We start from the raw sequence: 57671 nt of genomic DNA on the forward strand, positions 1-57671 counted from the left end.
TGGAACAAACCTTTCATGATTGACTGGCTACATTGCGTAGGCAAAGCTCGATAATCATTTTGAATCATAGCCTTAAATAGTGTATCTAGAAAGTTGTAATCTACATAAGGCTTTTCAAAATTAGGTTCTGAAAACAAATTACATGTAATCTCTTTCTGTTCTTCTTTAGGCTTTAATTTCTCTTTTTCCAATTTCTTCTGATAGGCAAGAAGTTGTATGTCATTCATCTTACCAATATTTTTATGAATATTATCCAAAACTTCTTTTTGCAAAGGCTGCAACTCTTTTTCTTGTGTTAATCCAGTGTACACCTGGCGTATATAAAAGTTTGTGGTGTTGTACATGTTCTTAGCGTTATGACAACACTCTTGAAAATAAGAATACATACGATGCCCTTTTTTAATCCAGATTTGAAGAGTTTTATAGTTTGATGGATTTTCCTTTGTCATTTTATTCACCTCCTTGTTAAGGATATTATAGCAAAAATAGAACGTACGTTCACTCCCTTTTCTTGAAAATAAAATATTTCTTTCGATTCACCTCACCACCTTCACTTACGGAGTCCTCTCGAAAGGCATGATAGATTAATAATCTAATATATAAAGGCTGTAGAATGAATTATTCTACAGCCTTTTTTTATTGCGTTCATATGGGACAAATTTCATAACATAAGCTAATAATGTATGCCTAAAACGTAAGGAGGATTAAAATGAATAACCTTCCAATTGATGCAAAACTTAAAGCAAATAAGGATACTTTTTTCCTCCCCGACTCAAACGGGGGTGTCTATTTTCGAAATAATGCCAGTTCATTTCGTATGGACGGTGATGGAATTTACAACTGGATTGAAAAATTAATGCCAATGTTTAACGGGAATTATTCTTTAGCAGAAATAACCGATGGTCTCCCTCTCCCCTATCAAAATCGTGTATTTGAAATTGGAGAGATTTTATATGAAAATGGTTTCGTTCGGGATGTAAGTCAAGATGCACCTCATGAATTAAATAGCGCATTACTTGATAGATACGCTTCACAAATTGAATTTTTAGAAGCTGATTCTCATTCAGGCGCTCTAAAATTCGAAACGTATCGCGCGGCAAAAGTCCTTATAATTGGTTCTGGAGATATGCTTACTTCCTTAGTTTCTTCTTTATTAGAATCAGGATTACCTACCTTTCATTACCTTGTTACAGATTATGAGGAAACAAATTACGATCGCATTCATGAGCTAGTAGAACTTGCACATGAAGTTGATGATCATGTCCTTGTTCAGGAAATAGATACGACAATTGATCGTCCCCTGCATGAAGTGTTCGAGCCTTTCGACTGGATTTTGTATGTTTCTCAAAATGGAGATATTGAAGGCCTAAGAGCAGTTCACACGATTTGTAGAGAAGTAGGAAAGAACTTCATACCTGCCGTCTGTTTATCAGCACTTGGTATAGCCGGCCCTATCGTAACAGCTAGTCGTGAAGAATGCTGGGAATCCGCATGGCATCGGCTACATGAAACGGCTTTACAAAATGAACATTCATCAGCATCATTTTCACCACTTCCATCTGCAATGTTAGCAAATATAATCGTATTTGAATTACTTAAGCATGTCGCTGATGATTCTTACCGAGAAAAAGAACCACAATTCTTTTTATTAAATTACGAAACACTCGAAGGAGCATGGCATCCTTTTATAAAACATCCTCTCGCAACTGATGAAAGTTTTACAATTGATACGATAGAAAATCTTTCTGAACAACTTGAACAGCGGTCCAACCAGCATACCTCAACTGATTTATTCCGCTTTTTCGACTCATTAACTTCTAAAGAAGCTGGTTTATTCCATGTATGGGATGAACAAGATTCATATCAATTACCGTTATCACAATGCCATATTCAAGTAGCTACCCCACTATCAGATGGTCCTGCTTCCCTCCTGCCTCTTATGACTTGTGGTGGTTTGACTCATAATGAAGCGCGCCGAGAAGCTGGTTTAGCAGGAATTGAAACATATGTAGCAGAAATTATGCACCGACTTATTCCGGAACATAACGATATCGGTATCGGTGCTGGAGAAACGATGACAGAAGGTGTATACCGGGCACTGCAACAACATTTAAATAACAAATTGTATGAGCGGCAGTCACATATGCTAGAAGAAATTACGACGATTGATTTAACTGCAATTCATGATAAACATTGTAGATTTTATTACGATGCTCTCTCTACAATTCATGAAACACCTAAAATAGCAGTAAGCGAAGAGATTCTCAGCTTCCCTGTCGTTTGGGTCGGTATAAATGATCGCTGGTACGGTGCATCTAATATTAATATGACGTTAGCCTTACGAAACGCACTACAACTATCACTTCTTCATATTCAAAATGAAGAGACTCCTTACAGAGCTAATATCTTGCCTGAATCCTCTATTATTTTATATGACACGGATTCTTTTAGAGTGGAAATACAAGCGGAAGAAGAAGTTCCAGGTGTGCAATCTGTGCAGCTTGCCTTGCAACATTTAGAAGAACATAATTTTTATCCATTCGTGTTTGATTTAGCCATTGAATCATTTTTGAAAGAAAACTTAGATGGTGTGTACGGCGTATTAATTGCAAAGGAGGACAGTCTATGACTCAAAATATATTGCTTATAGGAGATGGCTTACTTGCAAACTATGTACATGATCAACTATGCAAACAATATTCTATCATTCGCCAACATAACCTTACAGAAGAACTCCCTGAAAATATTCATCTCGCTCTCGTATTACATGATGGCTCTCCTTCTACTATTCATCATGATGCCGAGCTAATGTTTCGGTCGAATCATATTCCATGGCTACGTGCATTCACTTCATTTGGTGAAGGTATTATCGGTCCTTACATTCATCCTCTTGCAACTGGCTGTTCCAACTGCTCTGATGGACGCCGATTTATCGCTGGATTTGATCAACAAGAAATGTGGGCACTACAGCGGAAATATGCGTTAAAGGCAGATAATGTAACAAGGCGTGATGTACGTGCCACCCAAAATGGTATGTTACAAATGTGCCATCTTATTCGTGCAGAAACAGAGAAAATATTAACTCATAACCATTCTTCTTTAGAAAATGAACTCATTTTACTAAACTTACAAACACTGCAATGTACGCGGCATTCTTTTCTTCCCGATCCGCTCTGCCCTGTATGTAGCAATTTGCCTGATGATACGGCAGATGCAGCTGCGATTTCGTTACAACCGAGCTTAAAAACAAGCGAAGCAGCATATCGCTGTCGTTCCATTCATGAACTAAACACATTTTTAACGAGAGATTATTTAGATTATCGCGTCGGTATGTTGAACGGAAAAATGCAACATTCTTTATTACCATTTGCTGACGTTATTATAAACATGCCATTAATGTTTGGAAACGAAGGTGTCGCAGGCCGAACTCATTCATTTGCAATGAGTGAAGCGACTGCTATTTTAGAAGGTTTAGAACGATATTGTGGTATGTCACCTCGAGGAAAAAAGACAAATGTACACGGCAGTTTTCGTGAGTTAGAGGATCATGCACTTAATCCCCTTTCGCTCGGTGTACATACAAATGAACATTATAATCGTAATAGTTTTCCGTTTAAACCGTTTGATCCTGACTATGAACAAAACTGGGTATGGGGCTACTCTTTATTACAAAATCGGCCACTTTTAGTTCCTGAATCAATTGCTTATTATAGCCTCGGTCATCGAGATGCTTTCGTCTATGAAACATCAAATGGATGTGCAATTGGTGGTAGCTTAGAAGAAGCAATTTTTCACGGTATTTTAGAAATTGTAGAGCGTGACGCCTTTTTGCTCACTTGGTATGCCGAATTACCTCTCCCCCGCCTTGATCTTAGTTCAGCAAATGATACGGAATTACAATTAATGATTCAGCGGCTGTACACGATTACTGGGTATGAGTTACATGCTTTTAACGCAACGATGGAACACGGTATTCCAAGCTTATGGGTAATTGCGAAAAATACGCGTGAAAATGGAATGAACGTTGTTTGTGCGGGAGGCTCTCATTTAGACCCTGTCCGCGCTTTAAAGAGTGCCATCCATGAAATAGCAGGCATGTTACTAATAGCAGACGATGAACTCGAACAAAAAAGAGAGCATTACGAAAACTGCTTACACGATCCTTATCTCGTTAATAAAATGGAAGACCATAGTATGCTGTACGGATTGAAAGAAGCAGAAGAACGTCTTCATTTTCTTTTACGTGACGATGCACCGATGCAATCGTTCCAAGAAATGAACGGGTTACAATCATTTGACCTTGATTTAACATCCGATCTTCATCAACTTTTAAACCGTCTGCAGCAATCTGGACTTGAAGTAATCGTTGTAGATCAAACCGTCTCCCTTATCGATAAGAACGGATTACATTGTGTAAAAGTCATTATTCCAGGCATGCTACCGATGACGTTTGGCCACCATCTCACTCGGGTTACAGGTCTGGATAGAGTGTATACTGTACCGATGACACTTGGATATAGAACTGAGCCTTTAACGAATGAACAATTAAATCCACATCCACATCCGTTTCCATAGTAAAGGAGGGGATTCTATGCAGCTGGATACTTTTTTACATCATCTCCATTTTTCTATAGACGAAATTATGCCGAACCATGAAGTGGACTGGGAAGATGCACCGCTTCCTTATAAATTATATCGAAATGTCCCTATCATTCCACTCTCTTTAGAAATCCCATTATCTTTACCTAACTCTTCTACTACACCTACTTTGAAGGAGATTGGTCATTACCTTTGGTCCTCATTTGGTTTAACACAGTTATGTCAGCTAAATAGCGAGAAAATTTTATTCCGAAGATCTATCCCTTCAGGCGGCGCTTTATATCCAAATGAATTGTATTTATATTTAAAAATTGACGATTACCCCGACGGTATTTACCATTACGACGCTGCACATCATCGGCTTATCTTACTTCGCGAAGGGAATTTCGATTCTTACATTACAGAAGCACTTGGCAATCGTTGTAACATACAGTCTTGTTTTGGCGCTGCATTCGTATCCACTATGTTTTGGAAAAACTACTTTAAATACAATAACTTTTCATATCGACTTCAAGGATTAGATAGTGGTGTTCTCATCGGACAATTACTTGCATGTGCCAAACAATTCGGTTACACAAATGGCGTATACTTTCAGTTTCTAGACCGTGCAATCAATCATTTACTCGGACTGTCAGAAAGCGAAGAAAGTGTGTATGCTGTTGTTCCTTTAAGTACAGAACCGCAAACTAATTGGTTTCACAATGATTACTGTGAAAATAAAACAGTTACTTCTCATGAGTTGTTACAGCAAATTCCGCCGTTAACACACGAACATTTCGTTCGCTCAAAACATGTAAATGAATATCCGATGATAACAAAAATAAATGAAGCTTCTATGATTGAATCGACAGCACACTTCCAAACACTACATCATGAAGAGCACTATCAACATCATGTGCACGCTGTCCAGTTGCCGCAAGTAGAACGGTTATCGTATGATTTCTTACAACTTTGTAAAAAACGGTATTCCCCTGATGCTGACTTTACTTTCACGAAATGGGATGCAGCCGAGCTCGCTACTTTACTACAAGAAGCGAGTCTCTCCTTCCCTTATTACAACGACCTTGATGGTCAATATGTAAATGAAAATGCACGGGTCTCATTATATGGATGTTTTTATAACGTAAAAGATATAGAAAACGGCGCTTATTCTTATAACAGCAAAAATCATTCCATACAGCCACTTCGATATGGAGACCTTCGTTATCCCCTTCAATCTAGTATGACGATGGATAACGTAAATCTTTTTCAAGTACCGCTTTGCCTACATGTAATCGGAAAGAAAGATTACTATACACGTGCATTAGGCTATAGAGGGTACCGTATTCACCAAATGGAAGCTGGTATACTCGTTCATAAACTCGTTTTTGCTGCGACCGCGATGGGGATGGGCGGGCATCCATTATTAAGTTTTGATACAAATTCATGTGATCAGTTATACGGGATTGATACTGGAAATGAAACGTCTCTCATTCAAATTCCTGTTGGGGCGTATCGAGCGCGGAATTGGTTAAAAGGGGATTTACGTATTTAGAAGCACGCCAGCTATCGGCGTGCTTTTTTTAAAGGACTTAATTTATAAAAAGCGAAATGAGTATATATTCTTACATAAAAGGAGAGTTTAACTTGAGCGTGCTACATCGATTAATTCAGCAAGCAAAAAATCCTCGCGGGACAATTGGTTCTTCCATGCTTTGTATTATGAACACTGCACATACAAGACTAACCAATTGGGCATTACAGAAAGTACATATAAAGAAAAATGCAATCATATTAGATATTGGTTGTGGCGGCGGTAAAACGATACACACTCTTTCAAAACGAACTCCACTTGGGAAAATATATGGGATTGATTACTCCGATCAAGCTGTAAAAAATTCTATACAGACGAATATAAAGGATGTTCAAAAACAAAAAGTCATTGTTCAACAAGCAAGCGTTTCTTCTATTCCCTATCATACGAACTTCTTCGATCTCATTACCGCTTTTCAAACACACTACTTTTGGCCTGATGTGGAACAAGACATAAAAGAAGTATTTCGCGTCTTACAACCGAACGGATCTTTTTTATTAGTGGCTGAAACTTTCAAAATTCAATATCATATGGAGAAATGTAAAACGACTGAAGAATTAATAAACCTATTTTATAAAACAGGATTTAAAAGTGTGAAATGTTACGAAGAAAGAGGATGCCTTTGTGTAATAGGAATTAAGTAAAAAGCAGACCCTTTGAGGTCTGCTTTTTTACTAGATTAATTTAAAAATACTCTTAATTTGTCTTGCAAATAACCAGTTTTTCGTACCGTAGTTATCATTTAAACTATCTAAATTAATAGATTGTCCGTTAGCAAACTTTAATTCTAACGTTGTATTTTTGTCATTTGTTTTTAAGTTGCTATGTGTAATGGCATCATACTTTAATTTTTCGATTTCAACATATTCATCTTTTTCTTGTCCAATCACGACATGATCTTGGAAGAAGAACAATACTTCTACTTTCTTACCGAAACAAAATACATTTTTCGTATAAATTAATGTCGCATTATCAAGTCCGACGCATACTTCTTTCATCTCTTCCACAACTTTTCCAAAGTCTTCTTCTTGTCTTGCGTTTGATTCAGCAATCCATTCTTCGATTGTTTTCATGTTAATTGCCATACTGTGCCCCCTGGTTCGTTCATTGCTTTATTTAAAAATAAATACTATATGACAATATAAGCCATATGTACTATGTTTTCAAGGGTGAACGGTATATTCAAAATAAAGTTAAATTTCAAAGTAATATACTAGGAGCATCGATTTCATTATATTTTAAACGTTTGAACGAGGCATTCTTCATCATCGATTAACTGTGTTTTCTCATCAAATTCGATATTTAACTCCCTATATACTTTCTTCCAAAAAGAAACTGCTGGTACATTTTTCACAAGTTCGATAACGAAATATTGTCCTCGTTTCTCTTTTAGTACATTCTCAACAACTTGTTTACCGATTCCTTTCCTCTTGTACTGATTCAATATGAAAATGTCATTTATGCCAAAGTCATTTTCTTTTTTCAAATATGGACGTTCCAATAGTAATAAAAAACCTACAATATCATTATCACTTTTAATAAAATACGGAGTGATTCCGTCATTTTCCCAAAACATGTACAAATCTTCGTATTCAAAAAATCCATTTGCCCCAATCTTTATATTAGGAGTGAATGTAGAGAGGTCATGAAGATATAGTGCATATAAATTACGTAATATTTCTTTTTCTGATTCTTGAACTGTTTGAAGTGTTACAAACATTTTTAATGATCCCCTTCCCTATATATAACTATTTCCAATTCGCTTCTTTCGCCAAAAATAATGATTCCCCTTTAACGAAAAAAATAGCACTTAAAAAGTGCTATTCTGCTCGCCTTGCCGCTTGCTGAATTGGATCCCAAACGCTGTTATATGGTGGTGCATAACTTAAGTCGACATCTTCTAAATCGTGAATGCTCATTTTATTAAAAATTGCCATTGCAATCACATCAATTCGTTTATCTACACCTTCTTCTCCAATTACTTGTCCACCTAATAATTGTTTCGTATCAGAGCGATATAGTAATTTCAAGTAAAGTGGTTTCGCATTTGGATAATAGCCCGCCATATTGGTCGAATCTACTTTGACTGTTTTATACGGGATATGTAACCCTTTCGCTTCTTTTTCATTTAAGCCTGTTCTTGCGAGCGTCAAATCCATAAATTTAATAATACCTGTACCTAACGTACCTTTAAATGCTCTTCGTTTATCAAGCATATTCAGTCCAGCGAGTCGGCCTTGTTTATTAGCAGTCGTTCCGAGCGGGATATGATCATGAATTTCCTTTATAACGTGGTAATGTGTTGCGCAATCACCAGCTGCATATACGTCCTGCACATTCGTTTGCATATATGCATTTACTTCGATTGCCCCTTTATAATTTGTACGTATATTTGTTCCTTCAAGAAAATCAGTATTTGGCTTCACTCCAACCGATACTAAAACAAGATCTGCTTTATACGTCCCTTTATCGGTTTCAATTTGTTCCACTCTTTCATTTCCTTTAAATGCTTTCACATTTTCATTCGTTAAAATTTCAATATTGTGTTTATCTGCTTCTTTATGTATATATTCAGCCATATCTGCATCATAAATCGTACCGATATGATCATTTCGCTCAATCATTCTTACTTTCTTACCAAGTTCGACGAATGTTTCTGCCATCTCCAGTCCAATCGCACCGCCGCCAATAATCGTTACATCTTCAACTTTACTCGTTTCTAGCGTTTTTAATATACGCTCAGCATCAGGAATTGTTTTTAAAAGATGAACGCCTTGCAAATCTCGACCTTCCCATTCTGGCATAACAGGACGCACTCCAGTCGCAATTAATAATCGATCGTACGGAAATTCAAAAACATCTTTCGTCTTCGTATGCCCTGCGTACACCATTTTCTTTTCCGTATCTACTTTCGTTACTTCATGACGCACTTTCGCATCAATTCCGTATTTATCACGAAACGTCTTTACATTACGCGCGATTAATTTTTCCGTTGAAGTGATAGCACCACTAATGACATACGGTAATCCACACTGCGCGTACGAATAAATTTCACCTTTTTCTAACGTTACAACATTTGCATTTTCATCGTTTCTAACAATTTGCATAGCTGCACTCATACCAGCTGCATCTCCGCCAATAATGACATAGTTCACTTTACCACTCCTTCTTTTTTGCATACTCTTTACGCTTTCCATATTTTACAGAAATAACACCTACTTCCATTGTAAAGAAAGAGAATTTCAACTTCAAATTTGGTGCACAAACCTATGCCTTAATAGGTAAGTGTCGTGTCTTATAAACAACATGTTTAATATGCTATAACAGTAACTATTGAAAGTAGGTGAAACATACATGTGCGCCGGCCTTCTCGCTCAAACTCCAGAGGAACCGAAAGAACCAAAACCCGCCTTGTCGCTTGATCAAGAATTTTCTATTAACGCAACCATTTATAGTGCTCGTGCTTGGTTATCTAATGATGAAACTTTCCCACAAACGATTTGGAAAGGCTCTCACTTCGCTTCAGCATCACACGCTGGCAAGTCCATCTTACCAATCGGTACTGTAAAAATTTTGAACTTATCTGATGATACAATAACAGTTACTGCATCATCAGAATCAGATGATACTCTCAAAATAGTCGTACCCCCTCATTCTGAAGGTGTGTTAACATCTAACGCATTATCTGATGTGCAAGCAAGTACATCAGGAGGAGCAAGTAAAGTCACATTCCTCTTTCATATCTTTTTCTCAAGGGATCCTGGTTCAGATAAAAAACCATAAAAAAGGTACAGTTATGCACTGTACCTTTTTTCACGTGTTCTATTCTCTTGATTTGATGAGTTCAACATTATAAGATTCAATATCCGTTAGCTTTCCTGTAAAATACGGATTCTCTCTATACCAAGACTGTTTTGAAAAATACGCTTGCATATCTTTCGTTTGAAACATATGTCCATGTCTTGCGTATATTTCGTTTCTCGCTATTTTCAATTGTTCTTTCGATAAATATGCTAAGTCCGTACTCGTTAATTTTCGAATATCACTATCAGGAAAGATGAAACCATTATATACATACCGAGTCGTAGGTGGCGGAGTAACATTGTAAACAACGTTTTTTTCTGTACCTTTCTTTTCGAATGGAAGATTATAAGACGGAAGTGCCGTTACCGTTTCTACCTTCGTCGTTTCCCTTCCGTTTTCTCCATTTCGTTCTAAATAAATCGTCGTACTTCCATCAGTTGCTACCGGTCCCCACGTAATTTCTTCACCAGCCAGCACTGTAACTGGTTTTTGATTCACATACAATGTTGCACCAGGCACATTCGTTTGAACCGTAATATATTGTCCTTGCAACGTTAAATCTATCGTTACGTTATTTTGACCTTGTTTCATAAGTACAACCTTTTCTTCACGTGATAGTTTCACATATTCATTTTTATATTCTGCTTGAAACACTTGAGTTCCTGGAAGAAACGGTCCATATTGCTTCTCAAACTTTTTATCATCTGTTTTATCTATTTCTTTTCCGTTCATTTTTAAAGATGTACCTTTTTCATTTGTAAGCAATGTCGTATAATACGTCTTCGCTTTCAATTTATACCGATCAAATAAAAAGAAATACTTTCCGTCTTTCGTTAACGAAAAGTCTGCTCTTTCGATTCCGTTCCCTTGTTTTTCACCTATCCTCAACTGTTCTTTCAATTCATTCACATAAGATGGATTTTCTTCTATATATGAAAATAAAGGCGTTAAACTCTCTCTCGTTACAGTAACTGATGGATCATCTGCTGTGATGATTTCAGCTAACTTCTCCCCGTCCTTCTCTTGTAAAATCGTAATCATCCGGTCTACTTGTGCCACCTGCTTATAATACGATGATCCGTACAAATACAGTCCAACAATCACTACAGCAAGTAATGTTAAAATTGTAATGCCAACTTTTGTACCACCGCTCATTTTCTTCTTTACTACAAGACTTTCCCTCTTCTGACCGCAGTTTTGACAAAATTGCACACTGTCTTCAAGCTGAGTCCCACACTTTGTACATACATTCATCCATTCAACCACCTTTTCTTTAGAGGCCAGTTAATCCCTGTGTAAAGGTTTGAATTATCGTGTTTATGTAAGACCAAAACACGATAAACGTTGCAATTCCAATGAAAATATTTGCGATAAAAAGAGTGTAAACAAGATCTAATCCACCGTTATCTAGTTTTACTGTAGCTACAATTATACTAATTCCCATATATGTTGTAGCCAGCCCTAATAAAATTGGTAAGAAAAAGATTAATAAAAAACTAAAAAGAAAAGAAAGCACTAATATAGCAATAACTGGCGTCGCTATCGTTCCCCATATTCCAAATACTTCAAGAAACGAAAAAGATGATTTCATCATCTTCCCACTTACAAAAATAATAAATCCGACAAATAAAGTTAAAATTAGTAAAAATAAAAAGACCGTTACAGAGTCCAAAAAGAATGTAGGAGTAGGTATATCTGGTGCAAATGTTTTCGTAACAGCTGCTGCAGCACTCATCATTCTATAAAAAATACATGCACCTAAAAAACAAATAAGAACAAGGCTTACAATTCCATTTCGTACTTCAACCTTGCCGCTTTTCATAATCGCTGTCGGTGCTTTGAAAGCATGTTTAAAAAACTGAAAATACCCACTCGCAAATCGCTTCGCTTGCTCTACCGTTTCATTCGGTCGAGTTTCCTTCGCCTGTTCCGGCTCTTCTTCTTGGCCACTACTTGCCACTACTTCTTCCGTTAACGAATGTCTACAATTTCCGCAAAACTTTGCCTCTGTTGCATTTTCTGTATGACACGCCGGACATTTCATTCTCGCATCCCCCCTTAAGCAGATACCATATAGGGTGTTACAAATTCAATATATGACTTTGTACATAAAACATGACTACAAGAAAAAGATTATGAAATCCTTCTTTCAAATGAAAATATATGTGCTAGCAATCTTGAAAAATAATGCTATTATGAAACAGAACAAATAACATTTTTAACAGATTGGATGACAGGCAATGGAATTAGTAAACTCAATTTTTCAAATACTCCTTACAAGCGTAATCCAATTATTTTCCTTAATTGGCGTTATCATTGTAATTGGATTTCTATTAGGTTATTTAGAATCTCTTACACGCATGTATTGGTCGAGAGCTTTCGGAAGAAAAGGATTCCTTTTAACGGCGTGGATCGGTGTTCCTATTCATGAACTTGGACATGCCATTATGTGTGTACTTTTTCGTCATAAAATTGTAGCAACGCAGTTTTTCCCAACAGATACAAGTCAAGGTGCTTTAGGCTACGTACAACATCAATACAATCAAAAAAGTGTATATCAACGAATTGGGAACTTCTTCATTGGAATCGGTCCTATTATTTCCGGTATTACTGCGTTAATCCTTTTAATGCGCTATTTCGTACCAAATTCATATTTCTTATTTAATACAACCCTCGAAAAAACAATCGCTTCTACTTCTATTAATATAGAAATGGTTCAAAACATGCTTTTATCGACGTTTGTATTATTGAAAAGCTTATTTACAATAAGCAATTTATTGAATCCTTCCTTTTGGCTATTTTTATTTATCGCCATTTGTATTTCTGCACATATCGCTTTAAGTAAACCAGATATTAAAGGATCAATAGACGGTGTTATCGTCATGTTTATCGTTTTATTTTTATTCAACATAATAGCAGGACTATTTCAGTACGACAGTAACCAGCTCATTGGCAAAGTGATGAAGTATAATATGTACCTCATTGCATTTTCTAGTGTGGCACTACTGTTTTCTTGTATTTCTACACTTGTTAGTTTTGGATTTTATAAAATAAGAGGAGGGCGTTCGTTTTGAACGCCCTCCTCTCATCATTTATTTCCCTTATAATCACAATGCTCAACCGGAACACGAGCATGTCCTTCTTCATCTGTACACCATGACTGCGACTGGAAGGCAAGAAAGATACCAACCCATTCTTCTTCCTTTTCAAAGTGAATGAGTATTCCCCCGTCTTGCCATATACCATTATCACCTTTCCATTTCTCTACATTCCCTTGATTCATATGAATATCGTGTATACCGTTTCCTGGCTCGAAATGAAAGTAAGAATCAGGTGTATTTTCTTCTGGTCCCCATCTTTCACCGAACGCATAAATAATTGCTTTTTCTTCTATCGCTCGTTTTATATAACGCTCTATTTTTTCATTTAAATCATTATCCACTCCTGCTTTTTCAGCTGGTAAAGGAATCATTTGCTTCGAATCAAATACATTACCTCTTACGTAGTCTAAAGCTACTTTCGGCTCATTGTTTTTAACTTCTGTAAAACCGAATGGTAATGTCGGTAAAATGCGAATCGCCTCTGACCGAATATCGGTACTCGCAAAATATAAAACTTCTGACGGATAACTTTGCGATTTCACGTTAATTGCAATACGATAATCAACTTCTGCTTCGCCTTGTAAATGAACTTGATAATGAGGTGTTTTCCCTTTTCCAATCTTTGATTGTATAACTGTACCTTTTAACACGCCGTAGTTTTTTAGGGGCATACATTTCATCTCCTATTCATTTAGTAGAAGCTTTTCATACTTAAGGCATTATCCATATAAAAAGAAAATCCTCCTTTCTCAGGAGGATTTCTTATTTTCTCAACATATACCAAAAAATAACCTCTACCACCACAAGTAACACCGCACCCAAAATCATTAACGTCGTCTTCTTTAATAGTTCATTTTCACGATAAGGGATGTTACATAAATACGCACCCAGTGTAATCCTTGACGGGCAAGCGATTGTCGCTACTGATGATGCGGTGTTTTGAAGTGTTGTGACGTATTGCCACGGGAGTGCTACGTTTTGCGCAGTTTGCATTTGTAGTTTTATGAACATCGCATTTGATCCTGCGTTACTACCTGTTAAAAAGCCACCGATTCCGCCGATAAACGGAGCAACGAAAACGAAAAACGTTCCAAATGTGTCACCAGCTGTTTTTGCCAGTAATGAATGCATGCCAGATGCACCCATTAGTTCTGAAATGGCGATAAACATCGTCGTCGTAATCGCAAAAGGAATCCATTGTTTTATCGTTTGCGAGAGTGATTGTTTCATAATATGAGATGGAATGCGGAAGAAAATAATAGTAAATAGGCAAGTCATACCGAGCCAAAATCCTGGTGAATATAGTAGCTCCAGTTTATAAGAGTATGATTTTAAATCAAGGACTGCATATGATCTGAATACATCATGTAATGCTGGTACGAGGCGAGAAAGTAAAATACAAACTGTTAGGAATATATAAGGGCTAATAATTTTTATAATAGATACTTCTCTCTCCGTTGCCGCAGCATGTTCTGTTATTAAATTTTGTTCATTTTTCCCTTTTAATTTAATGATAAGAAAGCCAAATGCAATTGTAACGATGGAACTTAATATACCTGCTAGTTCAACACTTACGTATGCGTTAGAAAAATAAATTCCGAGAGAAAATAATAGAAAGAAACCGAATCCTTCTTTCCACTTTTCAATAACAGCCTGCCAACCACCAACAACGTGTAAAGAAAGGATGACGAAATAAGCAAACATCGGAATGCTTAGTAGTGCCGTATTCGTGCCAAGTGTTGTAAGCGGCATATTTATAAGCTGCGAACCGATAATCGTACCAGTTGCCATTGCGCCCCATGAACTAGCTAGTAAACCAATAAATGAAAGTAGTACAGCTTGAAACGGTTTATAGCCTAATGATAGAAAGATAGGTGCTGCAACCATGAAGCCAATTCCGAATCCACTTACTGATTCAATTAGCGGACAAATACCAAAACACATAAGGAGCATTTGTAATAAACGATCGTGCGTCACTTCTTCTAAAAAACGCGCTACTTGATCGATGTACCCCATTTTGTTCATAAGGTGAAATAAAAAAATACCGAAAAACAACACGTACCCGACAATAAAACAAATTAACCAACCTTTAATCGTTGCGTGCACAGTTTCACTTATCCCTAGTTGAAACGTTGGCGAGAGTAAAACGATTCCAACAGACACAACGTAAGCAATTAAAGAGGACCTTAATGACGTTTGTTTAAATAAAAATAAACAAATGAAAATCATCATAATTGGGATAAGTGCCAACAATATGGCCATGTTATCATCTCTTTTCATTAAAAATACAATTTTTAACTATTATATAACAGATGTCATAAATTTCAATTGTTTTTGCAACAGATTCAAAAAAGGAGCCAAGTGGCTCCTTTCACTCCCATTTTCTATTATCCTGAAAAACTGTCTGCTGTCCGACTATTTTGTCTAACACAACAAACACAATATAAGCACATATTACTTGCAATACAACATTTCCAAATTTCATTAATTCAAATGAATAGATCCAGCGAAATAATTCGTTTAATAATACAATCGAAACGATACTAAATAGTTCTATACTAATCGAAAATATACATATTTCTAAAATAGATTGCTCTTGAATGCGATTTAAGTTGGAAAAGATGAATACATATCCTAAAAATAGAGCCATCACCTCTATTTTCGTCATGCTAATAAGCCAAGCGTATAATGGTACAGTTAGAAGAAGATATAGTAGTTTACGTCTTAGCATGCTTTCTCACCCTCTAAGTTATATGTATTTTCTGTATATTTTAACATTTATTACGCAAAACAAAAAGAAGAGACTTATGCCTCTTCTTTTTGTTTTGTTGCCTGTATTAATTCACATATTTCTTCTCGCTTTTCATTTTCTAACAGCTCGATGACTTTACTTCCAACGACTACTCCATCACATATTGTAATCATTTCTTCTACATGTTCCTTTGTTGAAATACCGAACCCTGCCACTACCGGTAAATGTGTATGTGATTTTACTTTTTCTAAGTAACTATGAATCTCACCTTTAAAGTTTTGACGTACTCCTGTTACGCCCGCTACTGTAACAGCGTAAACGAACCCTTCTGATTCACTCGTAATTTTTTCAATTCGCTCAATTGGGCTCGTTACTGTAACGAGTGGAATTAGCGCAATGTTTGCCTCTCGAAGTAACGGGGCAATAATATTTTGCTCTTCATACGGTAAGTCTGGAACGATGATGCCATCTACACCTGCTTCTATACAGTTTTCGATGAATCGTTCTTTTCCGAATGCGAGTACCGGATTTAAATATGTCATGAGTACAAACGGAATTTGTACTTCTTTCCTTACCTCTATTAATGCTTGAAAAATACCTTTTACTGTTACACCGCTATCTAGCGCTCGTTTCCCTGCTCTTTGAATCGTTGGACCGTCTGCGACTGGATCTGAAAACGGAATGCCGATTTCAACGATGCTCGCTCCTGCTTCGTCTAGAAAACGAATTCTTTCTTTTAATTTTTCAAGGCCACCATCTCCGCCCATTACGTACGGAATAAATGCTTTCTTACCATTTTCAAACGCTGCTTTAATTTTTTCTACTCCCATTTTTTACACCTCTTCCATATAACGTTTTATACTCTCTACATCTTTATCCCCGCGGCCAGATAAACAAATGACAAGTCCTTCGTCTTTATTCATTTGCGGCGCTAATTTTAATGCGTATGCGACAGCATGTGAGCTTTCTAACGCCGGAATAATCCCTTCTTTTTTCGTTAATAATTGAAATGCTTCTAACGCTTCTGCGTCTGTTATCGAATGATAAGAAACGCGGCCAATATCTTTTAGCAAGCTATGTTCTGGCCCAACACCTGGATAATCGAGTCCCGCTGAAATAGAATGCGCTTCTTGAATTTGTCCCTCTTCATTTTGCAGAAGGTACATCATCGATCCGTGTAAAACACCAACGCTTCCTTTCGTTAAAGTCGCTGCGTGCTTTTCTGTGTGAACGCCTTTTCCAGCTGCTTCTACGCCGTAAAGAGCGACTTCTTCATCGTGTACGAACGGATAAAACATGCCCATCGCATTACTACCACCACCAATACATGCAACGACTGCCTCTGGTAATTTCCCTTCTAACGCTTCATATTGTTTTTTCGTTTCTTTCCCAATTACACTTTGGAAATCACGAACAATTTTCGGAAATGGATGTGGTCCAAGAACGGATCCCATAATGTAGTGTGTATCGTGTACATGCGAAACCCAGTAGCGAAGCGCCTCGTTTACCGCATCTTTTAATGTACCGCTACCTGCCGCTACGCTTTCTACTTTAGCTCCGAGTAATTCCATTCGGAACACATTTAATTTTTGACGTCTCACATCTTCTTCTCCCATAAAGATGACGCATTCTAATCCGAGTAGGGCACATACAGTAGCGGTTGCCACTCCGTGTTGTCCTGCCCCTGTTTCAGCGACAACTTTTTTCTTGCCCATTCGTACTGCAAGTAGTGCCTGACCGATTGTATTGTTAATTTTATGAGCTCCTGTATGGTTCAAATCTTCACGTTTTAAATAAATCTTTGCACCGCCGCAATACTTCGTCATATTTTCAGCGAAATAAAGCGGTGTTTCTCTTCCGACGTACGTTTTTAAATAATGATTTAATTCCTTTTGAAACGCTTCATCTTGCATCGCTTCTTTATATACTTCTTCTAGCTCTAATACAGATTGCATTAACGTTTCTGGAACGTATCGTCCTCCGTATATACCGTAGTGACCTTTTTCATCTGGATATGCGTAGTTCATTTGGAACACTCCTTCGCTTTTATAATAAATTGTTTTATTTTCTTTAGATCTTTCTTTCCTTCTGTCTCCACTCCGCTACTTACATCGACCATGTATGGCTGAATAGTTCGAATCGCTTCTTCTATATTAAAAGCGTTTAATCCACCAGCTAATATCGTTTTCTCTCGCAATTTTTTTGACATATGTGCGAGTAACTCCCATGAAAATTGCTTTCCATTTCCTCCGTGAAACTTTTCTTTCGGGCTATCAAACAATATATAATCCGTTTCATATGTTTGAGCATTTTTCATATCACTCTCTGAAGTTACCCCAAGTGACTTTATAGACGGAATATTCAATCTTTTGATTTGATGATTGTCTTCATCCCCATGTAGTTGCACATGCGTTAACCCACATTCATCTGCAATTTTCTCGATCACTTCTACTGATTCATTTACGAAAACACCAACCTTTAACACGTTTGTTGGAAGCTCCTGAATGATTTCTTTCGCTAGCACTGGAGTGATTTTTCGCTTACTTTCTGCAAAAACAAATCCGAGTGCATCAGCTCCGTATTCGCAAGCACGTTTTGCTGTTTCAACATCAGTGATGCCGCAAATTTTCACTTTCATATGTTCACCTTACAGTCTTCAAAAAAGGTATGAATAGAAGATGATGTCATAAGTGCCTCTCCAACTAACACACCTTTTGCTCCAGCTTTTTTAACACGGATAATATCTTCCTTTGAATGAATCCCACTTTCACTAATCCAAAGTAATTTCTCCTCGTTTAATCGTTTTCCAAGCTTTTCTGTTTGGCTTAAATCGACTTCGAATGTTTTTAAATTACGGTTGTTAATGCCGATAACGTGCGGATTTAATTGGATTGCAATTTCTAATTCCTGCTCATCATGAACTTCAACAATTGCTTCTAATCCTTTTTCTAGTACGTAGCTGTACAGCTCTTTTAATTTTTCTTTCGTTAACGCCGCTACAATTAATAAAATAATATCTGCTCCAGCTTCATACGCCCTATCAATTTGAATCTTATCAATTATGAAATCTTTACATAAAAGCGGAATGTTACTTTCTGCTCTTGCCGTTTGTAAATCGTGAAACGACCCTTTAAAAAATTGACCGTCTGTTAAAACAGATACTGCTCCTGCGCCGCATTCTTCATATATTTTCACTTGTTTTCGTACATCAACGTGTAAATTAATATCTCCTTTTGATGGTGATGCTCGCTTTACTTCTGCAATGACAGTAAACTGCTGTAATGCTTCTACAAGTGAATGTGTCTTTCTACTTTCTTTTAATGGTGTATACGTTTCATATAATGCCGCAACTTCCTTTTTCTTTTGGTCTACAATTTTATCTAAAATCGTCCCCACGTTAATTCACCCTTTCTAATTTTTCATTACTTGCTGCAATTAATAAGTTTAGTTTGGCTAATGCTTTTCCAGAGTCAATGCTATATGCCGCTAGTGTAATTCCTTCTTCGATCGTTTCTGCTTTTCCATTTGCAAAAAGGGCTAGACCTGCATTTAATAAAACTGTATCGCGGTAAACATTCTTTTCTCCGCTTAATACTCCGAGCGTAATCTTTGCATTTTCTTTCGAATCCCCGCCTCTAATCTCTTCGTTTTTCACTATTGAGAAACCATATTTCTTAGGTTCAATACTCGTTTCTACTATTTCATTATCTTTCAAAATGACAACATAATTCTCTCCTTGTAATGATGCTTCATCTAAAAATCCACTTCCGTTTACGACAAGCGCTTGTTTTCTGCCTAGTTTCTGTAATACTTGCGCAACTGGTAGTAACATATCTCGTTTATAAATGCCGACAAATTGTGTTTCTAAATTTACCGGATTTGTTAAAGGACCAATTAAGTTAAAAATCGTCGGTACATTCAATTCTTTTCTTATTTTCATAATGCGTCTTAATGCTGGATGCATCGCTGGCGCGAATAAAAATGCGATGCCGACATGCTCTAATAAATAATCAATTTCTTTTGGCGTACTGCTAATATTTACACCGAGTTCTTCTAATAAATCTGCACTTCCTGTTTTACTAGATACAGCACGGTTACCGTGTTTTGCAACCTTTACGCCAGCTCCTGCGAGTACAAATGCCGATGTTGTACTAATATTAAACGTTTGGGCACCGTCACCACCCGTCCCACAATTGTCCATCGCTCCTTGTATATGGTTCGAAAACGGTAATGCCTTTTCACGAAGAGCTCGAACAAGGCCGTATATTTCTTCTGCTGTTTCACCTTTCGCTTTCAGTAATACTAAGAAAGCTGCAATTTCACTCTCCAATATGTTTTCATTTAATAAAAGAAGCCCTGCTCTATACATCTCCTCTTCTGTTAAATGTTGTCCTTCCACTAATTTACGAAGATAGTTATTCATACTCTTTCCTCCTCCTTCACTTCTGTTAAAAAGGCACGTATTAACTTTCCACCTTCTTCTGTCGCGATTGATTCCGGATGAAACTGTAATCCGAATAGCGGATAATAATTGTGACGAACTGCCATAATTTCTCCATCGTCCATCGCTGTCGCTAGTATGTCAAAACACTCTGGCAAGCTCGTTTGCGCTGCAACAAGGGAATGGTAGCGCATCGCCGTTAATGGCTGTGTTACATATGAAAAGATTGAAGTTCCATTATGTTTTACACGTGATGTTTTACCGTGTTTAATGCGTCCTGCTCTTACAATGTCTCCTCCAAATGCTGATATAATTGCTTGATGACCAAGGCAAATACCTAATATGGGAACGTTCTTATAAAAATGACGAATCACTTCGATACAAATGCCAGCATCCTCTGGTTTCCCTGGTCCTGGTGATAGCACAATTCCTGTTGGATTCATCCCTTCTAACTGTTCTATCGTTATTTGATCATTTCTTACGACAACAATTCCTTCCTCGCATTCACCTAACAGTTGATACAAGTTATATGTGAATGAATCGTAATTATCAATTAGTACAATCATTTCATTACCTCCAATAGTGCTCTCGCTTTATTTAACGTTTCTTCATATTCAGCTACTGGGTCTGAATCATAAACAATTCCCGCTCCTGCCTGAACGTATGCTTTTTCATCCTTTACAACCATCGTTCGAATGGCGAGCGCCATATCAAGATTCCCTGAAAAACTAACGTATCCAACTGCACCTGCGTATACATTTCTTTTTTCATTCTCTAGCTCGTTTATAATTTCCATCGCTCTAATTTTCGGAGCTCCTGACACTGTTCCTGCTGGTAGGCAATACGCTAATGCATCAAATCCACTCATTCGTTTTCCCAATGTTCCGTAAACTTCAGATACAATGTGCATAACATGAGAGTATTTTTCTACTTTCATATATTTATCTATCGTCACGGATCCAATTTCACTTACTCTGCCAATATCATTTCGCCCAAGATCTACAAGCATCATATGCTCCGCTCGTTCTTTCTCATTTTCTAACAGTTCTTTTTCAATTTCCGCATCTTGCTCCTTCGTTTTCCCTCTCGGCCTCGTACCCGCAATTGGATTCGTCATCACCTTATCTTCTCTAACTGATAACAAGCTTTCCGGCGAAGAACCGAGTACAACATAATCTTGAAAATCGATATAAAACATATATGGTGACGGATTGGCAATTCGAAGTTTTCGGTATAACGCGAATGGATCCCCAATACATTCACTTTGCAAACGCTGTGACAGTACGACTTGGAATATGTCCCCGGCTCTTATATGTTCTTTCGCCGTTTCTACCATCACGCAAAATTCTTTTTCAGTTATTGAAGAAGTAAATGATAATGTTGATCTTATTTCAGTTACTTCAGATTCTTCTCCCTGTAATACTTCCTCTTTGTATACTTGCAATCTTTCATATACTTCTTCATAAGAAGCTGAATCGTCTTCCCTGCATACATATACAAATGATAATTTTTGGCGTAAGTGGTCATACACGATAAACTCACGGTACAGTAAAAGGTGTACTTCCGGAATATTCAATGGATCGTGTAAATCTGCTCCAATGTTTTCATATTGCCGAATGACGTCATAGCCAATATAACCAACTGCTCCTCCGCAAAATGGAAATGGACTGTCTACTTGTGCTGACGCGATTACTTCTTCTAACACTTGTAGTACGTTACTTTGCAGCTTTTCTGTTTGGCCGTAAATCGTTCGTTCTACTTCCGTACCAACACTTTTCACTTCACCATATGGATTACATCCTAAGTAAGAATAGCGTCCTTTATCTTGATGAAGCTGCGAACTTTCTAATAAAAACTTTTTCTTTCCTTTCATACGTCTATATAAAGAAATTGGCGTAATGCTATCTCCTTCTTCTTCAGCGATTACTAAAAATGCTCTTCCCTGTTCTTTTTGCTTCATAAATTCCTCTTTTGTCATCATGCCTTTCACCTCAATCTGAAAAATAAAAAAGTCCCCTACATATCGAAAATATGTAGAGGACGATAAATTTACCGTGGTACCACCTCATGTTGGACGCAAAAGCATCCCGCTTTATTCAGGTACAAAATATATACCTTATCCTTGTAACGGCGGAACCCGGGTTGCCTACTGAAAATAATTGTTCAGCATACCTCTCGTAAGCCCATTCCGTATATGGCACCGCACCGGGCTCCCACCTATCCCCGGCTCTCTGTAACGTCTCCAATATACGTACTCTTCTTACTTAAACGATTTCATTTATTTAATTTTTTGTACACAAAAAGGGAGTACTCATCCTATAGAAAGGACGGGTACTCCCGTGGTGCCACCTTAATTCGTTACGAATGTAACGCACTTTACCGTATCAAAAACAATACGTGTCTCTTGTATCGATGAGATCATGTCGCCAAAGCCTACTTCTTTCGTTTCGGTTTGGAAGCTCCGAAGCCCATTCCACATCAATCCCATACTGATTCGCACCAACCATCAGCTCTCTGACATGTTCATCATGTGTACTCTTCTTCATCAACGCTTGCATTTTTTTAAGTTGCACTCATTATAGACTTAACTTTTTTCATAAGTCAATACTTTTAAAAGAATTTTATTTTTCTCTCCTTTCAATATTATATTGACAAAACAACCTCTTTTTATGTAAATATAATAAATACTCTATTAAAAATAAGGTTTTTTGCATGAATATTATATATTAAAAAAATAAAACGATGTCAAAAAACGCTTACATTTCTGAAAATTCGTATTTCTGTATGGATTTTTCAGAATAATCATGATAGATTATAAATATGCATAACGCATCAAAAGACATGACAAAAGGAAGGGGAACTACATGAGTACGCAGATGTTAACTTTAACTTCTATCTCTATTTACATGCTCGGGATGTTAGTAATTGGCTATTTCGCCTATAAACGAACGTCCAACTTAACAGATTATATGCTTGGCGGGCGTACACTAGGCCCCGCAGTAACAGCATTAAGTGCTGGAGCAGCTGATATGAGTGGTTGGCTTTTAATGGGATTACCCGGTGCAATGTTTAGCGTTGGATTAAGTAGTAGTTGGATTGCGATTGGCCTAACACTAGGCGCATACGCAAACTGGCTTTATGTCGCTCCTCGCTTACGTACCTACTCTGAAATTGCAAACAACTCTATTACTATCCCAGAATTTTTGGAACACCGTTTCCACGACAAATCCCATATGTTACGCCTAGTATCTGGACTTGTTATTATGATATTTTTCACGTTTTATGTAGCTTCAGGATTTGTCTCTGGCGCTGTATTATTCGAAAATTCATTTGGACTCAATTACCATGTTGGTCTTCTTATCGTTGGTGGAGTTGTCGTAGCTTACACATTATTTGGTGGATTTTTAGCTGTAAGTTGGACAGACTTCGTGCAAGGAATCATTATGGTAGTCGCTCTTATTCTTGTTCCAGTCGTAACAATTATGCACGTAAATGGACTTGGTCCAGCATTTGAAACAATTAAATCTATCGATCCGGCATTATTAGATATTTTTAAAGGCACTTCTGTATTAGGAATTATTTCATTATTCGCATGGGGCCTTGGTTATGTTGGACAACCACATATTATCGTACGTTTTATGGCGATTTCTTCTGTAAAAGAAATTAAAAGCGCACGACGCATTGGTATGAGCTGGATGATTTTCTCTGTTGCTGGAGCTATGTTTACTGGCCTTATCGGTATTGCATACTATTCAAAAGCAGGTTTAAAACTTTCTGATCCAGAAACGATTTTCGTTGAACTTGGCACTATTTTATTCCATCCACTTATTACTGGATTTTTATTAGCAGCGATTTTAGCAGCGGTTATGAGTACAATTTCATCTCAGTTACTCGTTACTTCTAGTGCTATAACAGAAGATTTATATCGTACATTCTTTAAACGTTCTGCTTCTGATAAAGAACTTGTATTTGTCGGTCGTATGGCTGTACTTGTTATTGCATTAGTTGGGTGCGCATTAGCGTTTAAACAAAATGATACGATTTTAGCTCTTGTTGGATACGCTTGGGCTGGATTTGGTTCTTCATTCGGACCTGCTATTTTATTAAGCTTATATTGGAAACGTATGACGAAGTGGGGCGCACTTGCTGGTATGGTTTCTGGTGCCGCTACAGTCATTATTTGGACTCAATTCAAATTCTTAAAAGAATTCTTATATGAAATGATTCCTGGTTTCACTATTAGTTTACTAGTAATCGTAATTGTTAGTTTACTAACGCAACCTTCAAAAGAAATTGAAGAGCAATTTGAGGATTTCGAAAAACAACATAGTCATAATCTATAAAGGAAAAGCTCTGCTGTTATCGTATCAGCAGAGCTTTCTTTTTATGAAAGTTCGACAATCTTCTACTCGAATTTAACAATTTCTTTATGTTTCGTTAAATTAAACATAACACTACTCCTTTATAGTATTACTATCAGCACTTATACAGAAAGGGGACTCCAACATGTTAGCAGCTTTCCAGCAACAACAAACACGAAAATTTTCACCTATTACAAATACTTCTGCGTCTTGTTTGAACATACAACCTAAACCACCTAAAATTTCAATCGCTCCTTCTGTTATTTCAGTCATTGGTGTTCATATGGAAAAAAATAAGTTGAAAGTAAGAACTGGACAAAGCACTGAGTTATCAGCTTCCGTTTTGCCAGTGCAAGCAACGAATAAAGAACTTATTTGGACAAATATGAATGCTGATGTTATCACAATGTATCCAAAAGGTGATACGGTAACGATTACTGGAAAAAGTGCCGGAAGAGCAGTCGTAATTGTCACAACTGCTGAAGGAAAGTTCCGTGACCTATGCATGATTCATGTACAACCTTATATGACAAATCCAAAGTAAAAGAGTGGCTACGAAGCCACTCTTTTACTTTGTTTCAATGCATGAATTTTTACTTGTAACGAGATTGATGAATTGCTCTTTATCTTTAGGAGAAATAATTTCTGTTTGATGTGATCCATAAATAATTTCAAGTCGATCAAATGATAAGGCATAAGCTGCTACTGGATTTTTCGTATTTGAAATCTGTTTTATATCTCGTATAAATATGCGCTTTTTAACGAAACCTGATTTAATAGTAATTGTTTCTTCTCCGACGATATATCTTGTCGAAAACCAACTCCAAATAAATAATATGGCTAATGGAATTGTAAAAAATAAAAGAAAATACTCTCTCCCTGCAAATAAGGGGGCAAAACACGCTCCAATGACAACGAAAAAAATCGGATATAACCATATATCTTTTTTTGATGGAAATTCCATTAAATTTCCCTTCCTCCCTTATATTTCTGTAAAACAAAAAGAGAAGTATCACAACTTCTCTTTTCTCCTCTAACATTATATTTCCTGTGTATAAGCCGGCTCGTTTACTACATTTTTTGCTGTTCGTTTTTGTTGCTGTAGTAAGAAAACAGATACACCAAACAATACGAGCATGCTACCGATAATTTGCATGGCATTTAGTCTTTCACCGAGTAAGAAGAACGCTAATATAGATGCTCCAACTGGTTCACCTAAAATACTCATTGAAATTGTTGTTGCATTTACGTAGTTTAATAACCAATTATTAATGACGTGTGACACTGTCGGCACAACCGCAAGTAAAAGAAAAACAGTCCAATCCCACTTCGTATAACCTGTAAAAGGCACTTGCAATACTATATTATAAATCCCCATAAAAATACCTGCGAATGCAAAAACTGTAAAGCTATAAATCCAGTGTGATACTTTCTTTACTGTTGTTTGCCCGATAAATAAATAACCAACAACCGCTATGACACTTAAAAAGGATAATATATCTCCATAAATCGCTTGTTCACTTAACCCTAAATCTCCCCACCCAATACACATTACGCCTAGTATCGCTATTCCCATTGTCGCAATGGCTGAGTATGTTGTTCTTTCTTTAAATAAGAAAAAACCTCCAACTAAAGATACGATTGGTTGAAGCGCTAAAATAATCGTCGAACTAGCAACTGTCGTATGCTTTAAAGATTCAAACCACAAAAGAAAATGAAGCGCTAAAAAGAAACCAGATCCAATTAAAAATCCCCAATCTTTTATTTGAATCTTACTAAACTCTTCCCGTTTTTTCCAAACGATAGGCAGCATAATAAGTACGATAATCCATAATCGATACATACTTAATATTGAAGATGGCGCTGAGGACATCTTTACAAAAACTGCTGCGAATGAAATGGCTATAATGGAAATTGCTAATGGTAGCGCGATTGATCTTTCTTGTTTCAAATTCCGTCTCCCCTCTCACCTGTCAAAAATCCCACTTCATTATATCCGTTTTCTTTCACAACTTAAATACTAATTTTTTAGATTCTTCGTACCATTATGGTAAAATAGAAACGAAAGCACCTATTAGTGAATATTTCTTTCTTTTTCACTACAAGCGTCGCTCTTACAATCATTACAGTAAATTTTTATTTAGGGGGATCTACATGAATCAAACAATAGGGAGAATTGAAGAAATTTCATTTTATAGCGCATCACTTCAAGAAGATGTTACACTTCTCGTTTACTTACCGGTAAATTACACACCACTGCACAAACATACAGTTGTAATTGCACAAGATGGTAGAGATTATTTTCAGCTTGGTAAAGCGCACCGTGTAATTGAGCGCCTTCGTGAAACTGAAGAAATTGACCGTACAATTATTGTCGGTATTCCATATAAAAATGTACACGATCGTAAAGAAAAATATTTCCCAAATGAAGTGAAAAACGCTGCGTATATTCGTTTCCTTGCTCATGAACTTGCACCATATATCGATGAAAATTATCCAACGTACCAAATGGGAAAAGGTCGTGTGTTAATTGGTGATTCTCTTGGCGGGACAGTTTCCTTCATGACTGCACTTATGTATCCGCATACATTCGGTAAAGTCGTTATGCAATCACCATTTGTGGATGAAACAGTGATGAACTTAGCAAAAGACTTTAAAAATCCGGAGGCGCTAGACCTTTATCACGTCATTGGGACAGAAGAAACAGCTGTAAAACGCACTGATGGACAAGTATCCGATTTCGTTGGGCCGAACCGTGAGCTCAATACGCTTCTGACAGATAGAAATTTCATCACGCATTACGAAGAATTCGAAGGTAACCACACGTGGAAATATTGGCAGACTGATTTACCGAAAGCTTTCTCTCATATTCTATCAATGAAATAATAGAGAGCAGTATTCAGAATAATTTGATATAATAGATTAAGAGAGTTATTTTCTCAAAATCTAACTAGACTTACAAAGGGAGGAATTGGAACATGAAATTAGGCATTGTAATTTTTCCATCTAAAATGATTCAAGATAAAGCGAACGGATTGCGTAAACGTTATGATCCGCACTACGCATTAGTTCCGCCACATATTACATTGAAAACACCCTTTGAGACGCAAGATGAACAATTAGAATCGATTGTAAAAGAGTTACATACAATCGCAAGTAAAACGAACCCTTTCACCCTTCATGTCGGAAAAGTTGGTTCATTCGCACCTGTTAATAATGTTCTTTATTTTAAAGTAGAAAAAACACCTGAACTTACTTTCTTAAATGAGGAGATGCATAGCGAATTCTTTATACAAGAACGCGAGTACGCTTTCGTACCTCATTTAACAATCGGACAAGGCTTATCCGATGCAGAGCATGCTGATGTATTAGGTCGATTACGTATGAAAGATTTCTATTATGAACAACCAATTGATCGCTTCCATCTTCTATATCAATTAGAAAACGGAACGTGGACTGTATACGAAACATTCCACCTTGGAAAGGGGAACAACTAATTTGCACGCACAGATCGTACAAACGGACGAACAACTAAGAGATGCATTCTCTGTACGTAAGCAAGTATTTGTGAATGAGCAACAAGTTTCTGCTGACGAAGAGTATGATGAGTTTGAAGAAACTTCAACACACGTTGTTATATATGATAATGATGTTCCAGTTGGTGCTGGTCGTTTTCGCATACTGGATGGAATAGGAAAAATGGAACGCATTTGCGTACTAGCTTCCCATCGTAAAAAAGGCATTGGAAAAATTGTTATGGATGCACTTGAAGCGTATGCTAATGAAAATTCGCTACCAAAATTAAAGCTGCATGCCCAAACACATGCTGAAGATTTCTATAAGAAACTTGGATATGTAACGAATTCTGATGTATTCATGGAAGCAAATATTCCTCACATCGTTATGATAAAAGAATTGTAATTTGAAAACAGGAGGTATCCCCTCCTGTTTTTTACATTGCTATTTTCTTTTTCTTCCGCTAAAGTTAAATGTTGATGCTATAGTTTTGAAGGTGAATATATGACACAAGAAAAATTTTCACAAAAATCATTAACGCACGCTGACATTCCGCGTGCAACATATCATATTCCGAAAACATCTACCCATTTAATTATGGAAGAAGATGCAGATGCGGCGTATTTTCGCGCTCTCGAACAACAAAATGTTTTTTTAAATGAAAAACAATTAGAGGCTGTGCGAACGACAGAAGGGCCTGTCCTTACATTGGCTGGTGCCGGAAGCGGGAAAACATCTGTTTTAACAACCCGCGTAGGTTATTTAGTAAATGTAAAACAAGTTCATCCACGAAATATTTTATTGCTTACATTTACACAAAAAGCAGCTGAAGAAATCCGAAACCGTGTAGCAAATTTACCAGGTATGAATCGTGCTGCAAGTAGCTACGTTGTTGCTGGTACATTCCACTCTGTCTTTTTAAAATTGCTTCGTAGTCAAGGATATAATCAGCAAATTTTAGCAAACGAAAAACATAAACAAATTATGATAAAGAAAATCTTGAAAGAATTGCGTCTAAAAGACGATTATGATGCTGAAACAATGCTCGCTATGATTTCACTTGAGAAAAACAAATTGAATCGTCCGAAAGATATAAAAGCAAAAACACCCGTTGAACAAGAATTTAAAGAAGTATACGAGCGTTTTGAAGAAGTAAAACAACGATATAATTATATTGATTTCGATGACATCTTATTAGAAACATATTATATGTTAGAAAATAACGTTCCTTTGCTTACCCAATTACAACAACGTTTCCACTATATTGAAGTAGATGAGTTCCAAGATACATCGTATGCACAATATGAAATTGTAAAATTGTTAGCCACGCCAAGAAATAATTTATTTATCGCAGGTGATGACGATCAGGCGATATATGGCTGGCGAGGAGCCAGTCACCAAATTATTTTATCTTTTCCAAAAGAATTTGATAACACTACGATTATCGCACTTAATACGAATTATCGATCCAATCCTTTTATCGTTGGGCTTGGAAATGAAGTTATCAAACTAAATCAGGAGCGTTTTGATAAAGAGCTATATTCTGTGCGTGAAGAAGGTGTACAACCTTTTTACGCAAGACCTGCTACGACTCTTGATGAAGCAAATCAAATTTTGCAGCTCATTCAAGAAAAAGTAGATAGCGGCGAACGCAACTTTAAAGATTTTTGTTTACTGTATCGCACACATTCTGTAAGCCGTTCGTTACTTGATCAGCTTACAATTCACAAAATCCCGTTTATTAAGCACGGGGCGAGTCAATCATTTTATGAACATTCTTTAATTAAGCCTGTATTAGATCATTTAAGACTGGTGATTGAACCGTTTCGACTAGAATCACTTTCAAATATATTGCCAACTATGTATATCGGGCGTGATGATTGTATTTCATTTATTGAACGTGAACAATGGAAATATGGTGAGGGGCGGTTCCCTTCTCTTCTTCATTTCTTATTATTAAATCCGAGCTTAAAACCTTTTCAAGTAAAAAAGGTAAATGAGCGTATCGATTTTATTAAATTTATAAAAGAATTAGAACCGAAAAAAGCATTAAAAGAAATTATTCATGGTAAAGGAAAGTATTTAGAGTACTTACAAAGTAACGATCGTTCTTCCTTTACGATGCATAAAGATATACAAGAAGAAATGTTAGAAGAATTAATGGAGTCAGCAACTCGTTTCAGCGATATTCCAGCTTATTTACAATTTATTGATGAAGCAATTCAAGGTCAAAAAGAAATGGAAGCATTAAAAACAATGCCGGAAAAAAATGCTGTTTCGCTTATGTCTATTCATAACGCAAAAGGCCTTGAATTTCCATGCGTCTTTTTACTTGGAGCGAGCGATGGTATTCTTCCCCATACTTCTTCTTTAAAAGATGCAAATGATCGTGTTACAGAGACTTCTGAAGCTTTAGAAGAAGAACGTCGACTACTTTATGTCGCAATTACACGTGCGAAAGAAGAACTTTACATTTCCTCTCCGCAATTTTTTAGAGGAAAAAAATTAGATATATCTCGTTTTTTATATACTGCGCGAAAAGATTTACCTGAAAAGACATCCACTAAATAAGGATGTCTTTTTTTATATTGCATTATGTACATCCCTACTATATAAATTCCCTGCTTTTATCGTAAGAATTAACGTAATATCAACCATATCTCATTCATATTGTAATAGTGTATGTCAGAACTCACGATAAGGAGTGAACATAATGAGCTGCAATTGTAACGAAGACCATCATCACCATGATTGTGATTTCAACTGTGTATCGAATGTCGTTCGTTTTATACATGAATTACAAGAATGCGCAACTACAACATGTGGATCCGGTTGCGAAGTTCCATTTTTAGGTGCACATAACAATGCGTCAGTAGCGAATACACGTCCTTTTATTTTATACACAAAGACTGGAGAACCTTTTGAAGCATTTGCACCATCTTCAAGCCTTACTAGTTGCCGATCTCCCATTTTCCGCGTAGAAAGTATAGATGATGATGACTGTGCTGTATTACGTGTATTAACTGTAGTTTTAGGTGATGGTACCTCTGTACCACCTGGTGACGACCCAATCTGTACGTTTTTAGCTGTACCAAATGCAAGGCTAGTGTCGACATCTACTTGTATTACTGTTGATTTAAGTTGTTTCTGCGCTATTCAATGCTTACGTGATGTTTCTATATAAAACTAAATATTAATTTAAGCATGGATTGGGTGGCAGAGTTTTCTGCCACCCAATCCATGCTTAAAAGCTATTATTATGTATTTTTCATAAAATTGGGAACTTGTCTAGAACATAGAACCTGTCCTTTTCATTAACTGAAAGTAGAAACAGATAAAGGAGTGAAAAACATGTTCTCTTCTGATTGCGAATTTACTAAAATCGATTGTGAGGCAAAACCAGCTAGTATACTACCTGCCTTCGGTTTTGCTTTCAACGCGTCTGCACCTCAGTTTGCTTCATTATTTACACCACTACTATTACCTAGCGTAAGTCCAAACCCAAATATTACTGTTCCTGTAATAAATGATACAGTAAGTGTCGGAGATGGCATCCGAATTCTACGAGCTGGTATTTATCAAATCAGTTATACATTAACGATTAGTCTTGATAACGTACCTACCGCGCCAGAAGCTGGTCGTTTCTTCTTATCATTAAATACACCAGCAAATATTATTCCTGGATCAGGTACAGCGGTTCGTTCTAATGTTATTGGTACTGGTGAAGTAGACGTATCCAGCGGTGTTATTCTTATTAACTTAAACCCTGGTGACTTAATTCAAATTGTGCCAGTTCAGTTAATTGGAACTGTAGACATCCGTGCCGCAGCATTAACAGTTGCACAAATTAGCTAGTAAAAAGCGGTATTTCTTCATTAGAAATACCGCTTTTTATATTTATAATAAAAAACACTCACAGTAATATGAGTGTTTCATTCTTCATAATGTTTTATTGTGTTCTTCTTTTTCCCGCAATTACATCCCTTTTTCTTCACATATCCTTGTTGTTGTAATTGTTCTTGGTATGCCTGTTGTTGCGCTTGGTGTTGTTGCTGTATATGATACCATTGCTGCAGGTCATATGAATTTTGCCTTGGACTATTACTCACAGCAAACATCTCCTCTACTGTCAATTCTGTCTATTCACTATATGAACAACTCTTTATTTCCGTTCCCTCATTCTTTTAAACTCCGCTTTTTCTCGTATTATGAAAATATATTATTCTCCCATAAAATATCCTGTAATCGTTTCAATGATTGCCGCTGCTCCTGCAATAGCTAATAATGCAAGTAAAGGCTCTGCAACGATAGGAATCCAATTATATAAAACTAATAAAAAAGCACTAACCCATACACCTGTACACCAATAACAGCTTAATAATTCGCCAACCCACTTTCTTAATCCTTTACCTTTTACTTTTGTAAAAGTTGATATACTTCCATCTGGCTCTGTAATCTCTAACTCATCAATAAACGGTCTTCGCAAAAAGGCTGTAATTTTATCATAAACAATTAAACGAGTGAGCCTAAAGGCAGCTAACGCAAAAATAAAAAATAAAAGCCAGCTTGTAAACAGCATGATTCCACCTTCCCTTATCTTCTTTCGCCTATTTAAAAAAAAAGGTCTTGAGATTGTGACCAAATCTCCTCGACTCCAATATCTTATTAATGTAAATACAAACAAGAAGATAAGGAGTGACATTAATGAGTTGTAACGAAAATAAACACCATAGCTCTTCTCATTGTGTAGTTGACGTTGTAAAATTCATCAATGAATTACAAGATTGTTCTACAACAACGTGTGGATCTGGTTGTGAAATTCCATTTTTAGGTGCACACAACACTGCATCAGTAGCAAATACACGCCCTTTTATTTTATACACAAAAACTGGAGAACCTTTTGAAGCATTTGCACCATCTGCAAGCCTTACTAGCTGCCGATCTCCAATTTTCCGTGTGGAAAGCGTAGATGATGATAGCTGTGCTGTCTTACGTGTGTTAACTGTAGTATTAGGTGACGGTTCTCCTGTACCGCCTGGTGACGATCCAATTTGTACGTTTTTAGCTGTACCAAATGCAAGATTAGTATCGACATCTACTTGTATCACTGTAGATTTAAGCTGTTTCTGTGCGATTCAGTGCTTACGCGACGTTTCTATCTAATAAGTTAAGTAAACTAAAAAACTATTGGGGTGGTAGAAGATTTTCTACCACCTTTACATATTTAAAAGCCGGCCATACTAATCGATTGGATATCATCTATAGACAACTTAATATCTCGCATACTATTTGGCGGCATAATAGCTACAATTCCATTACGATACGATATGATTGATCCAACATATGAGACTGTAGCTGTTTTTATTCTGCACCTTATTTTCGGAATATAATGAGGGCGGTTTAATAAAAAATGAAGCTTCTCTTCATTATTCATATCCTTAAATGATTTATTATATGGGACAGTTCTCACTGGCTCTTGCTGCTCTTGTTGCTCTTGCTGCTCTTGTACTTGTTCCTCTTCTTCTATTTTTTCTTCTACTTGTTGCTCTTTTTGTTGCTCTATTACCTCTTCCACAGCACTACTTACAATATTTTCGTTTCTATTACTTTCCTCTTTTCGATTTTCATTTTCAAAGTTTGTTAAGATAATTCTTTTTATTTTCGGTGCAGCAAGTTCCAAATTTACTTGCGCAATATATAACAACGGTTTTCCAACTGTTGAACTTTTATTTTTATTCTTCACACTCGTCCCTCCCACTTCCATACGTAGCTGAATAAATTGTGTACTATTATAGTTATATTCATAACGTGGTAAGAACTTTCGTTAAAAATTGTTCTTTCTAAGAACAAATAAAAAGGACAATCTCAACATTTAGAGATTGTCCTTTAAAAATTAATATTATATTTATCCTAGGATATGATACCCTGAATCAACGTGAATGTTTTCTCCTGTTACGCCTCGTGCTAAATCACTGAATAAGAATACTGCCGTATCCCCAACTTCTTCTGGAGTTGTTGTACGACGAAGTGGTGCGCGCTCCTCAATTTCTCTTAAAATTGAGTTAAAGTCGCCTACGCCTTTTGCAGATAACGTACGAATTGGTCCTGCAGAAATAGCGTTAACGCGAATGCCGTGTTGGCCTAAATCGTTAGCTAAATATTTTACGCTCGCTTCTAATGAAGCTTTCGCAACACCCATAACGTTATAGTTTTTCACAACGCGCTCGCCGCCAAGGTATGTTAACGTTAAAATATTTCCGCCTTCTGTCATTACTTTCTTCGCTTCTCTTGCTACAGCTGTTAAAGAGAATGCACTAATATTTTGTGCAAGTAAAAATCCATCGCGAGAAGTATCTACAAATTCACCTTTTAAATCATCACGATTTGCAAAAGCAATACAGTGTGCAACACCGTGAATTGTACCAACCTCTTGCTTGATTGTTTCAAAGCAAGCTGTAAGTTCTTCATCATTTGTTACATCACAAGGTAATACAAGTGATTCTTGTCCTTCTAATGTGTCCGCTAATTCACGAACGTTTCTTTCTAAACGTTCTCCTGCATATGTGAATATTAATTTTGCACCTGCATTATGCAAAGAGCGAGCAATTCCCCACGCAATACTTCTTTGGTTCGCAACGCCCATAACAACAAATGTTTTCCCTTGTAATAGTTCCATGATATATCCTCCCAGAATTACTTATACTTGTTATTAGTACCTGATACTATAATTATAGTACCATAAAACCTCTTAAAGGCAAACAAAAAAGTCATTAACTTAAATTTTGTTAATGACTTTTTGTTTCTATAAAAAACCGCTCTAATCCTTCTTCCCAAGAAGGCATTTGTGAAAAACCATTTAATCGTAGCATGTTATGTTGGAAAACAGAATATTTCGGTCTCGCTGCCGCCGATCCAAATTCTTCGGTTGAAACAGGTAATACATTCACTTTCATATTTGCATCCGAGAATATTTTTTTTGCAAATTCAAACCAAGAACATGAACCTCTATTTGATACATGATACGTACCGTATAAAGAAGTGTGAATGAGCTTATTAATCATCACATTTAAATCCGCCACATAAGTAGGAGAACCAATTTGATCCGCTACAACAGATAATTCTGCTCTTTCTTTTCCTAACCGCATCATCGTTTTCACAAAATTGTTTCCATACTTACCATATAACCACGATGTTCGAACGATAAAATATTTATTATGTAACTCTTTGACAAACTGCTCTCCCGCATACTTAGAAGCCCCGTATACATTTATCGGTGATGGATTATGAAACTCATGATAGCCATCTAGTCTGTCACCTTGAAATACATAATCGGTACTAATATAAACTAATTTCGCCCCTACTAATTGTGAAGCAACCGCTACATTTCGAGCCCCTATTGCATTTATTACATAAGCAAGATCTTGTTCTTTCTCGGCATGATCAACCTTCGTATACGCTGCACAATGAATAATTATGTGTGGCCTTATTTCTTGTACCACTTGCTGCATTCGGGATATATTTGTTATATCTAGTAACTTTTTATCAAATGGATATATGTCATATTCTTCAGGATTTAACTCTTCTTGTAGTTGCTTTCCCAATTGACCATTTGCTCCCGTTATGATAATCCGTTCTTTCATTTATATGCCCCTTATTTTTCTTTTAATGGTTTCCACCATTCTATATGATGTTTATACCATTCCACCGTTTCTTTTAGCCCCTGTTCAAACGTATACTGCGGTTCCCACCCGAGCTCATTCTTCATCTTTTGTGCATCAATCGCATAACGACGATCATGCCCTAAACGGTCTGTAACATACGCAATATCTTCTTTCGTTTTTCCTAAGAGAGAAATAATTTGTTCCACAACATCTACATTGGTTTTTTCATTATTTCCACCTATATTATATACTTCTCCTATACGTCCCTTATGCAGAACAACATCAATCGCACTACAATGATCCGTTACATGTAACCAATCTCTTACATTTAATCCATCGCCATATAACGGTAATTTTTTCCCTTCCAGCGCATTCGTAACCATTAATGGAATTAGTTTTTCAGGATATTGATACGGCCCATAGTTATTGGAGCAACGCGTTACTAAAACTGGTAATTGATATGTTTTATAATAAGATAAAGCTATCATGTCGGCGCTCGCTTTACTTGAAGAATATGGACTATTTGGAGCTAATGGAGTTTCCTCGGTAAATCGACCTGTTTTCCCTAAAGAGCCGTACACCTCATCTGTTGATATTTGCACGAGTTTAATATGTGGGTATTTTTTTACTAATTCTAATAATGTGACTGTCCCAATTACATTTGTATCATAAAAAGGGATCGGATTTTCAATACTACGGTCCACATGTGATTCAGCTGCGAAATTTACAATCACATGGACGTCTCGCTCTTTTATGACATGCTCTAGCAGCTCTCCATTTTGAATTTCCCCTTTTACAAAAGAGTAATTAGGATGCCCTTGAAGAGACTTCACATTATTTAAATTCCCGCTATATGTTAATGCGTCGTAATTAATAATTTTATATGTTTCATAGCTTTGTAACATGTAATGAACAAAGTTACTTCCAATAAATCCAGCCCCACCTGTTACTAATATATTCATAAACAACTCTCCTACTCAAAAGCTATCTTCACATTCCTGAAGTAACGGTAATATTCGATCTTTGTCAGACAAAATAGGATTTGTTACCGGCCATGGAATTGCTAATTCTTTATCTTCCCAAAGTACCCCTGAGTCATGATCGGCACTATAATACTCATCTACTTTATACATAACAATAGTATGCGGTACAAGTGTACAAAAACCATGTGCAAATCCTTTTGGCACTAACAATTGCCGATGGTTATCCGCGCTTAAAATATATCCTCTCCACTGTTTAAACGTTGGTGAATCTTTTCGCAAATCAACGATAACGTCATAGATTGCTCCTTGCATAGCTTGAATAAGTTTCGTTTGAGCTTTCGGATTTTTTTGAAAGTGTAATCCCCGAATCGTTCCCGCTTCTGCTGAATAAGAAACATTATCCTGCACAAACGAGTACGTAACCCCTAATGTTTCTAGCACCTTCTTATTATAACTTTCAGTAAAAAAGCCACGCTCATCTCCAAACAACCTCGGTTCTAACAATTTTGCGTCGGTAAAGTTTATTTCTACAACTTTCATATTCTCACCTATTCTCCGTTAAACTGTTTACCAAAGTTTATATCCCGCGCTAACGTATTCGCCTTTTGAAGAGAATTATGAGTTCCCGCATCAGTCCACCAACCGCTCATTTCATTATAAGTAAGTACCCCTCGTTTTAAATACCAATTATTAATATCTGTAATCTCAAGTTCTCCCCTTGCAGAAGGTTTTAATTCTTTTATATAAGAAAAAACTTTCGAATCATACAAATAAATCCCTGTAACTGCATAGGAACTTTTCGGCTCTTTCGGCTTTTCTTCAATTTCAATTATTTTTCGGTTTTGAATATTTGCTACACCAAATCTCTCCGGATCATCTACAGATTGCAGCAGTACTTTCGCACCTTCTTTTTGATTTGCAAACTCTTCAACATACGGACGAATGTCATCAGAAAAGATATTATCTCCTAATATAACTACACTGCGATCATTCCCAACGAAATCCTCACAAAGCCCTAATGCTTGTGCAATTCCGCCAGCCTTATCTTGCACACGATACGTAAAGGACACGCCAAACTCTTGACCGCTCCCTAAAAAACTAACAACATCTCCCATATGCTCTTTACCTGTAATAATCATAATATCTGTAATCTCACATTGTTTTAGCCTATATACCGCATGATAAATCATTGGGTAACGTCCAACAGGAAGCAAATGTTTATTCGTTACTTTCGTTATGGGATATAATCTCGATCCAGTTCCACCTGCTAAAATAATTCCTTTCATCCTGCATCTCTCCCTTATGATGGAGATAGTATATCTTTGTAATGTTCTACAAACACTTTCCGATACTTCTCATATGTATCCGCATCAAACTCATCCCCGTTGTAATGAATGCACCATAAATTCGCTTGATTAGGGATACCAATTAAATAACCCGCCTTTTGAAACTCTAAAGATTGCGACACATCATAAAAGTGGAATCCTTGAAACAAGTCTTCTCGCCATGGAATATCATATTGTGTGGCCATTAATAATCCATCAATTGCCTGAACTGACATAAATGATTGATTCTCATAAAACAGCTGATCCAAATTTAATAATTGATAATTCCGTCTTCTGTATTCAATCACTTTCCCTACTAAATTTTTTCCTTCCCACCATATCCCGTTACTCGGTAAAAATTGAGCACCAGCTACGCCAATTAAACCAAGTTTTTCGTTATCTTTAAAAAGAGAAATAAGTGTATAAAACATCTCACGATTAATAAGATAAGTATCTTGATGTATATAAACCTTATACTTCGCGGGATATGAAAGTGCTCGGTTATATGCACTTGCCATACTTTTCGCATCTCGTATCGGAAAAATTTGTACGACATAACCAGGGGGAACAAAAAGGTTTCGTATTTGTCTCTCGCATTGTTCAAATAGCTCTTCATTATTTATACAAACAACGACTAATATCGTATGATCTTTCATTTTGTAGCCCCTCTATTCGTCTTGACTTACATCTGACATATAGTGCTCCACAAATATCTTTCTATACTTTTCATAGTTGGTCATATTTACATCTATATGATAGTGAATGCACCACGCATCACGCTGTACAGGAACCCCAACTGTATAGCCTGCTTTTCTAAATTCAAATGATTGAGACACATCATAATAGTCAAACCCATCAAACAAATCTTCACGCCACGGAATATCGTATTGCGTTGCCATTAATAAACCGTCAATACATTCAACTGGCATAAATGTTTTTGACTCATGGTACGGCTTTTCTTGACTGGCCATATAAAATAAATCATTCATATAACCGATGACTTTTCCAACAACTCCTCTGCCTACATTCCATATTCCATTTGGAGGAACATATTGGGCTCCAATCATACCAATCATTCCAAGATGTTCATGTTCCTGAAACAATTGCAGTAATCCATATAAAAATCCTACATTTACAATGAAAACATCTTGATGTATATACACTTTATATTTTGCTGGATGCGAAATTGCTTGATTATATCCGCTCGTCATACTTTTCGCATTCCGAATCGGCATAAACTGTATAGTATATCCTGGAGGAACTGGCAATTGTAATATATGTCGCGCACATTGTGCATACATTTTCCGATCATTTATACACGTAACAAATAATATTGTTTTATCTGCCGTACTCATAATTGTGATTTTTCTGCTTCAATAATGTATTGAAATACAACCGTCTCAGCCATGAACCCACTTCCAAGACGATATTTTTTACAAATTCCATATAACTCCTCGATAAGCGGTTCATACATTTTATGATCAACATATACACGATCTACTTTACTAATTGAATAACCTGCTTTTAAAAACATTCGTAGCATTTCATTAAATGTAAAGAAACGAATATGTGTTTTATCTAATAAACCATATTCTGTATACGTCCAATTCCCAGCAAGTAAGGGAGCTAATACTGAAATGTGTGAAACGTTCGGTATACTAGCCAAAATTACACCATTTTGCTTTATATATGGTTTTACTTTTTCTATTACAGCCCACGGATCAAATAAATGCTCTAATACGTCACCAAATATAACGCAATCAAATTGCTCCTCTTCATACGGCATATCCATTGTTTCTATATCGCCTAAAACAACATGATCTAGTTTTTCTTTTGCTTGTTCTGCCGCCTCTCGGAATGCCTCAATTCCAGATACACGTGTGCCATTTTCTTTTATGGCAGCTCCCAATGCACCACTCGAGCAACCTATATCAAGAACTTCTTTCCATTCCTTTTTTATATGCTTTAATAAATTCGGATTCACTGCATTATAATAATGCCCGGACTTTTCTTCGTATAAAGAATTTTTTGGGGAATTCATTTTACACACTCCTTATGCAAATTGAATTTGAAATATAAATCTCATCTAAAGTCTATAGATGTAACCAGTACTGGTTACATTGCCGATACTTTACTATATAGCCAATCTATTAGAGTTAGAATCGTGATACATCATTTCTAGAAAAATGCAACCTATAACGATTTATATTGTTTATCAAAAACACTCCGAAAATATTTGCGGTTATATTCAATTGCAGCATTATTTGGAACATAAGCAGCTGCTAATTCATTGTAATAATAAGCTTTATCTTGCTCGCCTAACTTGCTATAACAAATACACATTTGTAAATAGGGAATCCATGTGTAGCTAGCTGGACTGTGAAAAGGACTCTCTGTTGCCATTGTCACTTCTGTTGCAAGTTTAAACCAAAAAATTGCTTCATTGTATTTTTGTTGATCCATATATATATATCCTATTCTTGTACAATTCTCTCCTCTAGGGACATCATACCGAAATGACTTTACACAAGATTCAACTGCCTTCTCCCACATTCCAAGCTTTGCATAGCAATCCCCTAATTTACCACATGCATAAATTTTCTCTTCATACCAACCTTCATCTTGATTAAGAAATGTTTCATAAAGTAAAACTGCATCATCGTATTTTTGATTATCCATAGATTCATTCGCGTAATAAAATAAATCTCTCGGACTCAATTCTTCTCCAGCTGCTACAGCATCCTGAAAAATTTTCAAATTGCGGTTCGTTACTTTCTTTTCTTTTTTATGTGTAATCGCAACATTACTATTAAAAATCTCACCAAAAATAGCTAAATACTCATGCACCTTTCCAAACCATTGAAATTCTTTTTCCCGCTTTACAAGCCGATATCTTTTTGTACAGTATAAAGGTTTCCCATTAGAATCCATTACAAGATGATAAGGCATCGAAACAGCATCCACATTAGAATCTAATTCTGTTTTTAATAGCTTCAATGCCTCTTGAGCATCTTCTAATAACACATCATCAGCATCTAGCCATAATATATATTCTTGCGTTGCTTTTGAAAAAGAAAAATTTCTAGCTGCCGCAAAATCATTAATCCATGGAAAGTCATATATGTTAGAGGTATATTGAGCTACAATTTCTTTCGTTCGATCAATGGAACCTGTATCAACTATAATAATTTCATCAACGATTTTTTCTACTGCGTCTAAACATCGACCAATTGTATCTTCCTCATCTCGAACAATCATACATAAACTAATTGTAATTCCTTGCTTGTTCAACATAATCACCCTCTTCCAAATCAATCATATGTTATACATACAATAAACTTTCCACTTTTTTAACTTGCACAAGCAGTTTAAGATTTCTTTTCAATAATTCAAATGTCCGTGTCATTTTCTTCCGGTTTTGCATCTACTATATAATGAACGCTTTATGGAGGTGAATTTATGTCAAATAATAATTATTCAGATGGATTAAATCCCGATGAATCTTTATCAGCTAGTGCATTTGACCCTAATCTTGTAGGACCAACATTACCACCAATACCACCGTTTACCCTTCCAACCGGGCCGACTGGACCGACTGGACCAACTGGGCCGACTGGGCCAACTGTACCAACTGGACCTTCTGGACCAACTGGACCGACTGGACCAACTGGACCGACTGGGCCGACTGGGCCGACTGGACCGACTGGACCGACTGGGCCGACTGGACCGACTGGGCTAACTGGACCGACTGGACCAACTGGGCTAACTGGACCGACTGGACCGACTGGACTAACTGGTGCTACCGGACCAACTGGTGCTACTGGACCGACTGGACCGACTGGACCGACTGGACCGACTGGCGCTACCGGACCGACTGGACCAACCGGGCCGACTGGACCAACTGGGCCAACTGGACCAACTGGACCTTCTGGCTTAGGACTTCCAGCAGGATTGTATGCCTTTAACTCAGCTACAGTTTCTTTGGCTCTTGGGATTAATGATCCAGTACCATTTAATACCGTTGGATCTCAGTTTGGTACGGCAATTTCTCAAATGGATGCCGATACTTTCGTAATTAGTGAAACTGGTTTCTATAAAATTACTGTTATTGCTTATACAGCGGCAGTAAGTTTATTAGGAAGTCTTGGAATTCAAGTTAATGGAATTCCTGTACCAGGTGCAGGCACAAGCTTAATTTCACTTGGAGCTCCTATCGTTATCCAAGCCATTACACAAATTACTACAACACCATCGCTCGTTGAAGCAGTTGTTACAGGAATTGGATTATCACTAGCTCTTGGTACAAGTGCATCAATTATTATTGAAAAAATAGCTTAATTTTGCACTTAGCAGTAAGACTGATATCAGTTTTACTGCTTTTTCATTGGTAAATTCAATCATTAAATCTTTCTTTTCTACATAGTCATAATGTTGTATGACATTCCGCAGGAGGAACTTATATGGAAAATAAATCAGCTATCCAGCTTTATCTCGAGTTATTAAAGAAAACAATTTTATTTGAAATATGGTTAGAATACGAACCATACTTACCTGCTTCGCTACATATATCTAAAGAGCTATCATATGAACCAGTTACAGTTCCACTTCCTTTATTTCTTAAGCAATACGTAGAAAATCACAATTTGAAAATCGTTGATCCTAGCGTTTCAAAAAGTGAGCGTCAAGGTGGCAAGGATTGGCCAAGAGCAGCACACAGTATGGTTGGTCGAAAACGTATGAATCAATTGCATGAGGCGATGGAAACTGTTGTAAAGGAAAATATAGAAGGTGATTTTATTGAAACGGGTGTATGGCGCGGAGGATCATGCATTTTTATGAATGGTTTTTTACAAGCAAACAACATTACGGATCGTACTGTGTGGGTTGCCGATTCGTTTGAAGGTCTGCCAGCACCTAACTTAGAACAATATCCGAAAGATTACGGTGATTATTTGCACACATTCGATTACTTACGAGTTTCTTTAGAAACAGTGCAAGAAAACTTTAGAAAATACGATTTATTAAATGATCAGGTGAAATTTTTAAAGGGTTGGTTTAAAGATACCTTGCCTTCAGCACCGGTAGAAAAAATTGCAATTGCTCGCCTTGATGGTGATATGTATGAATCAACGATGGATAGTCTTGTAAACTTATACGATAAAGTTTCAACAGGCGGCTATATTATTATTGATGATTACGGATTGGTAACATGCGCAGAGGCTGTAACAGATTTCAGAAATGAAAGAAACTTAAAAGCTCCTATTACTAAGATTGATGATTTCGGTATTTATTGGCGAAAAGAATAGAATGTAATTTTATTTTTTGAGGGGTTCTATTACACTACTTATTCATAAGAACTAATTGTGTAAAGTTCCCCTCACTATAAATGATTAACTTATATATACAATAGAAATCCCCTACTTTACTAAAAGGACGGAGTGAATGTATGAATGAAAACGAGAAAAAAATCACATTAATTCCACCCCCAGAACTCGTTCAATATGTAGGTGGTAATTTTGAAGAAGTTGGAAAAGAGTTTATGCAGTATTTTATTGAAATTGGCAATTTAAAATCAAATGAAACAGTGTTAGATGTAGGCTGTGGCATTGGCCGAATGGCGGTTCCATTAATGAATTATTTAAGCGATGAAGGTACTTATTATGGATTTGACTTATTCAATGCGGGAATTACATGGTGCAAAAATAACATTTCTACACGCCGTAACAATTTCCATTTTGAACATGTCGATATATATAATCAATTCTACAATCCCGATGGAAAAGAAGATGCTTCCCAATACAAGTTTCCATATGAAGATGAATCATTCGATTTTATTTTTTTAACGTCTGTATTTACCCATCTCCTTCCGAAAGAATTAGAACATTACGTATGCGAGATTTCACGAGTTCTGAAAAAAGATGGGAGATGTTTTATTACTTTCTTTTTAATTAACCCTGAATCATCCTATTACTTAAATACAGGACTAAGTACGTTAGGTTTTTATCATCAAATTGACAATTGTTATGTTCTAAATAAAGATATCCCTAATTTCGCAGTTGCCTATCCTGAGGAAGATATTCGTACCCTATTAAATAAATATGGGCTAGAAATACAGTCCCCCCCTCATTATGGTTCATGGTGTAGCAGAACTGAACACACAAGTTATCAAGATATTATTCTTACACAAAAAACTTCTGAAAGGTAGTTGTATATGAATAATATAAAAAATCCGCCTCTCGTTTCCATCCTTATTCCCACCTATAATCGACCACATTATTTTAAAATTGCTTTAGAAAGTGCTTTAGCGCAAACGTATTCAAATATTGAAATTATTGTAGGGGACGATAGTACAAATAATGAAACAGAAAAATTAATATACAGACATTATTTACATAAGCATAAACATATAACATACATTCGAAATGCCTCTACTCTAGGACAATTTAATAACGCCCTTATGCTCTTAGAACAGTCAAATGGAGAGTACATAAATTTCTTAATGGACGATGATACATTTTATAATAATAAAATCGAAAAAATGATGTTTTATTTCCAACAAGACCTCAATAAAAATCTCGCACTTATCACATCCTATCGCACTTGGATTGATGATAATGGAGATATAATTGAACAACATCCCTCCATGAAAAAATTATATGATGAAGATACTCTACTAAATGGGAAAGATTTTGGAAACCGTATGCTTATGGCAGGACAAAATATTATCGGTGAGCCTACAATCGTACTCTTTAGAAAAAGCCTATTAACGGAACCTTTCGGCACTTTAAATGGCAGAAAATATGGTTGTAGTGTTGATATGGCCTCTTGGATAAGTTTACTTTCAAAAGGTGATGCGATGTATATAACTGAGCCCTTAAGTTCATTCCGTCTTCATACTGGACAGCAAGTACGTCACAAATTCCTTGAGGGCTGTGAAGATTTTTCTCAGCTCGTTTTAACCTCGAAAAAGTATGGTTTCTTACAAGACGCCAAATATTATAAAAAAGGTTTGATAAGAGCTTACGGATGGTATAAAAATGCGATCAAATTTTACGATCTATTTCCAAACCTCATTCCAGATAAAAATACACATGCACGACTTTCTTATTGTTTAAATATCATTACAAAAGAGCTCCGTGCAATATAGTCCATCACAAGGGAGGAGCTATTCCTTCCTCGTGATGTATGACTTCCCACAAATAGTGGAATAAATGTATGCATAGTCTGCTTGTATATTATTTTTACCATGACATGATCCATATACTTACTAGGCGATAGAAAGGAATACATACATTGAAAGATCCAAATTCTCAATATCAAATAGACTACGTATTACTATTCATCTTATTTGCCATTGGGACTGTTAGTTGCTTTGCAATTGCAAGTGCACAAGCCTCTTTACCACCATTTTTGCAAAATGTAAATTTTGTATTAAAGCAAATCCAATGGTACTTCATTGGATTTATAGCCATCGGTTTTATTATGATTATCGATTTCGATCGTTATCAAAAAATTGCTTGGTATTTATATAGCTTTGCATTGGTACTACTAATTGGACTAGAACTTCAAGTACCAGGTGCCGTTACAATAAAAGGTGCGACCGCTTGGTACAGGCTTCCAGGTATCGGAAATTTCCAGCCTTCTGAAATTATGAAATTGTTTTTAATTATCGTCACCGGACGAATTATAGCAAATCACAATGAGAAATATTTTTCCCGAACAATACACGGCGATTTTTTATTACTCGGAAAAATATGTGCAACAAGTTTGCCACCCCTACTACTTATTGCAAAGGAACCTGATTTAGGAAACACAATGGTAATTTCAGCTATGCTCGCAGCAATGATACTAGTTTCTGGTATACGTTGGCGTTTTATTTTCGGATTAGTTTCTTGTATTTTTGTAGCTGGCGTTACATTAACGTATATTTTTTTTACTCATACAAAATTCTTTAAAGCACACATTTTACAAGAATATCAACTAAATCGCTTCTACGGCTGGTTAGCGCCATACAAATATGATGCGCAAGGCTATCAATTAAGACAAGCTTTCTTAGCTACTGGATCCGGGGAAATGCAAGGAAAAGGTTGGGAAAATGGACAAGTATACTTTCCAGAACCACATACAGATTTTATTTTCACCAATGTTGCTGAGCAATTCGGCTTTTTAGGCGCAAGTGTCATTATTTCACTTTTTTTCCTACTTATTTTCCGCATGATTCATATCGCTTTAGAAAGTAATGACCCTTTCGGTAGTTACATATGTGCTGGTACAATCGGAATGTTTACTTTTCAAGTATTTCAAAATATCGGGATGACCATCGGATTACTACCTATTACAGGAATTACATTACCCCTTATGAGCTACGGAGGAAGTTCCTTACTCACATACATGATAGCGATTGGATTCGTTTTAAACGTTCGCTCAAGAACGAAAATCTTTATGTTTAAATGACGAGCAAAAATAGTATATTTTTATCTCTATCCTTTTTTAGATATACTAATGAAAAATATGGTGGAGGTTTAAATATGAAATTTGACATTATAGGGGATATTCATGGATGCTTTCAAGAGTTTCAAGATTTAACGACGAAACTCGGATACAACTGGAATAGTGACCTGCCGTTTCACCCTGACCAACGTAAGCTTGCTTTTGTTGGTGATATTACAGATCGCGGCCCTCATTCATTACGTATGATTGAAATTGCATGGGAACTCGTCATAAATAAAAAGGTAGCTTATTACGCTCCGGGAAATCACTGTAATAAACTATACCGTTTTTTCCTTGGGCGTAATGTGACAATCGCTCATGGACTCGAAACAACTGTTGCCGAATATGAAGCACTGCCTTCTCATAAACAAAACATTATAAAAGAAAAATTCATCACACTTTATGAGCAATCCCCTTTATATCACGTACTCGATGAGAAAAGGTTAATTGTATGTCACGCTGGAATTCGGCAAGATTACATAGGAAGACAAGATAAAAAAGTACAAACCTTTGTATTATATGGTGATATTACAGGAGAAAAACATGCTGACGGCTCTCCTGTTCGGCGCGACTGGGCAAAAGAATATAAAGGAAAAACTTGGATTGTATATGGACATACACCCGTTAAAGAACCTCGCTTCGTAAATCATACAGTCAATATTGACACTGGCGCTGTATTTGGTGGCAAACTAACCGGACTACGTTATCCTGAGATGGAGACTGTTTCCGTCCCTTCCTCCCTGTCTTTTGTCCCTGAGAAATTTCGCCCAATTTCATAACGACCCTTATTTAGATATCATTCACAAATTACGAGGATTACCGTATCATTTAGGCGGCTCTCCTATAAAAACTAGGTAAAGTAATTAAAAAAAGATGCAATAAAGTGCATCTTTTTTTAATTACCCGGCATATACTGTCGCAGGAGGTGACAGAATGAAGAAAAAATCTTCTAAACAAAAAAGAAAATGCCCACCTTTTTATCTGCCTATGTACGGAATTAACAACTGGTGCAGCATTCGAGCTGCAGCTTTAGAAGAACCGGACGGACAAGGGGCTTCCCCCAAAAACAAAGCTAAACCAAAATATGTCTCTTTACAAAATGCTGTAATGAGCCGCATAATCGATAATAGAAAAACAAAGATGCAGCAAAAAAATAAACCTCTCTCTACTCACACTGAACAGATTGTGCCTTCTGAGCAAACAGAGAAAAATACAGAAGAAGATATCCCTGTAGCAATAAATAAAAAAGCAGAATCAGAAATTCCAGCTGCTATTATAAATCAAGTGAAAAAAATAAGAGAAGCATTAGCACCATCCAATGATATACAAACAGAAAAAACGATCATAATTCAAACTCCTACACCTGAAAATACAAAAGTAAAAAAAGGGGGACGTTATGCACATGCAGAGGGGCTTCACTCTAATGCAGAGGGTACAGCTTCACATGCAGAAGGGCTTCTTACACACGCAAAAGCTTCTTTCTCTCATGCGGAAGGATCAAAAACGAAAGCAACTGGACATAGTTCCCATAGTGAAGGAAGTGAAACAACAGCAGGTGGCTCTTATTCTCATGCGGAAGGTAAACATACAATCGCTTTAGGCGAAGCAGCACATGCAGAAGGGACCGCGACTATCGCTAACGGATTCTCTTCTCATGCGGAAGGTAATCATACATCAACAGCTCATTTTGCAGGTAGCCATATTATGGGGCGCTTCGGCACAGCAGAAGAATCTTATTCTTGGTTTATTGCAAACGGCACAAATGAAACCGATCATAATATCGGTGCAAAGTGGCTTGCTCATAATGGGGAAATGTATATTGATGGCGCTTCTTACAATGCAAGTGGAACTGATTTTGCACAAATGTTTGAAACAACAGACAATAATTTTATTGATGTAGGTTATTTCGTTACATTTAGTAGCGAAGAAAAAATTCGGATCGCTACTTCAAACGATTCATTCATTTTAGGAATATCTAGTGCAACCCCCGCCCTTATAGGAAATAGCGGTGCTTTAAGTTGGCAAAAACGCTATAAAACAGATAACTTTGGAAAACGCCAATATGTACGTACGGAATCGCAAGACATACAACCTCTTTTAAATACAGAATGGGATCCAACTTGCAAATATATAGCAAGAAAAGATCGTACCGAGTGGCTTCCTGTCGGATTAATTGGACAAATGTTAGTACGCGATGACGGCACTTGCGAAACGCATGGAAATTGTCGTCCAAATAACGATGGCATTGCTACAAAATCCGAAAGTGGCTTTTTCGTTATAAAGCGCACGGGTGAAAATCAAATTTTAATATTATTCCGCTAAGAAAAAAGGGAACAAAATTCTTCGTTACATAAGAATTTTGTTCCCTTTTTAAATATGCCTTAATACCTCTTCCATATCGCTTGGAATCGTTGTAGTGAAAGACATTTCCTTCTCTAAAATAGGATGATAAAACGTCAAAGATGTACTATGAAGTGCTTGACGTTTTATCACATCTCTTCTTCCTCCATATAAATCATCACCAAGTAACGGATGGCCTATATGAGCCATATGTACACGAATTTGATGCGTTCTTCCGGTCTCAAGCTCAAGTGATACATGCGTCTTATGATTGGCGCTATCCATCACTCTAAAATGAGTAACTGCTCTTTGCCCATTTTCACAAACGGTTCGCTCAATAATGCTATCCGATTTTCGTCCAATCGGTGCATCAATCGTTCCTTCTCGTTCTATCATCTCACCGTGAACAATTGCTTCATATGTTCTTTTCACAGCTTTTTGTTGATGCTGTTTCGATAAAAGATGATGCACGAAACGATTTTTTGCAATAAGCATAAGCCCTGAAGTATCACGATCTAATCTTGTTACGATATGCACCGTACTTGCAAGATGCTGCTTATCATAATGAGATAAGAGCGCATTCGCAACACTACCTGCCGGATGTTCTCTAGACGGAATCGTTGACATGTTCGCCTCTTTGTTTATGACAAGAACCGCATCATCTTCATATACAATACATAAAGGGATATCTTCTTTAATCATCCCTTCACTTCTTTCTTCCACTGGAAAAAAGACACGTAATTCTTCACCAGCTTGCAACTGATGACGAACACTGGCATGTTGATTATTTACTTCAATAGCTCCGCCGCGAAATTTTATATCCGTTAAGGCGGCTTTAGAAATCCCTTTTGTTTTTAAAAATTCTCTAACTAAAGTTCCCTCTTCAGCCGATTCTATATCCCATTTCAATGTAAATCTGTTCAAATATATAAACCCTTTCTATTTATCTGCAACAAACGAGTCACGAACTCGTTTCCAGAACGGGAACGGACGGAAACGAACAAATCGTACTTTCTCGTTTGCAACGCGATACTGGATTGATTTCACATCTTGATGAACCATCGTTAAATGGTCCACCGTAATTTGTAAGTTCATTCCTGCAGCCGGCTTCAACACACATGTATGATGCTTCGGCAATACGAGTGGCGAGCCTACAGTACGAAACACACGGTTATTAATAGATGCCATTTCTGCAATTTGAATCGCTTCAATAGAAGGGTGAATAATCGCTCCGCCAAGCGCCTTATTATACGCAGTACTTCCCGAAGGAGTAGAAATACAAAGGCCATCCCCGCGGAACGTTTCAAAGTACTCTCCGCGTATTTCCACTTCTGTTACTAATGTACCTTCCGCACTTTTAACAGTTGCTTCATTCATCGCCAAATACTGTGACTCTTTACTCCCATTCACATAGCGAATAATCACTTCTAAAAGCGGATATTCCACCACTTGGAATGGTGTTTTAGCAATTGCAATTACTAATTTCTCTACTTCTGTCGGTAACCAATCTGCATAGAAACCTAAATGCCCTGTATGTACACCAACAAATGCTGTTTCATCCAATCGATTATAATAACGATGAAATGCATATAAAAGCGTTCCATCTCCCCCAACAGAAATTACAATATCGGGTTCCTTTTCATCCATTATAAATCCAAAATCTAGCAAGTATTCTTTCATCGTGCTTGCCAGTGTATCTGATGATTGATCTCCCTTTGACATAATTGTAAATTTCATCGCCCAACACCCTTTAGTTTATGATTCGGAATCTTTCGTTTCTTGTTTTCTTGAAAAAGCTTTCTGCGCTTCTTGAATCTCAAGACGAATAGAAGACATTTCTTCATCTAATAAAAACGCCGCTTCCGCTGCGCGTTGCAAGCGTATTTTAATATCTTCAGGAAAACGTCCACTATATTTATAATTTAAAGAATGCTCAATTGTTGCCCAAAAATTCATTGCTAACGTGCGTATTTGGATTTCTACCAATACTTTTTTCTCTCCCTGAATCGTTTGAACGGGGTAACTAATGACAACGTGATAAGAGCGATAGCCGCTATCTTTCTTTTGCGTGACATAATCACGTTCTTCCACGATTTCAAAGTCATTTCGTTTTCGAAGATATTCTACAACAGGCTTAATCTCATCAACAAATTGACACATCATTCGAAGGCCCGCGATGTCTTGCATATCTTCTCTCAGCCGGTCTAACGGTACATTTCTCTTCTCCGCTTTATCAATAATACTAGCAACCGACTTTACCCTTCCTGTTACAAACTCAATTGGAGAATGCTCTGTTAACATTGCAAATTGAGTACGCATTCCTTTTAGTTTCACTTTCAGCTCTGCCACCGCTTGATGGTAAGGTGCTAAAAATTCTTCCCAATTTCGATTCATTTCAACCACCACCAAAATCAATCCATTTGCTTATAGAAATACTTTTTCTACAGCAGTTACTAGTTCTTCTCCGTAATTTGCATTACCTTCAATATTTTCAACTAAATATTCTACTTCTTCTTTTAAATTTTCTAATTCCATTTCAACGTCGTTCACACGAACGAACATTACTATATCGTTATTCATCGCTTCATGCATTGCTTCCCAGCATGTGTGCGGAATACTTACATAAATGAAAGATGATTCGTTTTCTAAAATATATAAAAATGATAAATTGTCTGAGTCTACAAGTACGTGATTACGCGCACTTAACTCCTTTACCTCTATTTCATTATTTTCCGCACAAAAAATAAGCGCATTCTCTCTCTTTTCTACGCTCTTAACTTGAATTTTATTTTGCATGCTCTTACTCCTCCATCTCAACTTCCTGTCTTACTTAACAGTATTATTGTATCATAACATGGACGCAAACAAATAAAACATTGAACCAAATTTATGAAAAAGCGATAATGTGTAAAGAATTATTTTTTAAAAGGAGCGCGCATACAATGACACAAGAAATTGAAATTGAATTTAAAAATATTGTTACAGAAGAAGAATTCGATACATTATGTAAATCATTCTCTATTGAGGTATTTACGAAACAGGTGAATCACTACTTTGAAACACCGGGCTTCTCGTTAAAAGAAGCTGGCTCTGCACTTCGTATTCGTCATAAAGGAGAAACTTATACATTAACATTGAAACAACCTGCAGAAGTCGGCTTGTTAGAAACGCATCAAATCGTAACAGAAGACGAAGCAAGAATGATGATGGAAACAAACGTAATCATTCCAGGGGCTGTAATGGATCAACTACACAAATTACAAATTCCTGTTTCCACTTTAACTTATATGGGTAGTTTAACAACTGAAAGAGCCGAAACACTATTTGAAGGCGGAACGCTTGTCTTTGATCATAGTTTCTATTACAATCACGATGATTATGAAATTGAATTTGAAGTGCAAGATGAAGAAACAGGAAAAGCTGCATTTATTCATTTATTAAAACAGCACGACATACCAATCCGTCATACAAATAATAAAGGAAAACGCTTTTTCCTTGCCAAACAAAACAAAGCACGCTAAAGTGAAAATTCCACTAGTGAATACGTTCTACTAGTGGATATATCTCACTTTTTAAAAGGAAAAGATTCTTTTACATTTGAAAAATAAGCAAAGAACGTTATGAAGGCTGTTTATTTGCCCTCTAGAACATTCCATTGCTACAATAGATATACATTTCATGGAAAAAGGAGTTTATAAAGGATGAGCAAGCAACCGATGACACCATTTGAAGCAATTGGCGGTGAACAATGCATTGCAATATTAGTAGACACGTTTTATTCCTATGTCAGTAAACACCCTGACCTATCTCCCATCTTCCCGGATGATTTAACAGAAACCGCTAGGAAGCAGAAACAATTTTTAACGCAATATTTAGGTGGTCCTAATTTGTACACTGAAGAACATGGTCATCCTATGTTAAGAGCACGCCATCTTCCGTTTGAGATTACTCCAAAACGAGCAGAGGCTTGGCTATCATGTATGGAGCAAGCAATGGATGACACAGGAGTGCACGGTCATATAAGAGAGTTCGTTTTTGAACGTTTAGCGTTAACTGCTCAGCATATGGTTAATACTCCAAACGAAACAGGTGAAGTGTAATGGATAAGCAGGAAGCAACGCATATAAATATGCCATCTCCTTCCGCATGTGAGCATAAGTCTGTAGAAGCATATTTATTTATTGATCCACTTTGTAAAGATTGCTGGGAAATTGAGCCCTTTATTATTAAACTATGGCTTGAATACGGGAAATACTTCTCTATTCGTCATATCGTAACAGGAAAAGTGGATGGAACGAACGCTTCCTCACACAAATGGAATAAACCTGCTAATATTCGATTTGTGTGGGAAAAGACAACAAGTTTACAAGGTTTTTCATGTGATGGAAAGGTACATATGCAAGAAGCATCGTCAACACCATATTTAGTTTCGATGGCAATTAAGGCAGCGGAGTTACAGGGCCGAAAAGCAGGTTCGAAGTTTTTGCGAAAACTCCAAGAATACATTTTCCTTGAAAATGTATCAAACCCTGACTGTGAATTATTACTTGCATGTGCAAGAGATAGCGATATTGATGTAGAAGAATTTAAAAAAGACCTACATTCCGCTAGCGCAAAAAAAGCTTTCCAATGTGACTTGAAATTTACAAATGAGATGCATATTACAGAAATACCTTCTCTCGTATTCTTTCATGCAAATTCAGATGAAGAAGGTATTAAAATCGCTGGAACTTATTCCTATGACGTATACGTACAATTATTGAAAGAACTTGTAAAATGTGAAATCGAGCCAGAACCATTACCACCTTTAGAAGTGTTACTAGAAGCAACGCAATTTATATCTTCAAAAGAAGTAGCATTTATATATGACTGCTCGCAGCAAGAGATCGAGCGTGAACTGAAAAAATTACAACTGAAACGAAAAGTACAAATGATTGACGTAAAATGTGAACGTTATTGGAAATGGATAGCAAAAGAAAAAGACCTGGTGTAAAACACCAGGTCTTCTTCTTTACGGCTTATAAAAATATTAAAGGGGATGGGAGAAATTTTCACGTTCAAACAAAGGGGTATATGTTTGTATGTGAATTCGTTCACGCTTATTATATTACAAGATTCGACGTCAGATGACAACCCCTTTTGTCGAATTTCACACTTTTGTCACATTCTAAACGTTTTCATTTCTGAATAAGCTATAAAAAAGCTATTTTGGAGGTGTTCCGTATGAAAAAAACGTATATTTTACTTATCTTACTAGCTGTCATCGTTTCTTTTTTCTTGTACATCCTCTCTCTACTACAAGCTTTTCCTAAAATTATTGCCTTCCCTCTTTTATTTGGAGTCATTGTCATCGCTCTCTCTTATTTCAACCATAAAAAACGATTTAAAGGTTTTTAACTACAAAAATCACCTGTAAAACTGCCTTCTAATTTAGAAAAAAGAAAGAAATTCACCTTATTTTTTCGACAAATATCGACAAAAATATTTAAAACAAAAAAAGACGAGGTAAATTCCTCGTCTTTACAATTACTTCTCTTCAAATAATAATGCTTCTAATTCATTTAATTTCTCTTCAAATACTTGTAGCGCTTCTTTTACCGGTTCTGGAGATGCCATATCTACTCCAGCTTTTTTCAGCACTTCAATTGGATAATCTGAGCTCCCTGCTTTTAAGAACTCATTAATGTAACGTTCTACTGCTGGTTGCCCCTCTTCTAAAATTTGTTTAGACAAAGCCGTTGCTGCACTAAATCCTGTTGCGTATTGGTATACGTAATAGTTGTAGTAGAAGTGCGGAATACGAGACCACTCTAAACCAATTTCTTCATCGATTACTAAAGCATCACCGAAATATTTCTTATTTAAATCATAGTAGATCTCCGTTAACATGTCTGGCGTAACCGCATGTCCTTCTTGTACTTTCTTATGAATAATATGCTCAAACTCTGCGAACATCGTTTGACGGAATACAGTACCACGGAATCCTTCTAAATAATGATTTAATAAGTATAGACGCTCTTTCTTATCTTCTGTCGTTTTTAATAAATAATCGTTTAGAAGTGCTTCATTACAAGTTGATGCTACTTCCGCAACGAAGATTGAATAATCACCGTATACGTGCGGCTGCGTCTTTCTTGTATAGTAACTATGCACGGAATGACCGAACTCATGAGCAAGTGTATATAAATTATTTACATTATCATGCCAGTTCATTAAAATATACGGATTTGTTCCATATGCACCAGATGAATATGCTCCGCTTCGCTTTCCTTTATTCTCATACACATCTACCCAGCGATTTTCATATGCTTCTTTTAAAATGTCAACATACTCATCACCAAGTACGTTTAAAGACTTTAATAACATGTCTTGTGCTTCTTCATACTTCACGTTCATTTTCACTTCTGGTACAAGTGGTGTATATAAATCATACATATGAAGCTCATCAAGTCCTAGTGCACGCTTACGAATATCAATGTAACGATGTAGCAAGTGTAAATTATCATTTACAGATTCAACAAGTTGATCATACACCGCTTCAGGAATATTATTATTACTTAATGCAGCTTGACGTGCAGAATCGTATTTACGAACACGCGCATTGAAATTATTACGTTTCACAGCTCCGCTTAACGTGCTTGCAAATGTGTTCTTATATTTCCCGTACGTTTCATATACAGCTTTGAATGCATCTTCGCGCACACGACGATCATCACTTTCTAAAAACTGAATGTAACGACCGTGTGTAATTTCCACTTCTTCTCCATCCTCACCTTTAATAGATGGGAATTTCAAATCCGCATTATTCAACATACCAAATGTATTACTTGACGCACTCATTACTTCAGATGCTTCTGCTAATAGAGCCTCTTCCGCTTCAGATAATACGTGCGGGCGTTGACGCGTAATTTCTTCTAATGCATGTTCATATACACTTAAGTCTCTATTTTCTGTCAAGAATGTTTGCAGTGTATCTTCTGAAATCGATAAAATTTCAGGCACAATATATGCTGTGCTACTAGATACTTGTGAATATAAATTTGTTGCGCGGTCATTTAACGCTTGATACACAGAGTTTGTTGTATCTTGATCGTAACGCATATGTGCATATGTATATAGCTTACCTAATCGCATTGAAATTTCGTCTTCATATTGCAATGCTTCAAGTAAATTGTTCGCAGAGTCACCAAGTTTCCCTTTAAATTCAGTTAACTTCGGTAATAGCTCTTTAATAGCTTGGAATTCTTTTTCCCATTCTGCATCTGTTTGGAAAATATCTTCTAATCGCCACGTACTTGATTCTTCAATTTCTTTGCGATCTGGTAATGTTTTTGCTGTGTTTTGTTCAGACATCCTTTAAGCCCTCCTTTAAATATCTCTACTTACATACAATTCGATTTTTCTTATGTAATTCCTTCACGATCAGTCTTTATTATATCCCCTTTTCCTTCTCTCATGTTGTACTTTGCCTCAAATAAAGATAAGGCATACGCTAAGCAAATTTCATCATATTTCATAACTTCCTCCTCTGTTTTTAACATAACCACCTCTCTTTTTTTCCGGTACTTATAAGTCCCTACTTTCTGCAATACACCTGTATAACATAAAAATGTCATATATTCAGCAACTGCTACTTTCCATATATGCCGTGAAAAGTACGGGAGCATGCGCCTTTTCACATACATTTTCACATAACTACATACATATTGAAGGGAAATACAATCCCCTACCGCAAGCTCACCTATACACTTTATATATAGAAAAGCTTGCCATATAAATGGATTTGTTTGAAAAACAAATGAGGACGGGAGTGGCACACCAATTTCAGAAGGAAAATTTGCTGGGGTACATTTACATTGATATAAGAGGCGTAATAGTGACTTATGATTGTAATTCCAAATCGGCAGAGCATTTTGCCGAAAATAGCTCTTTCGCTTTTTCCATTCCTCACCTAATGTTTCTTTTCGGAAAGAGACGGGAGAAAAGAGCATTTCAAAAGTAGTCGTTTCAGTTGGTAAATAGATAATATGTGAGAAAGAGACGCTTGTAGAAAATGAAGTGAGAAACGCGCATTTCATAAATGATTTTTGTTTCGAACAGAAGAAAATAAGAAATGGCTGAGGATAAGATTGTAAGGAGAAAGCCATAAGTGAGGAGAATTTCATCCAATATGCTGATTGCCTTTTCAATTGATTTCCACCAATGATCCAAATGACCTGTATACCAGCTCGCCAATACGAATAGGTTCGTTTGTACAGCTGCTCTATAGAAAGATTGGCGCATTGGTATTCAATCGCAATTGTTCTCCCTGCTCTCTCTATGAAAATATCTGGTCGTTGCTGAATTTCTGGAAGATAGTGCTCTATATACACAGGAAAGTTTTGACGTTTGAACCACCTATATAACAATTCTTTACCGTGCATATGATACATAGATTCTGCTTCATAAAAGGCAAGACACGCGTCCATTTTCTTATGAGCAAAATGCCAACTTTTTTGTTTCCCTAATTTCATTTGCACTTCCTTCCCGCAAGCTATGCAAAAGAAGCTTTCCATTTTACGCATACGATGTAAAAGCTCTTCATCATGATGATAGAGTAGATGAATTTTTTCTCCGTTTTCTCTTTTGGCGATAAACATCGGAATCACACCCTTTCAGCTCCTTATATTCTACAATTTATTACAAATTCCTTTTAAAAAAGAGATGTCCCAATTTCGGACATCTC

61 protein-coding genes, 1 pseudogene and 2 other annotated features are annotated in these 57671 nt (G+C 36.6%); of the genes and pseudogenes, 26 read left to right on the forward strand and 36 right to left on the reverse strand.

Going from position 1 to position 57671, the window contains the following annotated elements; genetic code table 11:
* Positions 1–449 (reverse strand): annotated as a pseudogene (locus DN394_RS11485) (RNA-guided endonuclease InsQ/TnpB family protein); the annotation flags it as partial.
* Positions 450–709: 260 nt separating this feature from the next.
* Here DN394_RS11485 and DN394_RS11490 point away from each other — a divergent pair.
* From DN394_RS11490 to DN394_RS11505, 4 genes are all read left to right on the forward strand, one after another.
* Positions 710–2629 (forward strand): putative thiazole-containing bacteriocin maturation protein, encoded by a 1920-nt coding sequence (locus DN394_RS11490; protein ID WP_097994392.1) that lies wholly within the window; start codon positions 710–712, stop codon positions 2627–2629.
* Complete coding sequence (locus DN394_RS11495; protein WP_097994393.1) at positions 2626–4575, forward strand: TOMM precursor leader peptide-binding protein; 1950 nt, start codon at positions 2626–2628, stop codon at positions 4573–4575. Before DN394_RS11490 ends, DN394_RS11495 begins: the two co-directional genes overlap by 4 nt.
* A 16-nt stretch (positions 4576–4591) precedes the next feature.
* A complete protein-coding gene (locus tag DN394_RS11500; protein ID WP_097994394.1) occupies positions 4592–6133 on the forward strand; it encodes a SagB family peptide dehydrogenase in 1542 nt (513 codons plus the stop codon).
* 92 nt (positions 6134–6225) lie between these two features.
* The gene (locus tag DN394_RS11505; protein WP_097917786.1) at positions 6226–6816 is read left to right on the forward strand and encodes a class I SAM-dependent methyltransferase; all 591 of its coding nucleotides are present in this window, start codon (positions 6226–6228) and stop codon (positions 6814–6816) included.
* Positions 6817–6846: 30 nt separating this feature from the next.
* Here DN394_RS11505 and DN394_RS11510 read toward each other — a convergent pair whose 3' ends face one another.
* The 3 genes from DN394_RS11510 to DN394_RS11520 form a co-directional block, all read right to left on the reverse strand.
* Positions 6847–7257: a DUF3908 family protein gene (locus DN394_RS11510; protein WP_097917787.1), complete on the reverse strand. Its 411-nt coding sequence runs from the start codon at positions 7255–7257 to the stop codon at positions 6847–6849.
* Positions 7258–7403: 146 nt separating this feature from the next.
* Positions 7404–7892, reverse strand: coding sequence for a GNAT family N-acetyltransferase (locus tag DN394_RS11515; protein WP_097917788.1), 489 nt, complete (start codon positions 7890–7892; stop codon positions 7404–7406).
* A 100-nt stretch (positions 7893–7992) separates the two neighbouring features.
* Positions 7993–9327 carry a CoA-disulfide reductase gene (locus DN394_RS11520; RefSeq protein WP_097917789.1) on the reverse strand — a complete coding sequence of 445 codons (1335 nt, stop codon included), beginning with the start codon at positions 9325–9327 and terminating at the stop codon, positions 7993–7995.
* A gap of 199 nt (positions 9328–9526) precedes the next feature.
* Between DN394_RS11520 and DN394_RS11525 the strand changes: the two genes are divergently transcribed.
* Positions 9527–9955, forward strand: a complete 429-nt coding sequence (locus tag DN394_RS11525) for a hypothetical protein (RefSeq protein WP_097917790.1) — start codon at positions 9527–9529, stop codon at positions 9953–9955.
* A gap of 39 nt (positions 9956–9994) precedes the next feature.
* Here the strand turns inward: DN394_RS11525 and DN394_RS11530 are convergent, their stop codons facing one another.
* Both DN394_RS11530 and DN394_RS11535 read right to left on the reverse strand, forming a co-directional pair.
* Positions 9995–11230 (reverse strand): TcaA 3rd/4th domain-containing protein, encoded by a 1236-nt coding sequence (locus DN394_RS11530; protein ID WP_097917791.1) that lies wholly within the window; start codon positions 11228–11230, stop codon positions 9995–9997.
* 19 nt (positions 11231–11249) lie between these two features.
* Positions 11250–12020, reverse strand: coding sequence for a zinc ribbon domain-containing protein (locus DN394_RS11535; protein WP_097917792.1), 771 nt, complete (start codon positions 12018–12020; stop codon positions 11250–11252).
* Positions 12021–12216: 196 nt separating this feature from the next.
* Here DN394_RS11535 and DN394_RS11540 point away from each other — a divergent pair, with 196 nt between their 5' ends.
* A complete protein-coding gene (locus DN394_RS11540) occupies positions 12217–13050 on the forward strand; it encodes a hypothetical protein (RefSeq protein WP_046958289.1) in 834 nt (277 codons plus the stop codon).
* A gap of 14 nt (positions 13051–13064) precedes the next feature.
* Here the strand turns inward: DN394_RS11540 and DN394_RS11545 are convergent, their stop codons facing one another.
* From DN394_RS11545 to trpE, 10 genes are all read right to left on the reverse strand, one after another.
* Positions 13065–13748 (reverse strand): DUF2278 family protein, encoded by a 684-nt coding sequence (locus tag DN394_RS11545; RefSeq protein ID WP_097917793.1) that lies wholly within the window; start codon positions 13746–13748, stop codon positions 13065–13067.
* A gap of 91 nt (positions 13749–13839) precedes the next feature.
* Positions 13840–15339, reverse strand: coding sequence for an L-lactate permease (locus DN394_RS11550; protein ID WP_097917794.1), 1500 nt, complete (start codon positions 15337–15339; stop codon positions 13840–13842).
* Positions 15340–15448: 109 nt separating this feature from the next.
* Positions 15449–15808, reverse strand: coding sequence for a DUF4029 domain-containing protein (locus DN394_RS11555; protein ID WP_097917795.1), 360 nt, complete (start codon positions 15806–15808; stop codon positions 15449–15451).
* Between the two features lie 74 nt (positions 15809–15882).
* Positions 15883–16659: a tryptophan synthase subunit alpha gene (gene trpA, locus DN394_RS11560; RefSeq protein WP_000537832.1), complete on the reverse strand. Its 777-nt coding sequence runs from the start codon at positions 16657–16659 to the stop codon at positions 15883–15885.
* 3 nt (positions 16660–16662) lie between these two features.
* Entirely contained in the window at positions 16663–17856 is a 1194-nt protein-coding gene (trpB, locus tag DN394_RS11565) for a tryptophan synthase subunit beta (RefSeq protein ID WP_149293800.1), read from the reverse strand.
* On the reverse strand, positions 17853–18467 hold the full coding sequence (locus DN394_RS11570; protein ID WP_000865137.1) for a phosphoribosylanthranilate isomerase: 615 nt from the start codon (positions 18465–18467) through the stop codon (positions 17853–17855). The genes trpB and DN394_RS11570 overlap by 4 nt, the downstream gene beginning before the upstream one ends.
* On the reverse strand, positions 18464–19225 hold the full coding sequence (gene trpC / locus DN394_RS11575) for an indole-3-glycerol phosphate synthase TrpC (RefSeq protein WP_046958294.1): 762 nt from the start codon (positions 19223–19225) through the stop codon (positions 18464–18466). The genes DN394_RS11570 and trpC overlap by 4 nt, the downstream gene beginning before the upstream one ends.
* Before the next feature lies 1 nt (position 19226).
* Positions 19227–20252: an anthranilate phosphoribosyltransferase gene (gene trpD / locus DN394_RS11580; protein WP_097917796.1), complete on the reverse strand. Its 1026-nt coding sequence runs from the start codon at positions 20250–20252 to the stop codon at positions 19227–19229.
* Positions 20249–20836 carry an aminodeoxychorismate/anthranilate synthase component II gene (locus DN394_RS11585; RefSeq protein ID WP_097917797.1) on the reverse strand — a complete coding sequence of 196 codons (588 nt, stop codon included), beginning with the start codon at positions 20834–20836 and terminating at the stop codon, positions 20249–20251. Before DN394_RS11585 ends, trpD begins: the two co-directional genes overlap by 4 nt.
* Complete coding sequence (gene trpE, locus DN394_RS11590) at positions 20833–22251, reverse strand: anthranilate synthase component I (protein WP_149293801.1); 1419 nt, start codon at positions 22249–22251, stop codon at positions 20833–20835. The genes DN394_RS11585 and trpE overlap by 4 nt, the downstream gene beginning before the upstream one ends.
* Positions 22252–22303: 52 nt before the next feature.
* Positions 22304–22548 (reverse strand) — a binding site (T-box leader).
* Between the two features lie 42 nt (positions 22549–22590).
* Positions 22591–22828, reverse strand: a binding site (T-box leader).
* Between the two features lie 306 nt (positions 22829–23134).
* On the opposite strand from trpE, the gene putP reads away from it, so the two are divergent.
* Together putP and DN394_RS11600 are read left to right on the forward strand one after the other, a co-directional pair.
* Positions 23135–24613 carry a sodium/proline symporter PutP gene (gene putP / locus DN394_RS11595; protein ID WP_087979816.1) on the forward strand — a complete coding sequence of 493 codons (1479 nt, stop codon included), beginning with the start codon at positions 23135–23137 and terminating at the stop codon, positions 24611–24613.
* Positions 24614–24776: 163 nt separating this feature from the next.
* On the forward strand, positions 24777–25175 hold the full coding sequence (locus DN394_RS11600) for an Ig-like domain-containing protein (RefSeq protein ID WP_000878718.1): 399 nt from the start codon (positions 24777–24779) through the stop codon (positions 25173–25175).
* A 24-nt stretch (positions 25176–25199) separates the two neighbouring features.
* Here the strand turns inward: DN394_RS11600 and DN394_RS11605 are convergent, their stop codons facing one another.
* Together DN394_RS11605 and DN394_RS11615 are read right to left on the reverse strand one after the other, a co-directional pair.
* The gene (locus DN394_RS11605) at positions 25200–25595 is read right to left on the reverse strand and encodes a PH domain-containing protein (protein ID WP_097917799.1); all 396 of its coding nucleotides are present in this window, start codon (positions 25593–25595) and stop codon (positions 25200–25202) included.
* A 75-nt stretch (positions 25596–25670) separates the two neighbouring features.
* Positions 25671–26582 carry a DMT family transporter gene (locus tag DN394_RS11615; RefSeq protein ID WP_097917800.1) on the reverse strand — a complete coding sequence of 304 codons (912 nt, stop codon included), beginning with the start codon at positions 26580–26582 and terminating at the stop codon, positions 25671–25673.
* A 203-nt stretch (positions 26583–26785) separates the two neighbouring features.
* On the opposite strand from DN394_RS11615, the gene DN394_RS11620 reads away from it, so the two are divergent.
* The 6 genes from DN394_RS11620 (at position 26786) to exsF (ending at position 32002) form a co-directional block, all read left to right on the forward strand.
* On the forward strand, positions 26786–27517 hold the full coding sequence (locus DN394_RS11620; RefSeq protein ID WP_001076844.1) for an alpha/beta hydrolase: 732 nt from the start codon (positions 26786–26788) through the stop codon (positions 27515–27517).
* Positions 27518–27609: 92 nt separating this feature from the next.
* A complete protein-coding gene (locus tag DN394_RS11625; protein ID WP_000765870.1) occupies positions 27610–28128 on the forward strand; it encodes a YjcG family protein in 519 nt (172 codons plus the stop codon).
* 1 nt (position 28129) lies between these two features.
* The gene (locus DN394_RS11630; protein WP_000543285.1) at positions 28130–28552 is read left to right on the forward strand and encodes a GNAT family N-acetyltransferase; all 423 of its coding nucleotides are present in this window, start codon (positions 28130–28132) and stop codon (positions 28550–28552) included.
* A 99-nt stretch (positions 28553–28651) separates the two neighbouring features.
* Positions 28652–30718, forward strand: coding sequence for an ATP-dependent helicase (locus DN394_RS11635; RefSeq protein ID WP_000191179.1), 2067 nt, complete (start codon positions 28652–28654; stop codon positions 30716–30718).
* A 142-nt stretch (positions 30719–30860) separates the two neighbouring features.
* Positions 30861–31331: a spore coat protein CotY gene (gene cotY / locus DN394_RS11640; RefSeq protein ID WP_001277699.1), complete on the forward strand. Its 471-nt coding sequence runs from the start codon at positions 30861–30863 to the stop codon at positions 31329–31331.
* A gap of 167 nt (positions 31332–31498) precedes the next feature.
* Entirely contained in the window at positions 31499–32002 is a 504-nt protein-coding gene (gene exsF / locus DN394_RS11645; RefSeq protein WP_149293802.1) for an exosporium protein ExsF, read from the forward strand.
* Positions 32003–32079: 77 nt separating this feature from the next.
* Here exsF and DN394_RS11650 read toward each other — a convergent pair whose 3' ends face one another.
* Together DN394_RS11650 and DN394_RS11655 are read right to left on the reverse strand one after the other, a co-directional pair.
* Positions 32080–32265, reverse strand: a complete 186-nt coding sequence (locus DN394_RS11650; protein WP_149293806.1) for a cytochrome C oxidase subunit III — start codon at positions 32263–32265, stop codon at positions 32080–32082.
* A 101-nt stretch (positions 32266–32366) separates the two neighbouring features.
* Positions 32367–32726, reverse strand: coding sequence for a DUF1360 domain-containing protein (locus DN394_RS11655; protein WP_000899655.1), 360 nt, complete (start codon positions 32724–32726; stop codon positions 32367–32369).
* 125 nt (positions 32727–32851) lie between these two features.
* On the opposite strand from DN394_RS11655, the gene exsY reads away from it, so the two are divergent.
* Positions 32852–33310: an exosporium assembly protein ExsY gene (gene exsY / locus DN394_RS11660; RefSeq protein ID WP_001277748.1), complete on the forward strand. Its 459-nt coding sequence runs from the start codon at positions 32852–32854 to the stop codon at positions 33308–33310.
* A gap of 61 nt (positions 33311–33371) precedes the next feature.
* On the opposite strand, the gene DN394_RS11665 is transcribed toward exsY, so the two are convergent.
* From DN394_RS11665 to DN394_RS11710, 10 genes are all read right to left on the reverse strand, one after another.
* Positions 33372–33911, reverse strand: a complete 540-nt coding sequence (locus DN394_RS11665; RefSeq protein ID WP_149293803.1) for a spore coat CotO family protein — start codon at positions 33909–33911, stop codon at positions 33372–33374.
* A 141-nt stretch (positions 33912–34052) separates the two neighbouring features.
* Complete coding sequence (fabI, locus tag DN394_RS11670; protein WP_000421885.1) at positions 34053–34823, reverse strand: enoyl-ACP reductase FabI; 771 nt, start codon at positions 34821–34823, stop codon at positions 34053–34055.
* A 109-nt stretch (positions 34824–34932) separates the two neighbouring features.
* Positions 34933–35787 carry a dTDP-4-dehydrorhamnose reductase gene (rfbD, locus tag DN394_RS11675; protein WP_098084879.1) on the reverse strand — a complete coding sequence of 285 codons (855 nt, stop codon included), beginning with the start codon at positions 35785–35787 and terminating at the stop codon, positions 34933–34935.
* Between the two features lie 11 nt (positions 35788–35798).
* Positions 35799–36770: a dTDP-glucose 4,6-dehydratase gene (gene rfbB, locus DN394_RS11680; protein WP_097994396.1), complete on the reverse strand. Its 972-nt coding sequence runs from the start codon at positions 36768–36770 to the stop codon at positions 35799–35801.
* Positions 36771–36785: 15 nt separating this feature from the next.
* Positions 36786–37331 (reverse strand): dTDP-4-dehydrorhamnose 3,5-epimerase, encoded by a 546-nt coding sequence (gene rfbC / locus DN394_RS11685; RefSeq protein ID WP_087979809.1) that lies wholly within the window; start codon positions 37329–37331, stop codon positions 36786–36788.
* An 8-nt stretch (positions 37332–37339) separates the two neighbouring features.
* On the reverse strand, positions 37340–38077 hold the full coding sequence (locus DN394_RS11690; protein WP_087979808.1) for a sugar phosphate nucleotidyltransferase: 738 nt from the start codon (positions 38075–38077) through the stop codon (positions 37340–37342).
* 14 nt (positions 38078–38091) lie between these two features.
* Positions 38092–38772, reverse strand: coding sequence for a glycosyltransferase family protein (locus DN394_RS11695; RefSeq protein ID WP_048561505.1), 681 nt, complete (start codon positions 38770–38772; stop codon positions 38092–38094).
* A 12-nt stretch (positions 38773–38784) separates the two neighbouring features.
* Positions 38785–39471, reverse strand: a complete 687-nt coding sequence (locus tag DN394_RS11700; protein WP_087979807.1) for a glycosyltransferase family protein — start codon at positions 39469–39471, stop codon at positions 38785–38787.
* Entirely contained in the window at positions 39468–40157 is a 690-nt protein-coding gene (locus DN394_RS11705; RefSeq protein ID WP_087979806.1) for a class I SAM-dependent methyltransferase, read from the reverse strand. Before DN394_RS11705 ends, DN394_RS11700 begins: the two co-directional genes overlap by 4 nt.
* A gap of 152 nt (positions 40158–40309) precedes the next feature.
* On the reverse strand, positions 40310–41410 hold the full coding sequence (locus DN394_RS11710; protein WP_087979805.1) for a glycosyltransferase: 1101 nt from the start codon (positions 41408–41410) through the stop codon (positions 40310–40312).
* A 165-nt stretch (positions 41411–41575) separates the two neighbouring features.
* On the opposite strand from DN394_RS11710, the gene DN394_RS11715 reads away from it, so the two are divergent.
* The 7 genes from DN394_RS11715 to DN394_RS11745 all read left to right on the forward strand — a co-directional run bounded on the left by DN394_RS11715 (position 41576) and on the right by DN394_RS11745 (position 48928).
* Complete coding sequence (locus DN394_RS11715) at positions 41576–42454, forward strand: BclA C-terminal domain-containing protein (RefSeq protein WP_098953839.1); 879 nt, start codon at positions 41576–41578, stop codon at positions 42452–42454.
* A gap of 122 nt (positions 42455–42576) precedes the next feature.
* Positions 42577–43422 carry a TylF/MycF family methyltransferase gene (locus tag DN394_RS11720; RefSeq protein ID WP_087979803.1) on the forward strand — a complete coding sequence of 282 codons (846 nt, stop codon included), beginning with the start codon at positions 42577–42579 and terminating at the stop codon, positions 43420–43422.
* 140 nt (positions 43423–43562) lie between these two features.
* The gene (locus DN394_RS11725; RefSeq protein WP_087979802.1) at positions 43563–44321 is read left to right on the forward strand and encodes a class I SAM-dependent methyltransferase; all 759 of its coding nucleotides are present in this window, start codon (positions 43563–43565) and stop codon (positions 44319–44321) included.
* Positions 44322–44327: 6 nt separating this feature from the next.
* Positions 44328–45263, forward strand: coding sequence for a glycosyltransferase family 2 protein (locus DN394_RS11730; protein WP_097917806.1), 936 nt, complete (start codon positions 44328–44330; stop codon positions 45261–45263).
* Between the two features lie 146 nt (positions 45264–45409).
* Positions 45410–46570, forward strand: a complete 1161-nt coding sequence (locus DN394_RS11735) for an FtsW/RodA/SpoVE family cell cycle protein (protein ID WP_097917807.1) — start codon at positions 45410–45412, stop codon at positions 46568–46570.
* 74 nt (positions 46571–46644) lie between these two features.
* On the forward strand, positions 46645–47385 hold the full coding sequence (gene prpE / locus DN394_RS11740) for a bis(5'-nucleosyl)-tetraphosphatase PrpE (RefSeq protein ID WP_098953840.1): 741 nt from the start codon (positions 46645–46647) through the stop codon (positions 47383–47385).
* 154 nt (positions 47386–47539) lie between these two features.
* Positions 47540–48928: a peptidase G2 autoproteolytic cleavage domain-containing protein gene (locus DN394_RS11745; protein WP_097917809.1), complete on the forward strand. Its 1389-nt coding sequence runs from the start codon at positions 47540–47542 to the stop codon at positions 48926–48928.
* Between the two features lie 48 nt (positions 48929–48976).
* Here DN394_RS11745 and DN394_RS11750 read toward each other — a convergent pair whose 3' ends face one another.
* From DN394_RS11750 to DN394_RS11765, 4 genes are read right to left on the reverse strand one after another with little or no spacing between them, the layout of a single operon-like run.
* Positions 48977–49870: an RluA family pseudouridine synthase gene (locus DN394_RS11750; protein ID WP_097917810.1), complete on the reverse strand. Its 894-nt coding sequence runs from the start codon at positions 49868–49870 to the stop codon at positions 48977–48979.
* Between the two features lie 15 nt (positions 49871–49885).
* On the reverse strand, positions 49886–50683 hold the full coding sequence (locus DN394_RS11755; protein ID WP_000673190.1) for an NAD kinase: 798 nt from the start codon (positions 50681–50683) through the stop codon (positions 49886–49888).
* Between the two features lie 18 nt (positions 50684–50701).
* Positions 50702–51340, reverse strand: coding sequence for a GTP diphosphokinase (yjbM, locus tag DN394_RS11760; RefSeq protein ID WP_001081480.1), 639 nt, complete (start codon positions 51338–51340; stop codon positions 50702–50704).
* 30 nt (positions 51341–51370) lie between these two features.
* Complete coding sequence (locus DN394_RS11765; RefSeq protein ID WP_001179996.1) at positions 51371–51742, reverse strand: UPF0738 family protein; 372 nt, start codon at positions 51740–51742, stop codon at positions 51371–51373.
* Positions 51743–51888: 146 nt separating this feature from the next.
* On the opposite strand from DN394_RS11765, the gene DN394_RS11770 reads away from it, so the two are divergent.
* The 4 genes from DN394_RS11770 to DN394_RS28945 all read left to right on the forward strand — a co-directional run bounded on the left by DN394_RS11770 (position 51889) and on the right by DN394_RS28945 (position 54343).
* Complete coding sequence (locus DN394_RS11770; RefSeq protein ID WP_149293804.1) at positions 51889–52467, forward strand: CYTH domain-containing protein; 579 nt, start codon at positions 51889–51891, stop codon at positions 52465–52467.
* Positions 52468–52647: 180 nt separating this feature from the next.
* Positions 52648–53046 carry a globin domain-containing protein gene (locus DN394_RS11775; RefSeq protein WP_000043382.1) on the forward strand — a complete coding sequence of 133 codons (399 nt, stop codon included), beginning with the start codon at positions 52648–52650 and terminating at the stop codon, positions 53044–53046.
* On the forward strand, positions 53046–53939 hold the full coding sequence (locus tag DN394_RS11780) for a ClpXP adapter SpxH family protein (protein WP_000360672.1): 894 nt from the start codon (positions 53046–53048) through the stop codon (positions 53937–53939). The genes DN394_RS11775 and DN394_RS11780 overlap by 1 nt, the downstream gene beginning before the upstream one ends.
* A 230-nt stretch (positions 53940–54169) precedes the next feature.
* A complete protein-coding gene (locus DN394_RS28945) occupies positions 54170–54343 on the forward strand; it encodes a hypothetical protein (protein ID WP_046957017.1) in 174 nt (57 codons plus the stop codon).
* Between the two features lie 129 nt (positions 54344–54472).
* On the opposite strand, the gene pepF is transcribed toward DN394_RS28945, so the two are convergent.
* Together pepF and DN394_RS11790 are read right to left on the reverse strand one after the other, a co-directional pair.
* On the reverse strand, positions 54473–56299 hold the full coding sequence (gene pepF / locus DN394_RS11785; RefSeq protein WP_097917812.1) for an oligoendopeptidase F: 1827 nt from the start codon (positions 56297–56299) through the stop codon (positions 54473–54475).
* Between the two features lie 50 nt (positions 56300–56349).
* The gene (locus DN394_RS11790) at positions 56350–57594 is read right to left on the reverse strand and encodes a competence protein CoiA (RefSeq protein ID WP_097994399.1); all 1245 of its coding nucleotides are present in this window, start codon (positions 57592–57594) and stop codon (positions 56350–56352) included.
* Between the last annotated feature and the right edge of the window lie 77 nt (positions 57595–57671).

The organism is Bacillus sp. BB081, from assembly GCF_008368895.1.
Taxonomy (GTDB): Bacteria; Bacillota; Bacilli; order Bacillales; family Bacillaceae_G; genus Bacillus_A; species Bacillus_A wiedmannii.

Excerpts from the sequence above, each read along its gene's own strand:
- DN394_RS11490 (WP_097994392.1), top strand. The coding sequence starts at position 710 with ATGAATAACCTTCCAATTGATGCAAAACTTAAAGCAAATAAGGATACT.
- DN394_RS11495 (WP_097994393.1), top strand. The coding sequence starts at position 2,626 with ATGACTCAAAATATATTGCTTATAGGAGATGGCTTACTTGCAAACTAT.
- DN394_RS11500 (WP_097994394.1), top strand. The coding sequence starts at position 4,592 with ATGCAGCTGGATACTTTTTTACATCATCTCCATTTTTCTATAGACGAA.
- DN394_RS11510 (WP_097917787.1), bottom strand. The coding sequence starts at position 7,257 with ATGGCAATTAACATGAAAACAATCGAAGAATGGATTGCTGAATCAAAC.
- DN394_RS11515 (WP_097917788.1), bottom strand. The coding sequence starts at position 7,892 with ATGTTTGTAACACTTCAAACAGTTCAAGAATCAGAAAAAGAAATATTA.
- DN394_RS11525 (WP_097917790.1), top strand. The coding sequence starts at position 9,527 with ATGTGCGCCGGCCTTCTCGCTCAAACTCCAGAGGAACCGAAAGAACCA.
- DN394_RS11530 (WP_097917791.1), bottom strand. The coding sequence starts at position 11,230 with ATGAATGTATGTACAAAGTGTGGGACTCAGCTTGAAGACAGTGTGCAA.
- DN394_RS11535 (WP_097917792.1), bottom strand. The coding sequence starts at position 12,020 with ATGAAATGTCCGGCGTGTCATACAGAAAATGCAACAGAGGCAAAGTTT.
- DN394_RS11540 (WP_046958289.1), top strand. The coding sequence starts at position 12,217 with ATGGAATTAGTAAACTCAATTTTTCAAATACTCCTTACAAGCGTAATC.
- DN394_RS11545 (WP_097917793.1), bottom strand. The coding sequence starts at position 13,748 with ATGCCCCTAAAAAACTACGGCGTGTTAAAAGGTACAGTTATACAATCA.
- DN394_RS11550 (WP_097917794.1), bottom strand. The coding sequence starts at position 15,339 with ATGGCCATATTGTTGGCACTTATCCCAATTATGATGATTTTCATTTGT.
- DN394_RS11555 (WP_097917795.1), bottom strand. The coding sequence starts at position 15,808 with ATGCTAAGACGTAAACTACTATATCTTCTTCTAACTGTACCATTATAC.
- trpA (WP_000537832.1), bottom strand. The coding sequence starts at position 16,659 with ATGGGAGTAGAAAAAATTAAAGCAGCGTTTGAAAATGGTAAGAAAGCA.
- trpB (WP_149293800.1), bottom strand. The coding sequence starts at position 17,856 with ATGAACTACGCATATCCAGATGAAAAAGGTCACTACGGTATATACGGA.
- DN394_RS11570 (WP_000865137.1), bottom strand. The coding sequence starts at position 18,467 with ATGAAAGTGAAAATTTGCGGCATCACTGATGTTGAAACAGCAAAACGT.
- trpD (WP_097917796.1), bottom strand. The coding sequence starts at position 20,252 with ATGAATAACTATCTTCGTAAATTAGTGGAAGGACAACATTTAACAGAA.
- DN394_RS11585 (WP_097917797.1), bottom strand. The coding sequence starts at position 20,836 with ATGATTGTACTAATTGATAATTACGATTCATTCACATATAACTTGTAT.
- trpE (WP_149293801.1), bottom strand. The coding sequence starts at position 22,251 with ATGATGACAAAAGAGGAATTTATGAAGCAAAAAGAACAGGGAAGAGCA.
- putP (WP_087979816.1), top strand. The coding sequence starts at position 23,135 with ATGAGTACGCAGATGTTAACTTTAACTTCTATCTCTATTTACATGCTC.
- DN394_RS11600 (WP_000878718.1), top strand. The coding sequence starts at position 24,777 with ATGTTAGCAGCTTTCCAGCAACAACAAACACGAAAATTTTCACCTATT.
- DN394_RS11605 (WP_097917799.1), bottom strand. The coding sequence starts at position 25,595 with ATGGAATTTCCATCAAAAAAAGATATATGGTTATATCCGATTTTTTTC.
- DN394_RS11620 (WP_001076844.1), top strand. The coding sequence starts at position 26,786 with ATGAATCAAACAATAGGGAGAATTGAAGAAATTTCATTTTATAGCGCA.
- DN394_RS11625 (WP_000765870.1), top strand. The coding sequence starts at position 27,610 with ATGAAATTAGGCATTGTAATTTTTCCATCTAAAATGATTCAAGATAAA.
- DN394_RS11635 (WP_000191179.1), top strand. The coding sequence starts at position 28,652 with ATGACACAAGAAAAATTTTCACAAAAATCATTAACGCACGCTGACATT.
- cotY (WP_001277699.1), top strand. The coding sequence starts at position 30,861 with ATGAGCTGCAATTGTAACGAAGACCATCATCACCATGATTGTGATTTC.
- exsF (WP_149293802.1), top strand. The coding sequence starts at position 31,499 with ATGTTCTCTTCTGATTGCGAATTTACTAAAATCGATTGTGAGGCAAAA.
- DN394_RS11650 (WP_149293806.1), bottom strand. The coding sequence starts at position 32,265 with ATGTTTGCTGTGAGTAATAGTCCAAGGCAAAATTCATATGACCTGCAG.
- DN394_RS11655 (WP_000899655.1), bottom strand. The coding sequence starts at position 32,726 with ATGCTGTTTACAAGCTGGCTTTTATTTTTTATTTTTGCGTTAGCTGCC.
- exsY (WP_001277748.1), top strand. The coding sequence starts at position 32,852 with ATGAGTTGTAACGAAAATAAACACCATAGCTCTTCTCATTGTGTAGTT.
- DN394_RS11665 (WP_149293803.1), bottom strand. The coding sequence starts at position 33,911 with ATGGAAGTGGGAGGGACGAGTGTGAAGAATAAAAATAAAAGTTCAACA.
- fabI (WP_000421885.1), bottom strand. The coding sequence starts at position 34,823 with ATGGAACTATTACAAGGGAAAACATTTGTTGTTATGGGCGTTGCGAAC.
- rfbD (WP_098084879.1), bottom strand. The coding sequence starts at position 35,787 with ATGAAAGAACGGATTATCATAACGGGAGCAAATGGTCAATTGGGAAAG.
- rfbB (WP_097994396.1), bottom strand. The coding sequence starts at position 36,770 with ATGAATATATTAGTAACAGGTGGGGCTGGATTTATTGGAAGTAACTTT.
- rfbC (WP_087979809.1), bottom strand. The coding sequence starts at position 37,331 with ATGAAAGTTGTAGAAATAAACTTTACCGACGCAAAATTGTTAGAACCG.
- DN394_RS11690 (WP_087979808.1), bottom strand. The coding sequence starts at position 38,077 with ATGAAAGGAATTATTTTAGCAGGTGGAACTGGATCGAGATTATATCCC.
- DN394_RS11695 (WP_048561505.1), bottom strand. The coding sequence starts at position 38,772 with ATGAAAGATCATACGATATTAGTCGTTGTTTGTATAAATAATGAAGAG.
- DN394_RS11700 (WP_087979807.1), bottom strand. The coding sequence starts at position 39,471 with ATGAGTACGGCAGATAAAACAATATTATTTGTTACGTGTATAAATGAT.
- DN394_RS11705 (WP_087979806.1), bottom strand. The coding sequence starts at position 40,157 with ATGAATTCCCCAAAAAATTCTTTATACGAAGAAAAGTCCGGGCATTAT.
- DN394_RS11710 (WP_087979805.1), bottom strand. The coding sequence starts at position 41,410 with ATGTTGAACAAGCAAGGAATTACAATTAGTTTATGTATGATTGTTCGA.
- DN394_RS11715 (WP_098953839.1), top strand. The coding sequence starts at position 41,576 with ATGTCAAATAATAATTATTCAGATGGATTAAATCCCGATGAATCTTTA.
- DN394_RS11720 (WP_087979803.1), top strand. The coding sequence starts at position 42,577 with ATGGAAAATAAATCAGCTATCCAGCTTTATCTCGAGTTATTAAAGAAA.
- DN394_RS11725 (WP_087979802.1), top strand. The coding sequence starts at position 43,563 with ATGAATGAAAACGAGAAAAAAATCACATTAATTCCACCCCCAGAACTC.
- DN394_RS11730 (WP_097917806.1), top strand. The coding sequence starts at position 44,328 with ATGAATAATATAAAAAATCCGCCTCTCGTTTCCATCCTTATTCCCACC.
- prpE (WP_098953840.1), top strand. The coding sequence starts at position 46,645 with ATGAAATTTGACATTATAGGGGATATTCATGGATGCTTTCAAGAGTTT.
- DN394_RS11745 (WP_097917809.1), top strand. The coding sequence starts at position 47,540 with ATGAAGAAAAAATCTTCTAAACAAAAAAGAAAATGCCCACCTTTTTAT.
- DN394_RS11755 (WP_000673190.1), bottom strand. The coding sequence starts at position 50,683 with ATGAAATTTACAATTATGTCAAAGGGAGATCAATCATCAGATACACTG.
- yjbM (WP_001081480.1), bottom strand. The coding sequence starts at position 51,340 with ATGAATCGAAATTGGGAAGAATTTTTAGCACCTTACCATCAAGCGGTG.
- DN394_RS11765 (WP_001179996.1), bottom strand. The coding sequence starts at position 51,742 with ATGCAAAATAAAATTCAAGTTAAGAGCGTAGAAAAGAGAGAGAATGCG.
- DN394_RS11770 (WP_149293804.1), top strand. The coding sequence starts at position 51,889 with ATGACACAAGAAATTGAAATTGAATTTAAAAATATTGTTACAGAAGAA.
- DN394_RS11775 (WP_000043382.1), top strand. The coding sequence starts at position 52,648 with ATGAGCAAGCAACCGATGACACCATTTGAAGCAATTGGCGGTGAACAA.
- DN394_RS11780 (WP_000360672.1), top strand. The coding sequence starts at position 53,046 with ATGGATAAGCAGGAAGCAACGCATATAAATATGCCATCTCCTTCCGCA.
- DN394_RS28945 (WP_046957017.1), top strand. The coding sequence starts at position 54,170 with ATGAAAAAAACGTATATTTTACTTATCTTACTAGCTGTCATCGTTTCT.
- pepF (WP_097917812.1), bottom strand. The coding sequence starts at position 56,299 with ATGTCTGAACAAAACACAGCAAAAACATTACCAGATCGCAAAGAAATT.